The following is a 40675-nucleotide window of genomic DNA, read 5'->3' on the forward strand; positions in this document are numbered from 1 at the left end:
GCATTTTTGCGATGTGATTCAATATAGCGTGCCATACACATGTATGGCCGGCGCGTCCGCGCCGAAAGGCTGCGAATGCAGACTTTACGCGAATATTATACCGCAAGAAAAAATGCTTGCTCGCAAGGGCATTTTTGCGATGTGATTCAATATAGCGTGCCATACGCATGTATGGCCGGCGCGTCCGCGCCGAAAGGCTGCGAATGCAGACTTTACGCGAATATTATACCATAAAAATGAGGGCCTATCTGCAGCTTCTCAGATACGCCCCCCTTCTTCGTCCGTTTATTGTGCGGTTTCCGCCCCAGGTCCACTGAGGCATTGCTTTCCCGTATGGTCTATAGTGTAATCGTCCCGCATTATCAGGTCAGACACCTTCACGAACGTATACCCCTGTTCCTTTAAGGCCTCTATTATCGCGGGCAGCGCCTCTGGCGTATTTTTTGCCCCGTTATGAAAAAGCACTATCGAGCCCGGCCCCACCTTTGAGAGCACGCGCTTTTTTATCTCCTCAGGCGATATATCCTTCCAATCAAGACTGTCAACATCCCACTGTATGCTGAAGTACCCGTTTTCGCGCATCGTTTTTATAAGCCTATCGTTATAATCGCCGTAAGGCGGACGGAACAGGTCCGGATACACGCCCGTTACTGCAGCTATCTTCCCTGCGCATTCGCCAACGTCCGCCGTGATCTCTTCGGCAGACATCTTGCTCATATGGCCGTGCGTGTCGGAATGGTTCATTATATCATGTCCCGCGTCGTGAAGCTCCTTTACCGATTCGGGATAGCTTTCAGCCCAGCCGCCTGTAACGAAGAATGTCACGGGTATGTCGTATTTATCGAATATTTCGACGAGCGCGTGAGTATCTTCGTTTCCCCATGCCGCGTCAAATGTAAACGCCACCTTCTTTTCATCCGTGTCAACGCAGTATATCGGAAGCTCGCGCCCCGCCACGGCCGACGCGACGAGCGACTTGGCCGCAGGAAAATTTGCCAAAAGCAGCGAAAAAACGAGTATCGCCGCGCACGCTGATAAAAGCCCCCGCCTTCCCAGCACATAATAACGCATATATATCATCCTTTCAGCTATGATGATACATCCTTATGCGCCGTGCGCCGCGATAATGCGCAATTTAAATAATAATTTAAATAATAATATAAAAAACCTCCCGCGACTTTGATTTTCGCGGAAGGCTTTCTCCCTATGCTTGAAGAAGGCAGGGGGCAGACAGCACAGAGGACAGCATCTTTCCCCATCAAAAGGCGGTAGCCGCCATGCCCCGCAGCGCCTGCGAGAACCGGCAGATCAATACCGTAGGGGACAAGACTTTCCCGCCCCCTTCAGAATAGTATCCCTTCTTCCAGTTTCTTTTAATTCAAAGGTATCGGCTTACTCCGTTACCCTGGCCAGCTGTTTTCTCAAGGCTTCCACCTGCTCATTCTTCGCCGCCAGCCATTCCTTACAGGTCTCATAGTTTTCTGCATTCTTTTCGGCTTTCTCTGTCGCCTTGGCCAGCTGTTCCCTCAAGGATTCCATCTGCTCATCCTTCGCCACCAGCCATTCCTTACAGGTCTCATAGTTTTCCGCATTCTTTTCGGCTTTCTCTGTCGCCTTGGCCAGCTGTTCCCTCAAGGATTCCAACTGCTTATCCTTCGCCGCCAGCCATTCCTTGCCGGTCTCATAGTTGGAGCGGTATTGCTCCGCTCTGGCCAGGATCTGCTCCGCATTATCGCGGGCTGCAGCCAGCTGCTCTGTCAGCGCTTCCAGTTTCCTGTCCTTTTCCGCCAGCCAGCTTTTACTTTTCTCATAGTTTTCCGCATTCTTTTCGGCTTTCTCTGCTACGCCGGCCAGCTGTTCCCTCAAGGCTTCCAGCTGCTTATCCTTCTCCGCCAGCCATTCCTTTCCCGCCTCATAGTTGGAGCGGTATTGCTCCGCTCTGGCCAGGATCTGCTCCGCATTCTCGCGGGCGGCAGCCAACTGCTCAGTCAGCATTTCCAGTTTCCTGTCTTTTTCTGTAAGCCAGCTTTTACTTGTCTCATAGTTTTCCGCATTCTTTTCGGCTTTCTCCGTTACGCCGGCCAGCTGTTTCCTTAAGGCTTCCAGCTGCTCATCCTTCTCCGCCAGCCATTGTTTACTGACTGCGTAATTCTTATAATATTGATTGACCCTGTCCACAAGCGCCAAATTAGCGGACAAAAGAGTCTCTAGCGTCAGTTTGCTTTCCGGGGCTTTTTCCTTTGGGAAAAACAGAAGATTGGCACTCTCCAAATCAACGGGGATATAGTTTCTTGCCTGAAGAAATTCCAACACCGTTGAGACCGATGTTCCTCCGCACTCTACCCACAGAACAGGACGGTCTTTCTCAAGGATGGCAGTCATCCCTTTCAGTACAGAAACCTCGAATCCTTCCGTATCGATTTTTACGAGGTCAATTTCGCGAAGCTTTAACTGCTTGGCGATACTGTCCAAGGTTTTGACCTCAGCTGTTTTCCCATCTTCTTCCGAATCGGAAAACTGAAAGGTCGTTGCTCCCAGATTATCCACTTCAAAATGTGTTACATGCGCGAACCCGGGCTTCTCTCCCGCTGCGGCACAAATGGGCAGAACATTAGAAAGCTTGTTTTGCTCCACATTCTCTTTCAGGAATGCATAATTGTCCGGGAAAGGCTCCAAGGAAATGATCCTCGCCTCCGGGAAAAAGCCGGCCCAAAACAGAGTGTGATTACCCAAATTTGCTCCGACATCCAGAATACATTTAGGCGATGCAAGCATAGGACTCCATTTGGATAAGATATAAGCCTCATAGAAGTCTTGGGTGCGCTCGATCGTATTAAGTATATAGTCGCCCTCATACCCGGTGATTAGAAGGTTTTTTAAAGAAACTGTTTTCTTTTCCATCCCGCTCACCCTTCTTCTGTTTGCCCTTCGATCAGCGCGATCTCTTTAGCGATGGTGTGTTCCTTGGATGTCTGGTTTCTCACCCGCTCCGCCGCTGCCGCGGACAACCGTTGGAAGAGAGCGGGATCGTTGTACAGCCGCTCGATGGCGTCGGCGACGCCCATATAGTCTTCCGGCGGAACTAGGATACCGCAGGTATCGTCCATGAATTCTGGGATAGCCGTGCAGTTGTTCGCAATGGGAACCAGGCCGGAGCTCATGGCCTCATCACGTGATACACCATGGGAATCCCAGCGTGTGGTTGCTATATAGACGCCATGTGTTTTATGAAGTGATGCGATTTCATCCTGGCGCAAAAAAACGGGATGGAGATGAACATTGGGAAAACATTTTAGCGGGCCATTATCTGTGTCAAAATTTGATCCTTGTCCATAAATATCAATCTCAATATTCTTAAAGAAATCCCTTTTCGACAATTCAAGAATTGCCATCGTCGTCAAATCGTTTGCATACTTTTTACTTGAGAATGGTTTAATCGTTAGAATTCTCTTGCGCTGCTCTATGTCTTTAGGAACATAGCTAAAACGAGAGCTATCAATTAAATTATGAATTACACTATAGTCTTTCTCTTCAAAGCGGACCTTATAGTCTTCTGCAATTTCATTCGCAAAATAATGGGATACATAGACAAAATGGATTGCATCTGTTTTCTTTTGCGCTTCAAATACTTCTTTCCATAATTCCACTCGTTTTTCGGATATCTGCTTTTCCTTCTCCAGATCCTCTTCTGAATCGTAGTTGAATGTTCTTCTCCACCATGGCTGAATGTCTGCGCCGTGGCTCCAGATCACGAGACGGATCCGATCAAGATAGTATTTCAAAACCTCCCACATATCCCGGTCCAGAAAATGGACGCAGACGGTTTCAATAGTGCCGGTGTCGAGGATCCCCTTCAGCTCTCCGGCCTTCCCCTCGATCACGTTGATCCCCTCGAATTCCCGATAGCCGTCCTTTGCGTAGGGATTCATGCGCATTATATCGTAGACTCTTCCCGCATCCCGATAAGAGGTCATGCGCGTATGAACAAACATGTTTCGGTAGAGAGCCTCATAGGAGGGATAATGGTTCGAGAGAATCAGGACCTTCGACCGGGCGAGGAAGGAGGATCGCTCCGAAATCATCCCGCTCCCCCCGAAAATCACATCTTTCACGGTGGCGGTGCCGCTTCCCTTCGGGCGAAAGCCAATCTCGACGGAGACAGTCCCGTCGGGCAACGTCAGCAGCTCCCTACGGTTCAGCTTGGGAAAGAGGGGCTTGAGCTTCTGCTCGTCCTGATCATAGCAAACCAAAACGCAGATGAGATCCAGCGCCCCAAGGCCCCGGAACTGTACCGGAAGCTTCCCGTCCAGAAGCCAGGGGCCCACCTCTATACGGTGGGCGCGGTCGTAGAGATACTCGTGCTTCCCCTCCGGCAGCTTGCTCCGGATCACCAGTTTGCTCCCCTCCGTCTCATAGGTCACAGGGACATTTTCAGAGGGTTTGCTTTTCGCCAGGTCCGCGCCGGGGATCCGAAGGACATCCTCCGGCTCCCTGAGCGGCCGGATCGCCTCGGCGCACTGCGTGATCCTCTCCGCCGGGATGCCCCGGTCGGCCACAAAGAGATCCGCCGCTGCCGGGCAGTCACCCTCCGGCCAGTCCTCGCAATATTGGAAATAATCCGTGCCCATCAAACCGCTGCCTGTGATCTTCCAATCTCCTGAAAGCTCAGCAAGCGAAACATCCTGCCAGAATTTAACCATTATCAATGCTCTGCGGAACAATAATTCATCCGGCGCTTTGTAGGATGCGCCGTAATTTTGAAGAGAAGCGTCCGCCCCACAGAAATATTCAGATTTCCCGGCTGCGCGAAAACTGCCGTAAGTCCATGTCAGGGAGAGGTCCATAAGATAGTTGGGGCCGTACCAGTCGCTCCCCTCCCACCAGGCGGCCAGTCCGCCGCCGCAGATCTCCGACAGAGTTCTTCTGACATCTTCCTCGCCAAGGCAGACATACCGCTTCCTTTGCTCAGAAGAGGCCGCTCCCACGAAAACCAGCTGCGCATTCGGCAGCGTTTGTGATAAGAACATTTCTTCCAATCGGTTTGCCTGCTCAACTGTTCCCGCATTTGCCAAGACAGTCACAACCGGCAATGGCGGCAGCAAATTTTGCCGGAAGACCTTTTCTGCAATATAAGCCAGTCGGTTTCGATAGAGATGCTGAGACAATACTGCACGGAGCCCCAAAAGCCGGTACTTATCTCTCTCCCTTTCATTTTTGCAGTATTTGTTTAGATAAAGCTCCAGCGTTCCCTTGTCATCCGTGGAAATGGTAAGGTCTCCGAAGTAATTCTTGACCCCTCTGGAGAAATTGCCGACGACCACAGTGTTGGAGGCCAGAAGCTCAAAAACACGGCGGGCAAACATAGTCTGAGACTGTTGTATGGAATTCATGTTGACGCCGTAGCAGTACCCTTTGTATGCCTTGTCGATCTCGCCGGAGGGCAGGGAGCCGAGGATATACGGCTGATACATTTCCGGAAAGGCGTGCTCGGGCAGAGCATTGGGGTAATTTCGGTCGTAGATGTCCAGCCCGTTTCCCTCAAGGAAATGAGCGGCAAAGCTGTCAAACACACGCGTACGCTCCTGGTATCTGTGATAGTATGCACCAGCAAAGCAAAACTTATCCTTGCGCTCATATTTTTCTATTGGATTATGGATCGCCGGCTGAGCCGCAAAATGCAAATGATAGACCCGATCGTGGCCCAGTTCCGCCTTGTACCGGGCGATGCAGTCGATATCCGTTGTGAACACGACGTCAGCGTACCCTGCGGTGATCATGAAAGTATCTGTATATACCGGATCTTCTTTATTCCAGAAAACGATGGGAATACCGAGAGATCGTACATATGTGGTCAAAGAGAACAATTCCTCGCTGTAGCGGTCGATCTTCCGGTACCAGAGGCCGTCCTTCCCCTTCCAGGCGGATTCGATGAACAGAAGGTCGGGCTGAAAGCCGTCGATCTCCTCCCGCCAGCCCTGTGGCGTGAGCTCCATCAGGCTGCACTCCGGCCCATAGCTCTCCAGGGTAAACTGATCCATAATGGCGGCAATCTTCAGTTCTCTGATGGTCTGTGCATCCGTGTGGAACAAAGGCTGATTTGATTCCCCGGTCCGCGTTTGTCTGCATAGTTCCAGTAAGATTCGATGTGCATCCTCATATTCTTTATGATTGCCAAACTGCATGGAGATATCAACAGCTTCATTCTCCGAATTGACAGCGCTACTATGCGTCTTTAGTGAACCCGTTTTAAACTGCAGCGGATCCAGCAAATCCATCTTGGATATCCTATCCTGTTGCATCTGTATACTCTTGATAAAAGAGGACAGCATATTCTCCCCTTCCATATGCAGTACAAGGGGATAATATGGAATGGATCTGCTGCATCTGCGTTCTGAGACTCCGTCTTGACGAACATAATATGTAACAGCATAACTTCCAAAACCGGAGAGAGGATAACGCAATGACGGTACTTGGGTATACTCACGCTGCTTGTAGATATCTCTTTTGTCCTTCGTAACATAAAATGCAAACGTTGCACGGTGCTTTTTCGGTAGATTAGTGAATGTGAACACTAAATCCCCGTCCTCGATCTCAAGCTGATACTCCAGGGAATCAATTTGAATTTTCGGCGGCCGTTTGACGTCAAACCATTCAGACCTCCCGGTTTCTTTTGTATCTGAGTTCTTACTCTTAACAAAGCATCTGACGCAGTATTTCCCTTCTTCCTCAAAAGTGAAGTCGTATTCCGCGCCTCTCAAATAATGCTTTTTATGGATCGGCGCCTTAGTTCCGTTTCGATAAATATACCATGCAACGTAAGCGTCCTCTGGTATGGGTTCCCGAATCGCAAAGCGCCATGATAGACCCTCAATATGCATCACAAAAACATGATATATATTAGGCATAGATAGTCTCCTCCTTTAGGCTTCTTCTTATATGCTCCTAAAAAACCGGCATTCTACAAATGAATATAGCTGTTTCAATGAATTCTGCACTGCACGCCGCAGGCCATAATATGATACCGGCATTCCCATATCGCATGTGATAAACTTGACTTATCTGCTTTTGGATAACAACTTGTGTGTTGAGTCAGGCTTGCGACGCCTCACTCATTTTACCACACTGGAGGCTTCTTTTTCCCGCATACCCGACTCTCCTTTCTCCGATCTCCCCCAACATAGATGGGGGGTAAAATTATTAATTATTATAACACAAAATCTTGATTGATACAACTACTTTTGCCCTGCTTCGCAGCCAACTGAAGACTGGACCAATCGGATAAACAAACGAAATCTCCACAAAGTCAACCATACGCGCAAATCACATTCTAATAATTGATGGTTCCGGGTCAAGGCCATTCGGCGTAGTTCGCCAATAGTATTGACATAAAAAACAAATTAGACAAATATAGACGGTTTGGCACGTAATATCTGGTCTGGAAGCATTCATTCATACATATTATAATTGAGCAGCCCTGTGAAAAGTGACATACCGGCTCAGCTCCCAAGGCTCTTCGCCTGTGCCGCCATCATATCGCCGTGCTTTTTCTCGTCCTTTTGCATCTCGGACACATTGGGATAATCAAGGTGTGGCGCGTACATATCGAATCCTGCATATTCGACAGCCGAAATCTTTTCAAGCAGCGCCGAAAAACCTACTGCCTGCACGGCCATTTTTATGTTTGCCGCAGCCTCGTGATCTGGCTTTAATGCCTCTCTAGTTGTGTTTCTCAAAATGGCTGCATAGCGTCCCTCATCAGCCGCTGCCTCTAAAAACGCGGCCTTAAGCTCTGCGTCGTCGGTAAGTCCCGCAAGCGTCTGATATGTAAGTACGCCGTCAAGCTCACCCTGCTGAAATCTTAAGAATTTCTTTAATTCTTTCGACAGTTCTGCCATTTCAGCCATTCCTTTTTTGTTTTTCAAAATAATACAATTGCTTACAATAGTATCGTATCATGTTATTAAAGAAAACTCAATACATGTTTTTATTCTTCCTCGCCGCAAGATAAGACCTCATAATCCTCTTCTTCGACGGCGCGTCTGAGCGCGTCTTTGTCGATTTCGCCTTCGTATTCGATTCTTGCAATGTCATTCTTATGGTCGGCTTCTGCAGAAATAACGCCGTCAACGCCTAAAAGCGCGCGCACTACGCGCTTCTCGCAATGCTCGCACATCATGCCGTCAACGGTAAGCGCCATTCTCTTTACTGACGACGATCTCTTTTCTTCGGGAATATCGGGATGCGTTTCGCTGTCGTCTGCTGTTTTCTTCGTATGGACGGTATCGTCGCCGCTCTGCGCGCGGTAAGGCTTGAACAGATTGAGCCTCAGCGCATTCGACACGACGCAGAAGCTTGAAAGACTCATTGCCGCCGCCGCAAACATCGGATCTAAGCCTATCCCGAACGCCGCGATAAACGCGCCTGCCGCCACAGGTATTCCGATGACATTATATATAAACGCCCAGAAAAGATTCTCGCGTATATTGCGAAGCGCCGCTCGGCTCAAACGCACCGCCTCAGCCGCGTCCATGAGGCTGTTTTTCATAAGTACGATATCGGCGGCGTCTGCTGCAATATCCGCCCCTGCGCCTATCGCTATGCCGACGTCAGCCTCGGTAAGCGCGGGCGCATCGTTTATTCCGTCGCCAACCATAGCCACCTTGCCGCTCTCTTTAAGGCGGCGTATCGTATCAGCCTTGCCGTCGGGCAATACGCCCGCTATCACCTCGTCCACTCCGATTTCGTTCCCTATCGCCCTTGCCGTAAGCTCGTTGTCGCCAGTGAGCATAACGACGCGTATACCCATGCTCTTAAGCTCCTGCACAGCCATGCGGCTGTCATCCTTCACCACGTCTGCAACTGCGATTATTCCCACAGCCGCGCCGTCCTTTGAAAAAAGCATCGGCGTTTTGCCTTCCGAGGCAAGCGCGTCCGCGCGCTCTTTTAAGCCTTTCGGCACTCGCACAGTCTCATTCATGTATTTTAGGCTGCCTCCCGCAATCCTAGCGCCGTCAAGGCAGGCCGCAAGTCCGTTGCCTACAAGTGCCTCGAATTCGCTGACTTCGGGCATGGCGGCGTTTTTTTCATTCGCTTCGCGCATTATGGCTTTTGCAAGCGGATGCTCGCTTTTTACCTCAAGCGCCGCTGCAAGCGAAAGAAGCGTCTCTTTTGTGAAGCCTCCCGCCGGTATCATATCCGTCACAACAGGCTCTCCGCGCGTTACCGTGCCCGTTTTATCGAGAACGACTGTTTTCACGCGCCCCGCCTCCTCCAAAGAGACGGCCGTTTTGTATAGTATGCCGTTCTTCGCGCCGACGCCGCTTCCCACCATGATAGCTACCGGCGTGGCAAGTCCCAGCGCGCACGGGCAGCTTATAACCAGAACCGATATAGCGCGCTCGAGCGCGTATCCCGCGCTCTGGCCGACTAAAAGCCATACGACCAGGGTTACGAGCGCAATTCCGATAACGGCAGGAACAAATATACCCGACGCCTTATCGGCTGTCTTTGCTATCGGCGCTTTCGTTGCCGCCGCTTCGCTCATCATTTTTATTATCTGCGAAAGCGTCGTATCCTGCCCCACGCGCACGGCCTCGCAAGTTATAAATCCCGACTGATTTATCGTAGCCGCCGAAACGCTGTCTCCCTTCATTTTGTCAACGGGAATGCTCTCTCCGGTAAGCGCCGCTTCGTTCACGGCGCTTTGGCCGTCTGCTACTACGCCGTCCGCCGGTATGCTCTCGCCGGGACGCACAACGAAAATGTCTCCCGCTCTCACCTGTTCTGCGGGGATCAAAACTTCCCTGCCGTCACGTATCACGTTCGCCGTTTTTGGCGCTATCTTCATAAGACTTTTGAGCGCGTCGGTAGTTTTGCCCTTTGAACGCGCCTCAAGCATTTTGCCTAGCGTGATGAGCGTGAGTATCATTGCGGCCGACTCAAAGTAAAAATTCATCATATATTCTTCGGCAGCCGCCGCGTCTCCCGTGCTTACGGCCGCAGTCATGCAAAAAAGGATATACACGCTCCAAATAAACGAGGCCGACGCGCCAAGCGCAACGAGCGCGTCCATATTCGGCGCGCGGTTAATAATGCTTTTAAATCCGCTTATAAAGAATTTTTGGTTTATTACCATTACGACAACGGTAAAAAGAAGCTCAAAAAGACCCATTGCAAGGTGATTTGCGCTAAAGTCTGCGGGCAGAGGCCAGCCCCACATCATATGCCCCATCGAGACGTACATAAGCGGTACAAGAAAGCATATTGACGCGATAAGCCGCCTTTTAAGCGCCTCCGTCTCGCTGTCCCAAAGAGAAGGAGAAAAATTATCGGCCGCTGTTTTTTCTTCACTGCCTTTTATGCTTGCTCCGTATCCCGCCTTTTCTACGGCGGCAATTATGCTTTTCGAAGAAGCCGTGCCTTCAACGCCCATTGTATTCGTAAGCAGGCTTACGGCGCACGACTCTACGCCTTCGACCTTCATTACCGCTTTTTCAACTCTCGCGCTGCACGCCGCACAGCTCATGCCCGTTACGTTATACTGCTGCATTTTTTCACCTTCTGTCTGCGGAGATCCGTTTAACGCCTATATTATGCGTGATTTTAGCATAATAATGATATTACTTTAAGATTATATTGTCAAACCGATGCGCCGTTCTGCTTACACATTCGTTCTTCTTACAATATGTTCGAAAATTTTATTATTTGTAAAAAAATGCTTGACATATTAAATAGATTTGTCTATAATTTAATTGTATTCAATTGAATTATGATCATTTGAAAGGAGGCGCATGTATGACGATATACGATATTAAAGCAAAAAATGCAAAAGGCGAAGAAGTTTCACTTTCGGATTACAAAGGCAAGGTCCTGCTTATTGTCAATACTGCCACCGGCTGCGGCTTTACGCCTCAATACAAGGGGCTTGAAGAATTATATAAAAAGTACAACGCGCAAGGCTTTGAAATACTCGATTTCCCCTGTAATCAGTTCGGCGCGCAGGCGCCCGGCACAGAAGAAGAAATCGTATCCTTCTGCACGCTTAACTATGGCGTAACTTTCCCGCAGTTTGCTAAAATAGAAGTAAACGGTGAAAACGAACATCCGCTTTACAAATACTTAAAATCTCAAAAAGGCGGTCTGTTAGGCAATAAAATAAAGTGGAATTTTACAAAATTCCTTCTTGACAAAAGCGGACATGTTATCGACCGCTTCGCTCCCAACATTGAGCCCGCAAAAATAGAAAACAGAATAAAGGAGCTTTTGTAATGCATTTTTCTTATGAAACGGAAAACGTCTGCTCGCTCGCAATAGACTTCGAGCTTAACGGCGACATAGTTACCGACATATCGTTTTTGGGCGGCTGCAACGGCAATCTTAAGGCCATATCCAAGCTTGTTGACGGTTGGACGGTAGACCAAATCGAAGAGAAACTGCGCGGAAACACCTGCGACGAAAATCCGACTTCATGCGCCGACCAGCTTGCCATTGCTGTAAGAGAAGCATATGAGCTTCAAAATAAAAACAAATAATATTATGTAAAGGAGAATAAAAATGGCCTCTCTGTATGATTTTAAAGTAAAAGATCCAAACAACAACGACGTATTGCTTTCCGATTACAAGGGCAAGGTGCTTCTCATAGTAAACACCGCCACGGAATGCGGCTTTACACCCCAATATGAACAACTTCAGGCTCTCTATAAGAAGTATGAGGGCAAGGGGCTTGTGATACTCGACTTCCCCTGCAATCAGTTCGGAGCTCAGGCTCCCGGCACAAACGATGAGATAAAGACCTTCTGCCAGACCCGCTTCGGCGTTACCTTCCCCCAGTTCGCAAAGATAGACGTAAACGGCGACGCCGAGATACCGCTTTACACCTTCTTAAAGGCCGAAAAGGGCTTTGAGGGCTTCCCTGCCGAACACCCGGCTTCGGAGATGATGAACGGACTACTTGCAAAAATCGACCCCGACTTTAAGAACAACTCGAAGATCAAGTGGAATTTCACGAAATTCCTCGTTGACAAAAACGGAAACGTAGTAAAACGCTACGAGCCGATAGCAAATATATCCGATATCGACGCCGATATCGCGGCTTTACTGTAAAAACATGAGCGCACGGTCTTTTTATAAAGGCCGTGCGCATATACCGTATGAGTTTATTCTTTTCGACGGCTAATAATATTGAAAAGAGTAAACTGATATGATAATATCTCTATATTTATAATGCTTAATTTGATTTTGGGAGACGGATCTCATGGATAATTCTAAGTACGAGGCTTTAAAGCTTGAAAATCAGCTATGCTTTCCTTTGTATGCGGCTTCACGTGAGGTCGTAAAATTATATAGGCCTTATCTTGACGCTTTAAATCTGACGTATACTCAATATATAGCGATGATGGTCTTCTGGGAGCAAAAAAAATGCAGCGTGAAGGAGCTCGGCGAAAAGCTGTATCTCGACTCGGGAACTCTTACGCCCGTGCTCAAGAGCCTCGAAAAAAAGGGCTTTGTCCGCCGCTACCGCTTTGTTGACGACGAGCGTGTGCTGCTCGTTGAGATAACTGAAGAAGGCGAAAAGCTTAAGGACGCCGCCGCAGATGTGCCGGGTTCTGTAGGCGCATGCGTAAAGCTTGAAACAGAAGACGCTCTCACTCTCTACCGGCTTTTATATGAACTTTTAGGCGGACTAAAAAAATAAAGAGATCGCAAAATGCGGCTTAAATAATTATGATATGCTCCCTCCATGAGAGACAGCGAAAAAGAAACTGTCGCTCTTGGAGGGAGCATATCAGCCATTCGGGGTTTTTATTGTTTTTATAATAAGCTTTCATCATCCGAAAACTAACAACAGCTTATTTCTTTTGCAAACTCAACGGCGTGTGCGCGTTTTTCTTCGTCCGGGAACACTGTTTTATATCCCATGTGGCGTTCACAGAGAACGTTTTTAAACACAAGGCCGGAATACTTACAGTATCGTCTTATGCCCTCCAAAAAGAGGTCAGCGCCCTTTTCTGGGCGAAGACCGCACGTCGTGATCACAGAGACTTCCTTTCCCGCCCAAATCGACGGTCCGCGTTCGTCGCCGTAATACATATTCATTGCATATACGAGCCTGTCAAGCATTGCCTTCATCGGAGGAGTGCAGTACCACGAATATATAGGCGTTGCAAGCAGTATCACGTCGCTTTTAAGGATCGCATCGAATATCGGCTGCATATCGTCCTTTTGAATGCATGATACGCTGTCCCAATCCTTCTGACACCATCTGCACGCCGTACACGGCTTTATCTCCATATCGAAAAGATCGAACTCGAAGACCTCGCAGCCTACGGCTCTCAGCTCATCAACTACAATATCCGTAAGCCAATTCGTATTGCCCTTTTTGCGGGGACTCGATCGCATGACTGCAATGCGTTTTCCTTTTTTATTCTTCACTTTATGCTCCCCTTTCGCATATAGACCAAACGGACGCGAAAACGCGTCCGTTTATGTCAGGTAATAATCTTAATTATCGTTTTTAAGCCTTTGTCACTTCGTTGAATCCTACTTTCCCGGCATAAGTCGTGTGAAGCAGCTCATGCGCCGCGTGAGAGTTGGGCTCGCCTAAGAACTTATCATAAAGCTCTATTATCTGCGGGTTGTTGTGCGACTGACGCAGAGTCAGGCGCTCGTCCTCGCTGTAAAGAGCCTTTGCTCTCTTTTCCTTGTAGGTGTCCATGATATCGTCCGACTCGTTGGGAAGGAAGCAGCTTCTCACATAAGGCTGACCGCCGCCGTTGATGCATCCGCCGGGGCATCCCATTATCTCAATAAAGTGATACTTGGAAGTACCCGCTCTTATTTCGTCGAGCAGCACCTTTGCAGACTTCATTCCCGACGCTATAGCTACGTTTACCTTTGTTCCGTTTATATCTATAGTAGCTTCGCGTATACCTGCATCATGGCCGCGTACCTCTTCAAACTTGATGGGTCCGTATTCCTTGCCGGTAAGCTTGAAGTATACGGTACGAAGAGCAGCCTCCATAACTCCGCCCGTTACGCCGAAGATAACGGCTGCGCCGGTGTAATCGCCCATGATATCCTGATCCCAATCCTCGTCGGGGAGGCGGTTAAAGATTATACCGCTGCGCTTTATCATCTTTGCAAGCTCGCGCGTCGTGATAACGGCGTCAACATCATTTAAGCCGTTTACTTTCAGCTGTTCTCTGTCCTTCTCGTATTTCTTTGCTACGCAAGGCATAACGGAAACAACAAATATGTCTCTCGGATCGATGCCGTGAGTCTTAGCCCAGTAGGACTTGATTATTGCGCCCTGCATCTGATGCGGCGACTTACAGCTCGAAACGTGCGGCAGAAGGTCGCTGTAGTTGTACTCAGCATAATTTACCCAGCCCGGCGAGCAGGAGGTTATCATCGGAAGCACGCCGCCGTTCGTAAGACGACCGAGAAGCTCGGTGCCCTCTTCCATTATCGTAAGGTCGGCGCCGAAGTTTACGTCGTAAACACGCTCAAAGCCGAGTCTTCTCATTGCCGCTATCATCTTGCCCGTTACGGGAGTGCCTATCGGATATCCGAATTCCTCGCCCAAAGCAGCGCGGACTGCGGGAGCCGCCTGGATTATAACGTGCTTGCCGGACGCCAGAGCCGCATCTACCTTAGATATCTCGGAGTGCTCCATAAGAGCGCCGGTCGGGCATACGTTTACGCACTGACCGCACTGGATGCACGGAGAATCGGCAAAGCTTCTGTTCTCTGCGGGGGATACGAATGTGCGGAAGCCTCTGTTCTCATAGCCAAGTATTCCAAGGCCGTGAGCGTTCTTGCATCTTTCTATGCATCTTCCGCAAAGTATGCACTTCGAGGTGTCGCGCACGAGCGCGGGCGCAAGTCTGTCAATGTGCGTTTCGGAATGAACGCCCTTGAACGCGCCCTCTCTTGCACCGGTGAGCGAAGCTACATGTAAAAGCTCGCACTTTCCGTTCTTTTCGCACTGCTGGCAGTTTATATTGTGGTTAGATAAGAGAAGCTCAACGCTTCTTCTTCTTGCTTCAACAGCCTTTGGTGAAGATATGCGTATCTCCATGCCCTCGGAAACGGGATATACGCAGCTTGCAACAAGGCCTCTTGCTCCCGTAGCTTCTACAAGACAAACGCGGCAGGAGCCTCTGTTGCATTCGCCGTGATTGAACGCGCAAAGAGAAGGTATCTCATATCCGCAGGCTTTAGCGGCTTCGAGAATCGTCATGCCGTCTTCGACCTGGTGAGCTACACCTTCGATTTTAATATTTATCTTTGACATGATTTCATCCTCCTATTATTGCTTCGATATCGCTTTAAATTTGCAGGTGGGCATACATGCTCCGCACTTTATGCATTTGCTCGAATCGATCTTGAACGAAGCAAGCTTGTGTCCGGGAGCAATATAATCCGTTCTTTCTATGCAGCTTGCGGGGCATCCCTTTGCGCACATGCCGCAGCCTATGCACTTTTCGGGGTCGATACGGTATTCCATAAGCTTCTTGCATACGTGAGCGGGACATTTTTTGTCAACGATATGAGCAATATACTCATCTCTGAAATGAGCTATCGTGGAGTTTATCGGATTTGCTGCCGTCTGACCGAGCGCGCAGAGCGAATTTGCCTTAACAGTCTGACTCAACTGCTCAAGCTCGTCAAGATCTTCCATTGTACCCTTACCCTCGGTTATGCGGGTAAGTATCTCAAGCATTCTTTTTGTACCGATGCGGCAGGGCGTACATTTACCGCATGATTCATCGCAAATGAATTCCATATAGAACTTTGCAACGTCGACCATGCAGTTGTCCTCGTCCATTACTATGGCGCCGCCGGAGCCCATCATCGAGCCCTTCTGAACAAGGTTGTCAAAGTCGATGGGCTCATCAAGGAAATCTGTTGTAAGGCATCCGCCCGAAGGACCGCCCGTCTGAATAGCTTTGAACTTCTTGCCGCCGGGGATACCTCCGCCGATATCGTAAATAAGCTCTCTTAAAGTGGTGCCCATGGGAACCTCAACGAGGCCTACGTTGTTGACCTTTCCGCCAAGTGCGAAAACCTTGGTGCCCTTCGATTTCTCGGTGCCGACGCTTGCGAATTTTTCAGCGCCGTTTCTCATAATATAGGGAACGCATGCAAGCGTCTCAACGTTATTAACGATGGTAGGCTTGCCCCAAAGACCCGCAACTGCCGGGAACGGCGGACGGGGTCTCGGCATACCGCGCTTACCTTCTATTGAGTTGAGAAGCGCCGTTTCCTCTCCGCAGACAAACGCGCCCGCGCCGAGACGGATATGGCAGTCGAACGAAAAGTCCGTGCCTAAAATGTTCTCTCCCAACAGTCCCATTTCCTTAGCCTGCTTTATGGCGATACGCAGACGGCGTACTGCAATAGGATACTCCGCGCGAACGTAGAAATAACCGTTCTTTGCGCCTATCGCATAGCCGGCTATAACCATTCCTTCGATAACGGCAAGCGGATTGCCCTCCAATATACTTCTGTCCATAAATGCGCCGGGGTCGCCCTCGTCGCCGTTGCAGACAACGTATTTTTCATCGTTCTGCTGGTTTAACGCGAACTGCCACTTGCGTCCCGACGGGAAACCGCCGCCGCCGCGTCCGCGAAGACCCGATGCGAGTATCTCGTCAACGACCTCTTGCTGAGTCATGGAAAGCGCCTTCTTTAAGCCCTGATAAGCGCCCATGCCGAGAGCCTCGTTTATATCCTCGGGATTTATAACGCCGCAGCCGAAAAGAGCGACGCGGCTCTGCTTCTTATAGAAAGTGATCTCGTCCTGCTTAGAAACCTTTTCGCCGGAAGAAGGATCAACGTAGAGCAAGCGCTCTACGACCTTGCCGCCAATGATATCGCTTTCAACTATCTCCTCAACGTCTTCGATCTTAACAAGGCGATAAAGCGTATCCTCGGGATATATCTTTACGAACGGGCCCTGTGAACAGAATCCGAAGCAACCAACCATGTTCACTGTGGCCTTGTCTGCCACACCCTTGGCTGCAAGCACCTCTTCAAACTTCTTCGTTATCTCGTCGGAGTGACTGCTCAGGCAGCCCGTACCGCCGCACAAAACGATATGACGCTTACCGTCCGAGCCCGTGAGCTTGGCGTTTAAGCTTTCAGTTCGTTTTTTTATGTTTTCATTTAAGCTGTCAATGGTCTTTATCATGCACTAACACCTTCCTTTGCCTTATACTCAGCAACAATGGCCGGCACCTTGTCAACCGATACCTTCGGGTATACGGTGCCGTTTATCGTTACGGCGGGAGCGATGCCGCAGGCGCCTATGCAGCGCAGTGCATCAAGTGTAAACAAACCGTCCTTCGTGGTCTGACCCGGAGCGACGCCCAATATTTCCGAGAATTTGTCAATGACCTGCTGCGCGCCCTTTACGTAACATGCGGTACCTAAGCAGCAGCCGATAACGTATTTTCCCTTGGGGCTTAATGAAAAGAAAGAATAAAATGTTACTACGCCGTAAATCTCGGCAACGGAAATGCCTGTCTCCTTTGATACTATCTCCTGTACCTCCAGCGGAATATAGCCGTACTCGTTCTGGATATCACTCAAAATCATCATAAGCGGCGTTTTTTCATCCTTATAGCGCCCGCAAATCTCGAGGATAGTCGCAACGGCCTTTTCGTTGAGTTTTGCCATGCTATCACCCTTTCTGTGTAATTGCCATAAATAGATTTAGTTTTAATATTATATTTATCTCTCGCGCAAAACATTTTTTCGCATATGCTTAATAAAATGTCTGATTGCTGACAACGAGAGAAACAGACAAGATAAACACCCATATAAAAAGGCATTCGGGAAAAATATATGAAACAATAAGGCAAAGATAAAAAAACAAAAAGCGCTTGTCTCAGATATTTCCCCTTATGTATTTTCCCTAAAATGCTTTCTCTGTACGCAACAAACGGACACCCCCGGAAAAGTATCCGAAGATCATCCTTCGTCAGTATAAATACCTCTTTTACCGGCGCAGCGCACATCCACGCCCGAAAAAGAGAACCTTAAAAATTCGTAACATCAGTTTCTTCTTGACCGGCAACTATTATTTGGTAATGTTACACAAACAAACAAGAATGATGCGGCATATCTATAAAAAAAATACATACAAATCTCAAGGATTTTGGTATTTATTTATCAATCATATGATTATAATACTATATCGTTAATTATTTTTCAATATCTAAAAGACAAAAAAACGTCATAATTTAATGTTATTTGAGAAAAATTTTTCACAAATCGGGATAACCTTCTCTGACAAAGCTGCAAAAAAGCAGCATTTGGATCGTATTTATACTTTATCATACAAATCTTGTGTTCATATTCAATTCATTTGCGATGAATGGTATCGTTTCTATGATGATCGGCCGCTTAATTGCTCATGGAGACAAAAAGGACGCTCTCCCGATCCTCAGCGGAGTTGAGAGAGCGTCCGGTTATACTCTGATCCTGTCAGCAATGAGTGCGATAGATCGCTTGTCGTCCTTCGGCAAAAACACTGCCGATTTAAAATCAATCGAACAAATCACTTTTTGCTGCCTTCAAGTCCCTTATATACGAGCGCTGCCAAAATCGCGCCGATAAGAGGACCTACTATAAATACCCACAGACTTGCAAGCGGAGCCGCATTGCCGCCTATTGCAGCGATAAGAGCGGGGCCTATGCTTCTTGCGGGGTTTACGGAAGTACCGGTAAGACCGATGCCCAAAATATGAACGCCTACAAGAGCAAGACCGATAACGAGACCGCCGAAGGAGCCGTGGCCGGCTTTCGACGAGGTAACGCCGAGTATGCAGATAACGAAAATAAACGTAAGTATTATCTCAACGATAAGACCTGCTCCTGCGCTGCCGTTGACGCCGGCAAGACCATTGGTGCCCAAGCCTCCCGTCTTGTCCTCAACTCCGCCCATGCCGAATATCCCGGCAAGTATTGCGGAACCGATAATAGCGCCTATGATCTGCGAGATCACATAGCCCACAAAATCCTTGCCGCTCATGCCGCCCTTAATAAGAACGCCCAATGATACAGCCGGGTTTATGTGGCATCCCGAAATATTGCCGATAGAATAAGCCATGGCAACTATGGACAGACCGAAAGCAAGCGCCGTCAAAATATATCCCCCGCCGTTTGCCGAATCGCAGCCTACGAGCATAGCCGTACCGCAGCCCAATATTACCAGCACCATCGTACCGATACATTCAGCAAGATACTTTCTCATAATTCTGCCTCCTTTTGATAAGAAAATAACGTTTTTGTACGCACACATATTATCTCTCTGAACGCGGTCTGCGTCAAGTCCCTTTTGAAAATATTGACCGCCGTATCTTTTGTGTGCTTTTGTAATATTTATGATGAATCCGGCGTCATTTTGCGCTTTTTGCGGAATTTTTTATATCAGAGCAAATTTGTCATCCTGAGCGAAGCGAAGGATCTTTTTATACAAAAAAGCACGGCATTCCCTCGCCGTGCTTTTGTTGCCTTATCTCAAAGCCCTCTTTATTTCCTGTTCTATGATCGCCGCATATTCCTTTTCATGCCCCTGCAGCGCGTCCCTAAGAAAGTGCGTAGGCTTCATGCCGCGCGTCGTGTGGAATTTGCCTTCGTCATCCATATATACCCATGGCGTTTTACGCCCGCTGCCGTCTGATGCGTGTATGCCCGTGCCGAACTCTACATACTTGCCATACTCCACATTGGTGCCTATCACCACATACTGCTCCGCTTCGTTGACCTCGTGGCTGATACTGCCTCTCAGTCGGTCGTTATCCACTCGCCCCGCCGCCGTCAGGTTCCTTTTGGCATGGCTCTCCGCCTGCCCTCCGGCCACTTCCAGCGCCCGGGCGATCGCCGCCTCAAGCGCCCTCCTTACCTCGTCCGAGTGGTCGATTATCTTTACGTCCGCCATAGTCTCCTCCTTCCGGGCATGAAAAAACCGCCCCGAAGGACGGTTCATAACATATCGCTGTCAATTTCCCAATCATCCATTCCCGCGCCAAGGTCGCTGTATGGGCATTCCGCGCATACCCTTCGCGCCTCTTCAATATCGTCTATTTCGGCGAGTTCTTTTGTTGATGATATCTTAAAGGTGTTATTAAGACACATCAAAGAATCATAACAAAGGTCAATATCTATGACGCGCTTATACGCAGGGCAGTAATGGTCGCTTTCATAATCCAACATCCTTAAGCACCTCCATTATTTTGTCGGCCTCCTCGTTATAATCATTTTTCTTCCATGCCGTTTTAAAAATCCACTCGCCGTTTTCATTGACTATTACGCACATACCTTCATCACCGACAAAGTACTGTCGCTTGCCGCCCCATTGAACGAACATAGCTTTTGCGTCCTTGATATATGACCTCAATTCGTCATCGGTTATGTGGCGCTCAAGCATTCTGTGCATAATGTGATACGGGTCTTTTCCTCCGGAAGGCAAAATCGCCGCGTTTTTCTGAACCGGAGGCAGCAATACGCCTCTTTTAATGCCTAATTCTTTCAACTTCTCCTGCGCGTCAAAATACCGCTTATCGCTTGTCGGGTATTTTTCCAAATATCGAGCAAGCCTCTTCGTGTATTCCCACGCATCGCTATCATTATACTTCAATTCCTGAAAAGAATCAAACGATTTCGGTGCATTTTCCTTAAGTATTTTCCTGTACCGCTCATACTGCTCCCGGTCAGACTTTTCGTTCACGATTTTCTTTCGCTCCGCGCTCCTCTGCCACTCTGTTGCGTCAGGCTTCCCCGCCTTGATCCACTCTGCCTGTTCCTCCTTCGTCATGGGCTTGGCCTGTTGCCATTCCTCAAAACTCATGTCGCCCATCTTCGGGCTTTGTGTCACGGTGTCCGGTTCAAAGCCCTTCACCCACGCCGCCAGCGTACACCGGCAGTTCCATATGAGGTGCTGCGGTATCTCGGACTCACCGGCCACCTGCCCCGGATAAAGTATCTCAAAACCGTCCACCTCGAACGGTTCGTCCACCTCGCGCCTCTGTCCGTGCAGCAAACGGTGATCATGCCTCGTACGCATATCAAGCGTCTCTCATGTAAGAGGTATGCCGGGCTTTTATATAATGAAAACGGTGGCCGGTCCGCCGTGGAGACGCCCGGGAAGCGCTATCAGGGTAATACGAACGAGCTTCATTCAGACGCCCAAAACGCCTGCACGATGCATTTCTCTTAAAATTCCCGTTCTTCCGTTAAGAAATGATGAACATCTTGTTTTCATTGCCAAAATAAGCGATAAAAAGCGAAAATAAAGAATATATCCAAAAACGCACGACTCTCAAAAGAGTGCAAAAACGCAGAAAACAGCCGAAATCTTAATGATTTCGGCTGTTTTTCAATATGGTCGAGGTGACAGGATTTGAACCTGCGGCCTCTGCGTCCCGAACGCAGCGCTCTACCAAACTGAGCCACACCTCGACGTGACTTTTATATTATACATAAGCTGTATTCGTTTGTCAATTACGTTTAACAAAAAATTTCGCTTTTTTGCATACTTCTTTTTTTTCGTAAGATACTACGCATGAGGTGATCTTATGCAAATAAACCACTCTGACTACTTATCGCTTGTAAAAGCCTTTTCAAAGAACTCGCGCACCGCGGTAAACATGGTAAACGCCTTCTGGACGGGCGGGCTTATCTGCCTTTTCGGACAAGCGCTGCTTGATATAATAAGCGCGCAAAAATATCTGACGCACGACGAAGCGGCTTCAGCCGTTACGCTTATCTTAGTCCTTCTATCCGTGCTTGCAACAGGCGCGGGATTATATAAGCCGTTTGCAAAAATCGCCGGCGCAGGCTCGTTGATACCGATCACAGGCTTTGCGAACGCAGTCGCGGCGCCTTGCATCGAATTTCGAACGGAAGGCTTTGTAACGGGAGTCGCAGTCAAGCTCTTTACCATAGCGGGACCCGTCATCGTATACGGTGAACTCGCCTCTTTTATTTACGGCGTTATTCTTTGGACCATACAGGCTATGTCTTGAGGTGGCAGAATGAAAAAAAGGAAAAAAACAGGCACCGTAAGCTTTAAGTCTCCCCCTTCCGTTATTGCTAACGCCGCCGTCGTCGGCAAAAAGGAAGGCGAAGGACCGCTTGCCGCTCACTTTGATTCGATCTTTTGGGACGACAGACTTTCCTGTAAGACATGGGAAAAGGCGGAAGTCTCGCTTCAAAAAACAGTTTTTGAAACGGCGCTTAAAAAGGCCGGTCTTTCGAAAGAGGACATAGGCATGCTTTTTTCAGGCGATCTTTTGAACCAATGCATCGCTTCGGGATACAGCGCGCGTGATATTAAGATCCCGTTTATGGGGCTGTACGGCGCATGTTCGACAATGGCCGAAGGCCTTTCTCTCGCCGCAATGATGATAGACGGCGGATATGCGGATATCGCCGCGGCTGTCACGTCTTCGCATTTTTGCTGCGCAGAACGTCAATTCCGCTTCCCGCTGCAATACGGCTCTCAGCGCACGCCCACCTCACAGCGCACGGTCACCGGCAGCGGAGCCGCAATACTTTCGCACTCCGAAGAACCTCCGTATATACTTCGCTGTACTCCCGGCAGGGTCATTGACTTCGGAGTCAACGACATAAACAACATGGGAGCAGCCATGGCTCCCGCCGCCTGCGATACGCTTATTCGCTTCTTTAACGATACTGCGCTTCCCGTAAAATCGTTCGATCTTATACTGACGGGAGATCTCGGCGTTACGGGCGCTGACCTGCTCTTGGATATAGCGTCGCGCTGCGACCTTGAGTTAAAAAGCAATTACGACGACTGCGGGCGCATGATATTTGATACAAAGGCCCAGGATACGCATTCAGGCGGATCGGGCTGCGGATGCAGCGCGGCCGTCGTCTGCTCCTATGTTCTTAACGAGATGCGGCGAGGGCAAATAAACAACGTGCTTTTCGTCGGCACAGGCGCGCTGATGAGCCCCACCGTATTAAATCAAAAGGAGTCGATACCTTCCGTGGCGCACGCCGTTCATATTTCCAATACGCTTCCCAAAAAAGGAGAATAATATGCAGTATTTTATCGCTTTTGTCATCGGCGGCGCGATCTGCGCCGCCTGTCAGGCGCTTATCGACAAAACAAGGCTTACTCCCGCGCGTATACTCACAGGATGCGTAGTTCTCGGCGTTTTTTTAACCGCCGTGGGGCTTTATGCTCCCTTCGTAAAATTTGCGGGCGCGGGCGCAACGGTGCCGATACTCGGATTCGGCTATTCGCTTGCGCGCGGGGTTGAGCAGGCTGTTGAAGGTTCGGGACTTATAGGCGCATTTTCGGGAGGATTTACGGCGACGTCGGCGGGCATTTCGGCCGCGATGATCTTCGGGGTGCTTGCGTCTCTTATATTCAGGCCCACGGAAAAGTGAATGAGACTTTCCGGTTCAGCATCGCCATATTAATCGCGCCGCTTTTTCACCGTCATTCCCGCCAAGGTCAGAACTATGCCCAATATGGCGGCGACAATAAATATAACGGAGTTTATTTTTTCATTTAGCGCCGCGTCCATTGTCCAGTGTATCAGTTGATATCCCGAAAGCTCGTGCTCCGCTCTCATCATGACAGATGCGGCATGACCTGCGATCTTTTCCCACAGGGCAAAGACAAAAATGATAATACCCGCCCGGCCGAGGCTACCGAATATCCTTTTTGGCAGCCGAGTGACCGCAAAAATAAGCCATGCGAGTATCAAAAACAGCGTTCCCGCCGTCATACCCTCTTTAAATGCATATGCGTCGCCGCCTGCTACGGCCCAAAGCGTTAAATATAGCCATACACTGTCCCAAAGCAAGACGATAGTGCCCTTGATTGACGCCGTCAATTTGGGATAACTTATTTCTCGCACAACAAAAGGCAAGAAAGCAAGTGATATCCCGAAAACTGTGGGGACGGCGATTGCAAAAAAAGGCTCGCCGCCGAAAAACAGCGACACGCACAATTCTATAAGTACCACGGACGCGGTGGACAGCGCGACCGTCTTTGAAAATCGATACTTACTGCTCATAAGAGGTACCGCCGACAACGCGGCGGCAAGGCACATTGAAGCCGCCAAAACCAGCACCGTTCCGATATCGGTACCGCCTGCTGCCGCCACTACGGCCGTTATGACAACGGGGATCAAAAGTATGACGGATATGAGCGCCCCCGCTGTCCACGCTTTGCCCCATTCTTTTTTTTGAAATCTAGAAAGTACGCCTTCTTTTTCAATAACAACGGTGTTTTCTATCAAGCTGTCGCATATCTTTGCTTTTATCTTCCCGCAGCTACTGCATTCTTTTAAATGCTCTTCTACAAACGCCTTGCTTTCGCTGCTGAGCACCCCATCTATATAGAGCGGCAGAAGATCTCGCACAATGGCGCACCTATTCCTTTCGTTTATGTTCATCCTCATCAATCCTTTCTTTGATCATAAGCTTCGCGCGGTGATACGTTACCCTCGCCCAGACGTCGCTCTTTCCAAATATCCCGCCTATTTCGGCGTAGGACAGCTCGCCGAAAACACGAAGCCCGAAAACTTCCTTGTAGGGTTCCTTCAAATCATGTAATACAATATGTATTCTCAATGCAGTATCTTTTTTCTCCGCATCACCTGCAACGTCTGAAGAAGACATGATATCCTTTTCGGAGTACATGCTCCTTTTTGACCTTCGCCTGTATTCGTCTGCAGCAATGTTTTTCGCAATGGAGCACAGCCATGTAAATTCGCTCGCTTCCTTTCTGTATTTACTCTTATGTGAAAGCGCTTTGAAAAACGTCTGCTGTGTTATCTCCTCCGCGTCCGCTGCGTTTTTTACGAGCGTCATTGTATAGGAATAGACCTGCATATAATAGGTTTTGAAAAGCTTTTCAAAATCCGTCGGATTCGCCTCCCTTTTCTTTATTCTCCGGAGTTTTCATCAATTAGACGTGAAAGGATTGTTTTCGTTACAGTTAGTTTTTATTCTAAATGAAAAATGCGCCTCACTTTATTAGTGAAGCGCTTTTTAAGCAATTTAAGACAGTGCCGATCTTATTACATTAAGATTATTCTCCATTGCCGAAAGATAAGTTATGCCGTTTTCTATATCCTCGCTCATTACCGACTGCATGGAATTTAAAGACATGATGCTTACATCGTCGCGCCCGCTTGACGCTATTATCGTTTCCGCAAGGCGCGTGTCGGCTCCGTCTATCGTAAGTACGACGTGTATATCAAGTTCACCCAGCTTATCCGAAAGGAACATCACCGTCTCAAAGGCGGCCTCCGTCTCGGCTGAGCATCCCGAAAAAGCCGCGTAATATTTCAGACCGTAATCGTCAACGAGATACCGAAACGGGAACCTGTCTCCGAAAAGCAGCGTGTCGTTTTCAGCGGTTTCTCTCATTTCTTCATATCGTTCGTCAAGAGCTTTCAACTCGGATATGTATGCGTCTGCATTTTCTTTGTAAACGTCTGCATATTCGGGTTCCTTCTCGGCTATCGCCCGCTCTATTGCCTCACAGCATACTATAGCGTTTTTAAGCGACAGCCATACATGCTCGTCGTACTCGGTCTCGTCTTCTTCACTTAAGTTTGACTGCATACCCTCTACCGTTTCTTCCTCTTTAAGCGACTCGCCCATCACGTCCATAAGGCTTAACACCGTCATATCCTTGTTTACGGCCTCCGAAAGAGCGTCCTTGGCCCATGCGTCTGACTCTCCGCCTACATATATGAAAATATCGCATGTGGATATTTCTATTATATCATCGGCCGAAGGCTGAAAGCTGTGCATATCAACTCCGTCGCAAAGCAAAAACTCAACTGACACATCTTCGGCGCGTTCGCCTAATATATTTATCACCCAGTCATATTCGGGAAATATTGTTGCGACTATCTTTAACTTCGCGTCAGACTCGCTTTTCTCGCCGTCATCCGAGCTGCAGCCGACAAACGCGGCGGCCATCATAAGTAACGCAATGATGAGCGCCGTTATCCTTTTTGTTTTCATTTTTCCTCCGACATTATATTTTTGGCGCATCACTTACTGCGCGGCTCCTTATGGAGGCATTCTCCGCATGTTCCGTAAAGCACGGTCGCCGTTTTATCTATCGCAAAGCCTTCGTTTTTAGCGAGGTTATAGGCGAGCATATCGGCCTCTCCCGTATCCATGTGATATGTGCGCCCGCAGCTTTTGCAGTAAAGATGCAGACAGTCGCGGCAGGCCTCGTTGTCGGTATATTGAAAGAATATCTCTCTGCTGCCCGATTTCGTTATCTTTCGCACTTTTCCCTCTTCGGCAAGCTCGGCAAGGTTGCGGTATACGGCGCTCACGCTTATGTTCTCCTCCTTGAGCGACTCGGAAATCTCTCGCGCCGAAAGCTGCATATCGGCATGAGCGGAAAGAAAGGAAAGCAGTATTTTTCTCTGCCTCGTCATATATTTGTTCAAAATACGCACCCCCAATTTGCGACTGCTTCGCAAATGAGTATACCATATACTGATTTCTTCGTCAATATTTTTTATTTTTGATATTGACAAATCAATTTTGCCTATGTATAATACCTACAAAACATATTAAATTAATAAGTTATTGGAGGAAGCAATGCAGCGATTTTTTATAGACCTTTTGAGAGAAAACTTCAGATACGGGCGAATGTGCCGATTCAGCAAATGACGAATGACAAATGTGTTAAGGAGACCTTGTTTATGAAAAAAGAAAACATAACAAAACAGGCCCTCACCGAAGACCAGATCGAAAGAATAAAGGAGCTGTCAAGAAAAATAAGGTTCGGCTCGCGCACCCTCTTTTTTCAGGACGGTATTTTAGTGCAAATTGATGTAAATGAAAAAATACGCGTGCGTACTGAATAAAACTGACCGGACATACCGGAGGTTTTGCAAAAATGCGTTTTTGCAAAACCTCTTTTTTATGCCCTTTATTCTATAGAGGGAGGAAAATAAAAAACAATGCAAAAAATCAAATCCTTTTTACCCGTGATTTTCTCGGCTATTGCCATGATTACTGCATTTGCATTACCCGATTCGCCGCTTCATCCCGAAGCACAGGCGCCTTTTCTTTCATATGTTTTTGCCGCAGTGCTCCTATTAACGGCCGCTATGTTCTTCATAAGCCTGAAGAATACGCCGCTTACACGAAAATATACGAACAAAGCGCCGTTCTACTGCGGAGTACTCGCCTTTTTAACAGTTCTGAATATACTCACCGTAAAAACGGCCGCGCTTCCCGTGCTCTATTTCCCATCGCTGGATCGTGTTTTCGGCGTGCTCATCACCGACGCGGCTTTCATCGGGAAATGCCTTCTTTACTCGCTCAGGCTGCTTATCACGGGCTGGGTATGCGGCGCGGCGGCAGGTATCCTCACCGGTATCGCCATAGGCGTAAGCAAGCAGGCCCGCTACTGGGTATATCCGCTCGTCAGGGTGCTTGGTCCAATACCGTCAACGGCTTGGGTGCCGCTCGTGCTTGTGAGCTTTCCCACGGTAGTTTCCGCAAGCGCCTTCCTTATCGCTCTTGCCGTATGGTTCCCCACTACGGTGCTTACCTCCAGCGGTATAGGAAGCATTCAGAATTCATACTTTGAAGCGGCGGCAACACTCGGTGCGACGCCGACCTACACGATATTCAAGGTAGCTGTGCCGGCAGCGCTCCCGCATGTATTCATAGGGCTTTTCAACGGCACGACGGCTTCATTCATAACGCTTGTCACCGCCGAAATGCTCGGCGCAAAATACGGCATCGGCTGGTATATAAACTGGCAGAAGGAAATGATGTCATATGCCAACGTATACGCGGGTCTCATAGTAATGTCGATAACATGCTATCTTGTCATAACATTCCTCTTTAAGTTCCGCGACAAGGTACTCATATGGCAAAAGGGTGTGATCAAATGGTAGGCGGAATTGAAATAGCTCATGTGAATAAGGAATTTACAAATCCGCAGGGAGAGACCGTCCGTGCGCTGAATGACGTAAGCCTTAATATTGCTCCCGGCACATTCATATCGCTCATCGGCCCGTCGGGATGCGGAAAATCCACTCTGCTTAGGCTGATTTCGGGACTCATTTCTCCCGATACAGGAAGCGTAAGGCTCGACGGCGAGGATATAACGGCTCCCGGCAGCGACCGCGGCTTTATGTTCCAGGAGCATACGCTTTTCCCGTGGCTGAATATTTACGACAATATCGCCTTCGGGCTTAAAGCGCGAAAAATATTCAAGGGCAGCGAAAAGCTGGTTGATGAGTTCATCTCCCTTGTAGGGCTTACAGGCTTTGAAAAGTACTATCCCCATCAGCTTTCAGGCGGAATGTGCCAAAGAGCATCTCTTGCTCGAGCGCTGGTCGGTCATCCGAAGGTGCTGCTTTTAGACGAGCCATTAGGCGCGCTTGACGCGTTCACCCGCATGAATATGCAGGACGAGATACTCAGGATACGCGCGGAACAGAACATGACCATGATAATGGTCACCCACGACGTTGACGAGGCCATATATCTCTCGGACAAAATAGTCGTTATGACTCCGCGCCCCGGAAAGATAATAAGTGTCATAGACGTTGATCTTTCCCATCCGCGGGCACGCGGCGAAGAGGATTTTCTTTTGTACCACACAAAAATACTGAAGCTTTTAAATTATACGATATCGAAACCGGAACCGGATTATTATCTATAAAAAACAAAAAAGGAGAAAATGACATGTTTAAAAAAATACTTATATTCGCTCTTTGCGCGCTGCTTATCATTTCATTTGCAGGATGCGCTTCCAACGGCAATAACGACAACGACACACAAAACGAACAGACGGCTGCCGATCAGGCGGCGAGCGGCGAGGACAACGGCGGGCTTTTTCACTTAAAAGTGGCCTACTCTCCATCTCTTTGCCAGGCTCCGCTCCACATAGCCGTTGAAAAGGGCTTTTTCGAAGAAGAAGGCATAGACGCGGAGAATATTCAGGTCGAAGCTGCCCACGTTATGGAAGCCGTTGGCGCAGGTCAGGTGGACGTAGGCTTTGGTCTTATTGGAAAGTTCCTTCTGCCAATAGAGAACGGACTTAACATACGCTTTACGGCGGGCATACATACGGGCTGCATAAAGATACTCTCTCTCCCCGACTCCGGCATTAACTCCATTGCCGATCTTCGCGGCAAAAAGATAGGCGTAACGGGTCTGGCAGGCGCTGAGACAATCGTTGCAAAGCGCGCACTCGCTAATGAAGGCATAAGCTTTGACGAACAGGCTCCCGAGGTGGAATTTCTCGTTTTCGCAAGCTCCGATATGGGACAGGCGCTTCAAAACGGTGCAGTTGACGTTATCGCTCTCGCCGATCCGAACGCATCGCAGTATGAGGACGAATACGGTCTTACCGTGCTTCTCGACACCGCCGCAAGCGAGGGATTTAGGGACGAATACTGCTGCGGAGCCTTCGTTACGGAAGCGCTGGCGACTGAGCATCCCGAAATCGCCGCCGCATATACCCGTGCCGTTTTAAAGGCAGCCGTTTGGGTAAACGAGCATCCTGAGGAAGCGGCGCAGATACAGATCGAAAAGAACTACGTTGCCGGCGACGCCGAGTTCAACGCGAAGGTATTAAGAAGCTACAACTACATTCCCTCCGTTCAGGGCGGATACGACGCGATACAGCTCAGCGTGGCACAGCTTACCGACATAGGCATATTAAAGGAAGGTACCGTTGCAAAGGAATTTGCAGACAATGCTTACATTTTCTTTGACGACGTGCCCGACACATATGCGCCTGAAGAAATAGGACTTTCCGTTTCGGACAAAACTTCAGAGACTTCCCTTGAGATAAGCACCGTTTCATATTCCGAAGACGGCGTCGAATATGACGAGCTGTTCGGAGAGGACTGCTGCTCCAAGAATCCCGCGGCAAACGACTGCTGCGAGTCCGCAAACGGTTACGGCGTATCCAAAACACGCGCAGACACACTTTATACCTGAAAAAATAAACGGAGGATATAACAATGGCTGTAAGGACCGTTCATACATGCTCCGACTGCGGCGTACTCTCCTGCCGCAGTCGGAATGAAGAAAAATACCCCGCCTTCTGTCTTACGAAAAATGTTGACAGCAAGCTTTTAGCCGAGGCAGTGTCAATATATAAGGACGACGAGGAGCTTGGCCGCATAGCGCGCACCTCAGCCTGCATTGAAGGTGAATTCTACGGCAAGCTTACCCGGGTGGAAGAGACCATAGAATTTATAAAGCGCATGGGTTATAAAAAGATAGGCATAGCCTCCTGCGTCGGTCTCATGAAGGAGACCGGGATATTCACAAAGATATTAAGACAGAATAAGATAAAATACTATACAGTCGGATGCAAGATAGGCGCTGTCGATAAGACAGAGATAGGCGTTCCGAACGAGAAAAAGCTTAACGGCGGCTGCGGGCACGAATCCATGTGCAACCCCATAATGCAGGCGAAAGCCCTCGCCGCAGAAAAGACCGATTTCAATATAGTCATCGGGCTGTGCGTCGGCCATGATACTCTGTTCTTAAAGCACAGCGAAGCGCCGACGACCGTTATGATCGTAAAGGACCGTGTTCTCGGACACAATCCCGTCGCCGCGCTCTATACGGCGGACGGCATGTATTCCAGATTCAAAAAATAGCCTTCATCTAATGCTTTCATTTTTCCATACCAAAGACGCCGCATCGTTTTCTTTCGATGCGGCGTCTGTTTTCTTTCGATGCGGCGTCTTTACATTTTATATTTCTTATTCAAGCACTGCGCCTCTTGCGGCGGAGGTGACGAGCTTTGCGTATCTTGCAAGGTATCCCGTCTTTACCTTCGGCTCGGGGCATACCCACTTTGCCTTGCGCTCTGAAAGCGTCTTTTCGTCAACGTCGAGAGTTATCGAGCACGACGTGATGTCGATGTTTATCGTGTCGCCTTCTTCAACGAACGCGATCGTGCCGCCCTGCGCGGCCTCGGGGCATACGTGGCCTATCGAAGCGCCGCGCGTTGCGCCGGAGAAGCGTCCGTCGGTGATAAGCGCAACGTCCTTATCGAGGCCCATTCCCGCAATAGCGGAAGTGGGATTTAACATCTCGCGCATACCGGGGCCGCCCTTCGGGCCCTCGTAGCGGATAACGACTACGTCGCCGGCCACTATCTTACCGTCGTAGATCGCCGCAATGGCGTCGTCCTCGCTGTCGAACACGCGTGCCGGACCTGAATGCTTCATCATTTCGGGAGCTACCGCCGAGCGCTTTACAACGCAGCCCTCGGGCGCAAGGTTGCCCTTAAGTACCGCGATGCCGCCGTCCTTGGAATACGGGTTATCTATGGGACGGATTATCTCGGGATTGCGGTTTTCAACACCTGCTAAGTTCTCCGAAAGCGTTTTGCCTGTGCAGGTCATAACGGACGTGTCAAGAAGTCCCTTTTTCGTAAGCTCGTTCATAACGGCATATACGCCGCCTGCCATTTCAAGGTCTTCCATATAAGTATTTCCGGCAGGCGCAAGGTGGCAGAGGTTAGGCGTATTTGACGAGATCTCGTTCGATGCGTCAAGGTCGAGCTCAATGCCGCACTCGTGCGCTATCGCCGGAAGGTGGAGCATCGTATTCGTGGAGCAGCCGAGCGCCATATCTACGGTCTCTGCGTTTTTGAAGGCCGCCTTAGTCATAATGTCGCGCGGCTTTATATCCTTTTTAACGAGGTCCATTATCTGCATTCCGGCGTGCTTTGCAAGACGGATGCGCGCCGACCATACGGCCGGTATAGTGCCGTTGCCGCGAAGGCCCATGCCTATGGCCTCTGTTAAGCAGTTCATTGAATTGGCCGTATACATACCGGAGCACGAGCCGCACGTGGGACATGCATTGTTCTCGTATTCCTCAACGCCAGCCTCATCAAGTTTGCCTGCATAGTAGCTGCCTACGGCCTCGAACATGTGGCTTAAGCATGTGCGTCTGCCGTCGCTAAGATGACCTGCGAGCATCGGGCCGCCGGAAACGAATATCGTGGGAACGTTCACGCGCGCCGCCGCCATAAGAAGGCCGGGCACGTTCTTATCGCAGTTAGGTATCATTACGAGGCCGTCGAACTGGTGCGCCATTGCCATAGCCTCGGTGGAATCGGCGATAAGGTCGCGCGTTACGAGCGAATACTTCATGCCGACGTGTCCCATTGCTATGCCGTCGCATACGGCGATAGCAGGAAACCCAATAGGCGTGCCGCCTGCGGCTCTTACGCCCGCCTTTACGGCCTCGGCTATCTTGTCGAGGTTCATGTGGCCGGGGACTATTTCATTATACGAGCATACTACGCCGATGAGCGGACGCTCAAGCTCCTCTTTCGTGTAGCCGAGCGCATAGAAAAGAGAGCGGTTCGGCGCGGTGGGGATACCTTTTTTTACATTGTCAGAACGCATATACGTTGCTCCTTTCATAAATAGGTCAAAAGACAGGGCCGACGCGCAGCCTGCCCTGTCCTATAATAGTCAGATACGTTTTAGTTCGAAGCGGTATCGAGGTCCTTGTCGCCGCCCCAGATCATGTTCTTTCTGAGCTCCTCGCCAACAACTTCCATCTGATGCTTCTTAAGCTGAGCACGCTTTGAATTGAAGAAAGTGCGTCCGTTCTTGTTCTCGGCTATCCACTTGCCCGCGAACGTGCCGTCCTGAATGTCGGACAGTACTGCGCGCATACGCGCCTTCGTCTCCTCGTGCGGGATAACGCGCGGACCCGACATATATTCGCCGTATTCCGCGGTGTCGGATATCGAGTAGTTCATTGCGGCAACGCCGCCCTTGTTTATAAGGTCGATGATGAGCTTAAGCTCGTGTATGCACTCGAAGTATGCGTTTTCCGGCTCGTAGCCTGCCTCAACGAGCACCTCGAAGCCGCAGCGCATAAGGTCTACAACGCCGCCGCAAAGAACGGTCTGCTCACCGAAAAGGTCGGTCTCGGTCTCGTCGTGGAATGTAGTCTCCATAACGCCTGCGCGTGCGCCGCCGATCCCGGCGATGTATGCAAGCGCGATGTTGTAAGCGTTTCCGGTCACGTTCTGCTCAACGGCAACAAGGCACGGAACGCCCTTGCCTGCAACATACTGCGAACGAACGGTGTGGCCCGGTCCCTTCGGAGCCGCCATAAATACGTCAACGTCTTTTGGGGGAACTATCTGCTGATATCTGATATTGAAGCCGTGCGCAAATGCGAGGGCCTTTCCCGCCGTCATATACGGAGCTATCGACTTCTTATATACTTCGGCCTGGACCTCGTCGTTTATGAGGATCATAACGATATCTGCCCATTTTGCGGCTTCTTCTATAGTTTTGACCATAAGACCTGCGCCCTCGGCCTCTGCCCAGCGCTTGCTGCCTTCTCTAAGGCCTACGCATACGCTGCAGCCCGAATCCTTTAAGTTGAGCGCATGTGCGTGTCCCTGCGAGCCATAGCCTATGATCGCTATATTTTTACCGTCAAGATAATTTATGTCGCAGTCGTTTGCATAATACATTTTTGCCATTTTCAAAGCACCTCTTGTTTATAAAATGTTTAATTCATGTTCTTGCCTAAATTGAACTCTTTGTTCTCTTTAGTTTCATCAACTATGGTAGATTCGCCGCGCTCAAGAGCCACGGTACCGGTGCGTGCAAGCTCCAAAATACCGAAATTCTTTAAAAGATCCTGCATCGCATCTGCCTTGTCCTCGTCGCCTATAAGAGCTATCGTGAGAGTTTTAAGCGATACGTCGATTATTGAAGCGCGGAAAATATTAACTATCTGTATTATCTCGTTGCGCATATCAGGCTCTTCCGCTTTCACCTTATAAAGCACAAGCTCGCGCCTTACCGAGGTCTTTCTGGGCAGCTCCTTTACGGAGTATACCGAAAACATCTTGCGAAGCTGATTCATTATCTGCTCTGCCGCCGCATCGTCAGCCATAAGCTCTATCGTTATTCTCGAAACGGAAACGTCGTCGGTAGGACCTACGGCCAGCGATTCGATATTATAGCCCTTGCGCGAGAAGAAGCGCGTTACATGACTTAAAACGCCCGCCGCATTTTCAACCAGCACAGAAAGGGTATGTCTTCTTATTTCGCTCATAATCATATGCTCCTTTCCTTAATCAAGCAAGAACTCGTCGCTCTTTGCGCCGCCGGGTATCATCGGATTTACAAGGTCTTCGGTATCAATGTTTACTTCTATCATGTAATATCCGCCCGCCTTTACGGCCTTCTCGAATTCGCGGTCGAACTCTTCCTTCGTGGAAACGCATACGCCCGTAAAGCCGAACGCCTCCGCGAACTTAACGAAATCGGGACCGCGGTCAAGCGTCGTCTGGGAGAAGCGTCTTCCCGCCGTAAGAGCCTGCCACTGGCGCACCATGCCGAGCGCGCGGTTGTTGAAAAGTACCGTTATTATCGGAACGCCGTAATACTTCGCCGTCGCATATTCCGTATAATTCATGCGGAACGAGCCGTCGCCCGTACAGTGAACAACAAGCTTGTCCGGATTTGCTATCTTTGCGCCTATCGCCGCGCCGAGGCCGAAGCCCATCGTACCGAAACCGCCGGAGGATATGAACTGCTTCGGGCGCGTGCAGTTAAAATACTGAGCGAGCCACATCTGATGCTGTCCTACGTCGGTGGTAATTATCGTATTCTCGTCGGTGTGCTTGTTTATTATATCAACGATCTCCTTAGGCGTTACACTGCCTGCCGAAGCAGGCGCAGCCTTCGGCTTCTGCGAGAATGTTTCTTCTCTCCATTCGGGATAATCGTAGGTGGGAAGCTTCTCATTTATCATCTCCAGCACGCGTCTTGCGTCGCCGATGATATGATGATCGGTCTTTACGTTCTTATCTATCTCGGCGCGGTCAATGTCTATGTGAACTATCTTTGCATTCCTTGCAAAGAACTGAGGAGCCAGAGCAACGCGATCTGACAGTCTGCATCCGATGATTATAAGAAGATCGCATTTAGTCGTTGCTATATTCGAAGCGCGCGTACCGTGCATGCCTATCATGCCTGTAAATAACGGATGATCGCTGGGACATGCGCCTATGCCCATCATGGAAGTAGTAACGGGAGCTCCCAGCTTTTCAATAAACTTTCTGAACTCGGGCACGGCGTCCTTCGAGCGGATTATGCCTCCTCCGGCTAAAACAAGAGGCTTTTTCGCTTCAGCTATCATGGAAAGCAGCTTGTCTATATCCTCGGCGTCCGGTTCGGGAGCCTTTAAGTTATTGTTGGCACGCTGTACTCTTTTGCCGAGTCTGCCGCTCTTTGCATGCTCTGAAAGCGGCAGCGGTTCAAAATCAACTTCGGTAAGCGTAACATTTTTTGCTATATCGATAACTACGGGACCCGGTCTGCCGCTTCTTGCAATGGCGAAAGCCTCGCGCACTACGTCTGCAAGCGTCTCGGGGTCACGTACAAGATAATTGCACTTCGTTATGGGCATCGTTATACCGGTAACGTCGACCTCCTGAAAGGCGTCCTTGCCGATAAGCGCCTCGGGCACGTTTACGGTTATGAAGACGACCGGGGAGGAATCATAAAATGCTGTAGCTATACCGGTAGTCAAATTCGTGGCGCCGGGGCCGCTCGTTGCAAAGCAGACGCCTACTTTTCCCGTAGAACGGGCATATCCGTCGGCTGCGTGAGCCGCGCCCTGCTCGTGCGAGGTGAGAATGTGATTGATCTTCTTGCCGTATCCGTGCAGTTCGAATTCGTCGTAAATGTTCAAAATAGTACCGCCCGGATATCCGAAGACCGTGTCGACACCCTGCTCTAAAAGACACTCCATGAGTACCTGCGAACATTTCATTTTCATATGGATCGGTTCCTCCTTTTTTAGACTTCCCGGATAAAAACAAAGCTTTATATAAAAGAGCAACAATATCGCGTTACAGCGTTTTTTAACATAAACGCGGATACTTTTACCCGGCAAATTAAAATAAATTTTTACAAAAGACCAGCCGCCCAACCCAAAAAAGCGGCAAAAGCCTATAAAAATGTGATTATAGATTATCATACAATATTACTGCGGCATTGTCAATCAGGGATGCGCAAAAATATGTGTATTATATCTCGAATAACCTTAAACAAAAACAACCGCTGCCCTTTGGACAATCCCGGATAACAGAAGCTTTTTAATTAAATGCGTCGAAACCGTTGTGAGATGATATATTCATTAAAAAACGAATAGCGCCCCAAAAAGCAAGCGAAAGGCCTGCTTTTTTGGGGTGTAGGTATTTCTTTATTTTACCTCATTATCGCGGCGCTTTTTGACTGTCGGGTTTTCGCTGTTGATTTTCTGACGGCACGGACATTCTTTGTCGTGATCGTTGATAATGCCGCATGCCTGAAGGTGGGAATAGATCGTAACTGCGCCGACGGACGTGCCTGCTCTTGCAATCTGGTAGAGCATATAGGAGCTTTTGGGCATTTTTACATTGTCAACGATAGCTATGATGCTCTTTGCCAATTCAAGCGAAAGCTCAATCAGTTTATTTTAGGCCACAATGCTCACTCCTTGGCTTATTTTATGATATATCGCCTGCGCGACATGATATACGGCTTGCGCCGCATGATATACAGCCGCTTCGCGTCTATATGATATAATATCCGTTTCCTTATACACGGGAGGCGTATATCATCCGCGAAAGCGGATATCATACCGCAGGTATATCACCCGTTTCGGAAAAACGGATATCATTGCAAAAGGCACTTGCATTTGCAAGTGCCTTTTGCAATGGTGCCCGAGGCCGGAATCGAACCGGCACGGGATTGCTCCCACGGGATTTTAAGTCCCGGGCGTCTACCAGTTCCGCCACTCGGGCATTGGGAACGACTAATATTATATACTTAAAGCATATCAAATGCAAGACTTTTTATAAAAATACTGAAAAATACTTATGAAAGCTTTCTTTGCGCGCGCGAAAGGAATTTCTCGGTATTCACGATAAAACGCTCGTGCGTGCCCCGCGCCACAAGCTCGCGCTCGTCGCGAACCTCAAAAGAAAAAACGAGCCGCTTATTATCTATTTCGTCTAAGCACACGCGGGCGGTTATGCTCATTCCCTCGGGCGTTGCGCGAAGATGCTCAAAATTCATAAGCGTGCCTACCGTTGACTCGCCTTCGGCCATATAGTTCTGCGAAAGTCTGTAAGCCGCGTTTTCGACCGCCAGCACGAGATACGGCGTCGCCGCTACGGGATATCCCCCGCTTCCCAATGATACGGCTGTGCGTGATTCGTTTATATCGTTCTTTACCTCAAAAGTCATTCCTGTTTTAAGCATTTTTATCTCCTTTATGATGCTTTATCGCCGTTAAGCCCATTCCTTCTATATAAGAATACCCTCTAAATGGTCCATCTCATGCTGGATTATCTGCGCCGTAAATCCCGTAAAAGACTTTATCTGCATTTTAAATCTCTCGTCGCGGTATTTAACCTTTATCGTTTTGTATCTCGTCGTCTCCCGCTTTCCCGGGATCGAAAGACATCCCTCCTCGGCTTTATATTCACCCTCGCAGCTCAAAAGCTCGGGATTGAACATTGCGACGAGCCTGCCGTCCTCATTCACCGCGATTATGCGCTTTGACACGCCGATCATATTCGCCGCCATGCCTACGCATTCATGCCTGTGCGCCTCAAGCGTATCAAGAAGATCTCTTGCATCGGATAAGTCAGCCTTTACGGCGGGCCGGGACTTCTGCATAAGAAACAGAGCGTCTCTTACGATGGGCTTTACCATATGCGTTCTCCTTTTATTCTTTAAAAGTCATGCTGCGGCGGAGTTTTATCTCCGCCGCAGCTTAAAACCACATTATTCGGCAGCGGCCGAAGTAATGATAACTTCATGCGTTTCCTCGTTATAGTCAACGCCGAATCCTATTGCATCGCCCAGGTCGCGCAGCTTAAAGAAGTTGTTGCCGCCGAGATTGTAAGCCTCAAGGCTTGCCGACTCATTGTTTACGGCAACGGACTGACTGCTTTTAACACAGCTTTGAGACTTATCGGAGCCCGTCTCAAGCTCGCCGCCCGCAGGAGTATAAGATGCGCCGGTCGTTACGTCGATTCTGCCCGTTTCGGCATTATACGCCACCTCGAACTGCGAAGGCGTATCGCTTAAGAGCATAGCCATATCTCTTAACTTGAAATAATTATAACCGTCAATATTATAAACCTCAAGCTCTACAGCTTCGCCGTTCACAGTTATCTTCTGATTGCTCAGTATAACTGCCGGCGCCTTAACGGGAGCCGTCGTCTCCTCCGCCGTCGTGAACGCGTAATACGCGTCCTCATCGCCGCTCATCATAAGAAGGTCTATCGTTAAAACATTGCCCTCTATCGTCACGCCCTCGCCGGTGCCTGCCGTCTGACGAACGGGAGCGGGCATCTCAAACGTCATAACGAACGCCATCTGTGCCATTGCGTCTTCAAGCTCCGACGCAAGCGCTTCTTCGTCAACGCTCACATCAACGTCTTCATCCAATGCGGCTGCGTCTTCATCTGTAATATCAAAATCCTCATCGGAATCCGATCCGCTTATCGTTATGGAGAGATCCATGCTTCCGTCTTCGTTCATCGACAATATGGGGCGATCCTTCGTATTGTCCTCTGCCTCCATGTTTATCTCGGCCATCGTATCCTCATACCAGGTCATTGTGTTGAACTCTTCGACATTAGCAAAGGTTTTCTGTGTTATTGCGCCGTAATACGTTGTATCGCCGTACTCAAAAACGTCGTATCCGCTGAGATCTGGCGTGCTCGTATCGTCGCCCGACGCCGACTTCAGCGCTTCAAGAGTGTAGCCCACCTTCATGGTAACGCTGCCGCTTCCGTCTGTGTTTATTTTTGTTTCGCTTATGCCTGCCATGCATCCCGCAAGCATAGCCGCAATAACGACTATCGCCGCTATTGCCGCAAAAATTTTGCCTTTTTTCATTGTTTTGCCTCTTTTCTTTTAAAATTTATTCTAATTATAATACACATTAGCGATTTTCTCAAGTTTTTTTCGCCGTGCATCAGCGAATATAGTTAAAACTTATCCGCTCCTCGCGTTTGGGCAGCGTTATCCCCGCTTTCGCTCCCGCTTCTTTTATTTTCAAAAACCACGCCATGTTTCGCGCAAGCACCCGCATTATCTGAAGTCCCTCAGGATCCGAGCGCACCTCGTCGGGAGAATTGCCGTGCACTATGTTCCAATATCGTGATGAGATTATCGGCATCTGCGCGTAAAGAAAATATTTGTTCGTTTGGTCTATCGCCGACGTCGTTCCCGCACGCCTTGCCGAAACGACCGCCGCCGCAGGCTTTAAGTAAAACGGCTCTTTTCCCGATTTCGACGCACAGTAGAACACTCTGTCCATAAAGCTTTTCATCGAGCCGTTCATTCCGGCATAATATACCGGCGACCCGAACACGAAGCCGTCGTATTCGGCCGCAAGGCTTAAAAATTCGTTTACCTTATCGTCGAACACGCATTTTTTAAGCGACGCGCACTTTTTACAGGCTATACATCCGGCAACAGGCTTTTTCCCTATCCAAAAATATTCCGCCGTTATCCCTTCCAAATCAAGTGTGCGCTTTATCTCGTCAAGAGCAGTATAAGTGCAGCCTCGTTCGTTGGGGCTCCCATTTACAAGCAGTACCTTCATATGTATGATTCCTCCCTTTGCGGCGCAGGCAGCATTTGACCCGAGCCGTGAATATGTGATACAATTTCAAAAAACGCGCGAGGTATATTTATGGACAACAACACCGCCATGCATATTATAGCACGTATGAGAAGCGATTTCCCCACAAAATTCGGCGTGCCGCGTCAAAGCGGGCTTGCCGCTTCGCTTGAATCACGCATCGTATTTGAACCGGCGTTCAGAAATCCCGATTTTCTGCGCGGCATTGAAAATTACTCTCATTTATGGATAATATGGCAGTTTTCCGAAAATATTACCGCAGGCTTTTCCCCGACGGTTCGTCCGCCGAGGCTTGGCGGCAACAAGCGCGTGGGCGTATTTGCCACTCGCTCGCCTTTTCGTCCCAATCCCATAGGGCTTTCCTGTGTGAAAATAGAACGCATAGACCTTCACACGGACAACGGGCCCGTGATCTACGTGTCGGGCGCGGATATGACCGACGGCACCCCGATATACGATATAAAACCGTACCTGCCTTACGCGGATTCACACCCAGAAGCGCGGGACGATTTTACGCGCGGCACTCCCCGCGCGCGCCTTTTCGTCGAGTTCCCGCCGCATCTTTGTGCCCGCGTTCCAAAGGCGATCATTCGTCCGCTCACGGAAGTTCTTTCGGAAGATCCCCGCCCTGCATATCAACACGATGCCTCGCGTATATATAAAATGCCCTTTGCAGATATCGAGGTGCATTTTTCCGTAGACGGCGAAAAGTTGTATGTAGTTGATATACTCGATCACACGGAGAAAAAATAAATAGCGTTTTAGTTTTTTGTTTTTTTGTTATGGTACAAATGATATGTGACAAAAGAGAATGGAAATCCAACTCGAACATGGTATGATGAAGTTACCACACAAATCAACCATGAAAGAGATGAATTTCCATGACCAGTTTAGCATCTGGCGCGCATTTCCGTCAACAGGTAATCAAGTATTCAGAGAAGAACGGAGTAACAAAAGCCGC

At 49.1% G+C, this 40675-nt stretch carries 39 protein-coding genes and 2 tRNA genes; 13 read left to right on the top strand and 28 right to left on the bottom strand.

Annotation, left to right across the window (positions count from 1 at the left end; translation table 11 throughout):
- Positions 1-285: 285 nt before the first annotated feature.
- The 5 genes from IJG50_04905 to IJG50_04925 all read right to left on the bottom strand — a co-directional run bounded on the left by IJG50_04905 (position 286) and on the right by IJG50_04925 (position 10549).
- Complete coding sequence (locus IJG50_04905) at positions 286-1071, bottom strand: polysaccharide deacetylase family protein (GenBank protein ID MBQ3379190.1); 786 nt, start codon at positions 1069-1071, stop codon at positions 286-288.
- 321 nt (positions 1072-1392) lie between these two features.
- Positions 1393-2901, bottom strand: a complete 1509-nt coding sequence (locus tag IJG50_04910) for an FkbM family methyltransferase (GenBank protein ID MBQ3379191.1) — start codon at positions 2899-2901, stop codon at positions 1393-1395.
- Between the two features lie 5 nt (positions 2902-2906).
- Positions 2907-6905, bottom strand: a complete 3999-nt coding sequence (locus IJG50_04915; GenBank protein MBQ3379192.1) for a glycosyltransferase — start codon at positions 6903-6905, stop codon at positions 2907-2909.
- Between the two features lie 591 nt (positions 6906-7496).
- Entirely contained in the window at positions 7497-7895 is a 399-nt protein-coding gene (locus tag IJG50_04920) for a rubrerythrin (GenBank protein ID MBQ3379193.1), read from the bottom strand.
- A gap of 89 nt (positions 7896-7984) precedes the next feature.
- On the bottom strand, positions 7985-10549 hold the full coding sequence (locus tag IJG50_04925) for a heavy metal translocating P-type ATPase (protein ID MBQ3379194.1): 2565 nt from the start codon (positions 10547-10549) through the stop codon (positions 7985-7987).
- 245 nt (positions 10550-10794) lie between these two features.
- Here IJG50_04925 and IJG50_04930 point away from each other — a divergent pair, with 245 nt between their 5' ends.
- The 4 genes from IJG50_04930 (at position 10795) to IJG50_04945 (ending at position 12694) form a co-directional block, all read left to right on the top strand.
- On the top strand, positions 10795-11268 hold the full coding sequence (locus IJG50_04930) for a glutathione peroxidase (protein MBQ3379195.1): 474 nt from the start codon (positions 10795-10797) through the stop codon (positions 11266-11268).
- Positions 11268-11531 (top strand): TIGR03905 family TSCPD domain-containing protein, encoded by a 264-nt coding sequence (locus IJG50_04935; GenBank protein MBQ3379196.1) that lies wholly within the window; start codon positions 11268-11270, stop codon positions 11529-11531. Before IJG50_04930 ends, IJG50_04935 begins: the two co-directional genes overlap by 1 nt.
- Positions 11532-11553: 22 nt before the next feature.
- Positions 11554-12102, top strand: a complete 549-nt coding sequence (locus IJG50_04940) for a glutathione peroxidase (protein MBQ3379197.1) — start codon at positions 11554-11556, stop codon at positions 12100-12102.
- A gap of 151 nt (positions 12103-12253) precedes the next feature.
- Positions 12254-12694, top strand: a complete 441-nt coding sequence (locus IJG50_04945) for a MarR family transcriptional regulator (GenBank protein ID MBQ3379198.1) — start codon at positions 12254-12256, stop codon at positions 12692-12694.
- Between the two features lie 143 nt (positions 12695-12837).
- On the opposite strand, the gene IJG50_04950 is transcribed toward IJG50_04945, so the two are convergent.
- The 9 genes from IJG50_04950 to IJG50_04990 all read right to left on the bottom strand — a co-directional run bounded on the left by IJG50_04950 (position 12838) and on the right by IJG50_04990 (position 21468).
- Positions 12838-13398: a flavodoxin family protein gene (locus IJG50_04950; protein MBQ3379199.1), complete on the bottom strand. Its 561-nt coding sequence runs from the start codon at positions 13396-13398 to the stop codon at positions 12838-12840.
- A gap of 115 nt (positions 13399-13513) precedes the next feature.
- Positions 13514-15295 carry an iron hydrogenase small subunit gene (locus IJG50_04955; protein ID MBQ3379200.1) on the bottom strand — a complete coding sequence of 594 codons (1782 nt, stop codon included), beginning with the start codon at positions 15293-15295 and terminating at the stop codon, positions 13514-13516.
- A gap of 15 nt (positions 15296-15310) precedes the next feature.
- On the bottom strand, positions 15311-17194 hold the full coding sequence (gene nuoF / locus IJG50_04960) for an NADH-quinone oxidoreductase subunit NuoF (GenBank protein MBQ3379201.1): 1884 nt from the start codon (positions 17192-17194) through the stop codon (positions 15311-15313).
- A complete protein-coding gene (locus IJG50_04965; GenBank protein ID MBQ3379202.1) occupies positions 17191-17682 on the bottom strand; it encodes an NAD(P)H-dependent oxidoreductase subunit E in 492 nt (163 codons plus the stop codon). Before IJG50_04965 ends, nuoF begins: the two co-directional genes overlap by 4 nt.
- Positions 17683-18565: 883 nt before the next feature.
- A complete protein-coding gene (locus tag IJG50_04970) occupies positions 18566-19261 on the bottom strand; it encodes an MIP family channel protein (GenBank protein ID MBQ3379203.1) in 696 nt (231 codons plus the stop codon).
- Positions 19262-19522: 261 nt separating this feature from the next.
- A complete protein-coding gene (locus IJG50_04975; GenBank protein ID MBQ3379204.1) occupies positions 19523-19948 on the bottom strand; it encodes an HK97 gp10 family phage protein in 426 nt (141 codons plus the stop codon).
- Positions 19949-19992: 44 nt separating this feature from the next.
- Positions 19993-20223, bottom strand: a complete 231-nt coding sequence (locus IJG50_04980) for a hypothetical protein (GenBank protein ID MBQ3379205.1) — start codon at positions 20221-20223, stop codon at positions 19993-19995.
- The gene (locus IJG50_04985) at positions 20210-21073 is read right to left on the bottom strand and encodes a hypothetical protein (protein MBQ3379206.1); all 864 of its coding nucleotides are present in this window, start codon (positions 21071-21073) and stop codon (positions 20210-20212) included. The genes IJG50_04980 and IJG50_04985 overlap by 14 nt, the downstream gene beginning before the upstream one ends.
- Before the next feature lie 318 nt (positions 21074-21391).
- Positions 21392-21468, bottom strand: a tRNA-Pro gene (locus IJG50_04990).
- A gap of 116 nt (positions 21469-21584) precedes the next feature.
- On the opposite strand from IJG50_04990, the gene IJG50_04995 reads away from it, so the two are divergent.
- From IJG50_04995 to spoVAE, 3 genes are read left to right on the top strand one after another with little or no spacing between them, the layout of a single operon-like run.
- Positions 21585-22034, top strand: a complete 450-nt coding sequence (locus IJG50_04995; GenBank protein MBQ3379207.1) for a SpoVA/SpoVAEb family sporulation membrane protein — start codon at positions 21585-21587, stop codon at positions 22032-22034.
- 9 nt (positions 22035-22043) lie between these two features.
- The gene (gene spoVAD, locus IJG50_05000; protein ID MBQ3379208.1) at positions 22044-23072 is read left to right on the top strand and encodes a stage V sporulation protein AD; all 1029 of its coding nucleotides are present in this window, start codon (positions 22044-22046) and stop codon (positions 23070-23072) included.
- 1 nt (position 23073) lies between these two features.
- Complete coding sequence (gene spoVAE / locus IJG50_05005) at positions 23074-23427, top strand: stage V sporulation protein AE (GenBank protein ID MBQ3379209.1); 354 nt, start codon at positions 23074-23076, stop codon at positions 23425-23427.
- A gap of 29 nt (positions 23428-23456) precedes the next feature.
- Here the strand turns inward: spoVAE and IJG50_05010 are convergent, their stop codons facing one another.
- The 4 genes from IJG50_05010 to IJG50_05025 form a co-directional block, all read right to left on the bottom strand.
- Positions 23457-24443, bottom strand: a complete 987-nt coding sequence (locus IJG50_05010) for a zf-HC2 domain-containing protein (protein ID MBQ3379210.1) — start codon at positions 24441-24443, stop codon at positions 23457-23459.
- A complete protein-coding gene (locus IJG50_05015) occupies positions 24421-24882 on the bottom strand; it encodes a sigma-70 family RNA polymerase sigma factor (protein ID MBQ3379211.1) in 462 nt (153 codons plus the stop codon). Before IJG50_05015 ends, IJG50_05010 begins: the two co-directional genes overlap by 23 nt.
- A gap of 168 nt (positions 24883-25050) precedes the next feature.
- Positions 25051-26028: a zinc ABC transporter substrate-binding protein gene (locus tag IJG50_05020; protein ID MBQ3379212.1), complete on the bottom strand. Its 978-nt coding sequence runs from the start codon at positions 26026-26028 to the stop codon at positions 25051-25053.
- Positions 26029-26057: 29 nt separating this feature from the next.
- Positions 26058-26468: a transcriptional repressor gene (locus tag IJG50_05025; protein ID MBQ3379213.1), complete on the bottom strand. Its 411-nt coding sequence runs from the start codon at positions 26466-26468 to the stop codon at positions 26058-26060.
- A 258-nt stretch (positions 26469-26726) separates the two neighbouring features.
- Here IJG50_05025 and IJG50_05030 point away from each other — a divergent pair, with 258 nt between their 5' ends.
- The 5 genes from IJG50_05030 to IJG50_05050 all read left to right on the top strand — a co-directional run bounded on the left by IJG50_05030 (position 26727) and on the right by IJG50_05050 (position 30665).
- Complete coding sequence (locus IJG50_05030; protein MBQ3379214.1) at positions 26727-26891, top strand: YezD family protein; 165 nt, start codon at positions 26727-26729, stop codon at positions 26889-26891.
- Positions 26892-26987: 96 nt separating this feature from the next.
- On the top strand, positions 26988-27935 hold the full coding sequence (locus IJG50_05035; protein MBQ3379215.1) for an ABC transporter permease subunit: 948 nt from the start codon (positions 26988-26990) through the stop codon (positions 27933-27935).
- The gene (locus IJG50_05040) at positions 27929-28708 is read left to right on the top strand and encodes an ABC transporter ATP-binding protein (protein ID MBQ3379216.1); all 780 of its coding nucleotides are present in this window, start codon (positions 27929-27931) and stop codon (positions 28706-28708) included. Before IJG50_05035 ends, IJG50_05040 begins: the two co-directional genes overlap by 7 nt.
- A gap of 23 nt (positions 28709-28731) precedes the next feature.
- Positions 28732-29994 carry an ABC transporter substrate-binding protein gene (locus IJG50_05045; GenBank protein ID MBQ3379217.1) on the top strand — a complete coding sequence of 421 codons (1263 nt, stop codon included), beginning with the start codon at positions 28732-28734 and terminating at the stop codon, positions 29992-29994.
- A gap of 23 nt (positions 29995-30017) precedes the next feature.
- Positions 30018-30665, top strand: coding sequence for a DUF1847 domain-containing protein (locus IJG50_05050; GenBank protein MBQ3379218.1), 648 nt, complete (start codon positions 30018-30020; stop codon positions 30663-30665).
- 105 nt (positions 30666-30770) lie between these two features.
- Here IJG50_05050 and ilvD read toward each other — a convergent pair whose 3' ends face one another.
- The 10 genes from ilvD to IJG50_05100 all read right to left on the bottom strand — a co-directional run bounded on the left by ilvD (position 30771) and on the right by IJG50_05100 (position 39675).
- The gene (gene ilvD, locus IJG50_05055) at positions 30771-32432 is read right to left on the bottom strand and encodes a dihydroxy-acid dehydratase (protein MBQ3379219.1); all 1662 of its coding nucleotides are present in this window, start codon (positions 32430-32432) and stop codon (positions 30771-30773) included.
- 80 nt (positions 32433-32512) lie between these two features.
- The gene (gene ilvC, locus IJG50_05060) at positions 32513-33532 is read right to left on the bottom strand and encodes a ketol-acid reductoisomerase (protein MBQ3379220.1); all 1020 of its coding nucleotides are present in this window, start codon (positions 33530-33532) and stop codon (positions 32513-32515) included.
- Positions 33533-33561: 29 nt separating this feature from the next.
- Positions 33562-34119 (bottom strand): acetolactate synthase small subunit, encoded by a 558-nt coding sequence (gene ilvN / locus IJG50_05065; GenBank protein MBQ3379221.1) that lies wholly within the window; start codon positions 34117-34119, stop codon positions 33562-33564.
- 12 nt (positions 34120-34131) lie between these two features.
- Positions 34132-35844, bottom strand: coding sequence for a biosynthetic-type acetolactate synthase large subunit (gene ilvB, locus IJG50_05070; protein MBQ3379222.1), 1713 nt, complete (start codon positions 35842-35844; stop codon positions 34132-34134).
- 426 nt (positions 35845-36270) lie between these two features.
- Positions 36271-36459, bottom strand: coding sequence for a DNA-3-methyladenine glycosylase I (locus IJG50_05075; GenBank protein ID MBQ3379223.1), 189 nt, complete (start codon positions 36457-36459; stop codon positions 36271-36273).
- Positions 36460-36766: 307 nt separating this feature from the next.
- A tRNA-Leu gene (locus tag IJG50_05080) sits at positions 36767-36853 on the bottom strand.
- Positions 36854-36926: 73 nt separating this feature from the next.
- On the bottom strand, positions 36927-37313 hold the full coding sequence (locus IJG50_05085) for a thioesterase family protein (protein MBQ3379224.1): 387 nt from the start codon (positions 37311-37313) through the stop codon (positions 36927-36929).
- 45 nt (positions 37314-37358) lie between these two features.
- Positions 37359-37769 carry a peptide deformylase gene (locus IJG50_05090; protein ID MBQ3379225.1) on the bottom strand — a complete coding sequence of 137 codons (411 nt, stop codon included), beginning with the start codon at positions 37767-37769 and terminating at the stop codon, positions 37359-37361.
- A gap of 72 nt (positions 37770-37841) precedes the next feature.
- Positions 37842-38963 carry a hypothetical protein gene (locus tag IJG50_05095; GenBank protein MBQ3379226.1) on the bottom strand — a complete coding sequence of 374 codons (1122 nt, stop codon included), beginning with the start codon at positions 38961-38963 and terminating at the stop codon, positions 37842-37844.
- A gap of 79 nt (positions 38964-39042) precedes the next feature.
- A complete protein-coding gene (locus tag IJG50_05100; GenBank protein ID MBQ3379227.1) occupies positions 39043-39675 on the bottom strand; it encodes a flavodoxin family protein in 633 nt (210 codons plus the stop codon).
- Between the two features lie 108 nt (positions 39676-39783).
- On the opposite strand from IJG50_05100, the gene tsaA reads away from it, so the two are divergent.
- Positions 39784-40467 (top strand): tRNA (N6-threonylcarbamoyladenosine(37)-N6)-methyltransferase TrmO, encoded by a 684-nt coding sequence (gene tsaA / locus IJG50_05105; GenBank protein ID MBQ3379228.1) that lies wholly within the window; start codon positions 39784-39786, stop codon positions 40465-40467.
- Positions 40468-40675: the final 208 nt, after the last annotated feature.

It is taken from the genome of Clostridia bacterium (genome assembly GCA_017405765.1).
Taxonomy (GTDB): domain Bacteria; phylum Bacillota; class Clostridia; order Oscillospirales; family RGIG577; genus RGIG577.

Excerpts from the sequence above, each read along its gene's own strand:
- IJG50_04905 (MBQ3379190.1), bottom strand. The coding sequence starts at position 1,071 with ATGCGTTATTATGTGCTGGGAAGGCGGGGGCTTTTATCAGCGTGCGCG.
- IJG50_05045 (MBQ3379217.1), top strand. The coding sequence starts at position 28,732 with ATGTTTAAAAAAATACTTATATTCGCTCTTTGCGCGCTGCTTATCATT.
- IJG50_04930 (MBQ3379195.1), top strand. The coding sequence starts at position 10,795 with ATGACGATATACGATATTAAAGCAAAAAATGCAAAAGGCGAAGAAGTT.
- IJG50_04985 (MBQ3379206.1), bottom strand. The coding sequence starts at position 21,073 with ATGCGTACGAGGCATGATCACCGTTTGCTGCACGGACAGAGGCGCGAG.
- IJG50_04995 (MBQ3379207.1), top strand. The coding sequence starts at position 21,585 with ATGCAAATAAACCACTCTGACTACTTATCGCTTGTAAAAGCCTTTTCA.
- IJG50_05040 (MBQ3379216.1), top strand. The coding sequence starts at position 27,929 with ATGGTAGGCGGAATTGAAATAGCTCATGTGAATAAGGAATTTACAAAT.
- IJG50_04910 (MBQ3379191.1), bottom strand. The coding sequence starts at position 2,901 with ATGGAAAAGAAAACAGTTTCTTTAAAAAACCTTCTAATCACCGGGTAT.
- IJG50_04965 (MBQ3379202.1), bottom strand. The coding sequence starts at position 17,682 with ATGGCAAAACTCAACGAAAAGGCCGTTGCGACTATCCTCGAGATTTGC.
- ilvC (MBQ3379220.1), bottom strand. The coding sequence starts at position 33,532 with ATGGCAAAAATGTATTATGCAAACGACTGCGACATAAATTATCTTGAC.
- IJG50_05035 (MBQ3379215.1), top strand. The coding sequence starts at position 26,988 with ATGCAAAAAATCAAATCCTTTTTACCCGTGATTTTCTCGGCTATTGCC.
- IJG50_05095 (MBQ3379226.1), bottom strand. The coding sequence starts at position 38,963 with ATGAAAAAAGGCAAAATTTTTGCGGCAATAGCGGCGATAGTCGTTATT.
- IJG50_04935 (MBQ3379196.1), top strand. The coding sequence starts at position 11,268 with ATGCATTTTTCTTATGAAACGGAAAACGTCTGCTCGCTCGCAATAGAC.
- IJG50_04940 (MBQ3379197.1), top strand. The coding sequence starts at position 11,554 with ATGGCCTCTCTGTATGATTTTAAAGTAAAAGATCCAAACAACAACGAC.
- ilvD (MBQ3379219.1), bottom strand. The coding sequence starts at position 32,432 with ATGCGTTCTGACAATGTAAAAAAAGGTATCCCCACCGCGCCGAACCGC.
- spoVAD (MBQ3379208.1), top strand. The coding sequence starts at position 22,044 with ATGAAAAAAAGGAAAAAAACAGGCACCGTAAGCTTTAAGTCTCCCCCT.
- IJG50_04980 (MBQ3379205.1), bottom strand. The coding sequence starts at position 20,223 with ATGTTGGATTATGAAAGCGACCATTACTGCCCTGCGTATAAGCGCGTC.
- IJG50_04950 (MBQ3379199.1), bottom strand. The coding sequence starts at position 13,398 with ATGCGATCGAGTCCCCGCAAAAAGGGCAATACGAATTGGCTTACGGAT.
- IJG50_04955 (MBQ3379200.1), bottom strand. The coding sequence starts at position 15,295 with ATGTCAAAGATAAATATTAAAATCGAAGGTGTAGCTCACCAGGTCGAA.
- IJG50_04915 (MBQ3379192.1), bottom strand. The coding sequence starts at position 6,905 with ATGCCTAATATATATCATGTTTTTGTGATGCATATTGAGGGTCTATCA.
- IJG50_05090 (MBQ3379225.1), bottom strand. The coding sequence starts at position 37,769 with ATGGTAAAGCCCATCGTAAGAGACGCTCTGTTTCTTATGCAGAAGTCC.
- IJG50_05100 (MBQ3379227.1), bottom strand. The coding sequence starts at position 39,675 with ATGAAGGTACTGCTTGTAAATGGGAGCCCCAACGAACGAGGCTGCACT.
- IJG50_05030 (MBQ3379214.1), top strand. The coding sequence starts at position 26,727 with ATGAAAAAAGAAAACATAACAAAACAGGCCCTCACCGAAGACCAGATC.
- IJG50_05050 (MBQ3379218.1), top strand. The coding sequence starts at position 30,018 with ATGGCTGTAAGGACCGTTCATACATGCTCCGACTGCGGCGTACTCTCC.
- IJG50_04975 (MBQ3379204.1), bottom strand. The coding sequence starts at position 19,948 with ATGGCGGACGTAAAGATAATCGACCACTCGGACGAGGTAAGGAGGGCG.
- ilvN (MBQ3379221.1), bottom strand. The coding sequence starts at position 34,119 with ATGATTATGAGCGAAATAAGAAGACATACCCTTTCTGTGCTGGTTGAA.
- spoVAE (MBQ3379209.1), top strand. The coding sequence starts at position 23,074 with ATGCAGTATTTTATCGCTTTTGTCATCGGCGGCGCGATCTGCGCCGCC.
- IJG50_05010 (MBQ3379210.1), bottom strand. The coding sequence starts at position 24,443 with ATGAACATAAACGAAAGGAATAGGTGCGCCATTGTGCGAGATCTTCTG.
- IJG50_05085 (MBQ3379224.1), bottom strand. The coding sequence starts at position 37,313 with ATGCTTAAAACAGGAATGACTTTTGAGGTAAAGAACGATATAAACGAA.
- IJG50_05020 (MBQ3379212.1), bottom strand. The coding sequence starts at position 26,028 with ATGAAAACAAAAAGGATAACGGCGCTCATCATTGCGTTACTTATGATG.
- IJG50_04920 (MBQ3379193.1), bottom strand. The coding sequence starts at position 7,895 with ATGGCAGAACTGTCGAAAGAATTAAAGAAATTCTTAAGATTTCAGCAG.
- IJG50_04925 (MBQ3379194.1), bottom strand. The coding sequence starts at position 10,549 with ATGCAGCAGTATAACGTAACGGGCATGAGCTGTGCGGCGTGCAGCGCG.
- nuoF (MBQ3379201.1), bottom strand. The coding sequence starts at position 17,194 with ATGATAAAGACCATTGACAGCTTAAATGAAAACATAAAAAAACGAACT.
- IJG50_05075 (MBQ3379223.1), bottom strand. The coding sequence starts at position 36,459 with ATGCCCAAAAGCTCCTATATGCTCTACCAGATTGCAAGAGCAGGCACG.
- IJG50_04970 (MBQ3379203.1), bottom strand. The coding sequence starts at position 19,261 with ATGAGAAAGTATCTTGCTGAATGTATCGGTACGATGGTGCTGGTAATA.
- IJG50_05015 (MBQ3379211.1), bottom strand. The coding sequence starts at position 24,882 with ATGCAGGTCTATTCCTATACAATGACGCTCGTAAAAAACGCAGCGGAC.
- tsaA (MBQ3379228.1), top strand. The coding sequence starts at position 39,784 with ATGCATATTATAGCACGTATGAGAAGCGATTTCCCCACAAAATTCGGC.
- IJG50_04945 (MBQ3379198.1), top strand. The coding sequence starts at position 12,254 with ATGGATAATTCTAAGTACGAGGCTTTAAAGCTTGAAAATCAGCTATGC.
- ilvB (MBQ3379222.1), bottom strand. The coding sequence starts at position 35,844 with ATGAAAATGAAATGTTCGCAGGTACTCATGGAGTGTCTTTTAGAGCAG.